The sequence below is a fragment of the Flavobacterium sp. N502540 genome (assembly GCF_025947365.1).
Classification (GTDB): domain Bacteria; phylum Bacteroidota; class Bacteroidia; order Flavobacteriales; family Flavobacteriaceae; genus Flavobacterium.
Genome location: NZ_CP110012.1, coordinates 461,371 through 519,041 on the forward strand (window position 1 = coordinate 461,371; position 57,671 = coordinate 519,041).

General features: G+C 35.4%; 52 protein-coding genes (2 of these 52 only partly in view). 26 read left to right on the top strand and 26 right to left on the bottom strand.

The genetic code is table 11. From position 1 onward, the window contains the following. The 5 genes from OLM58_RS02045 to OLM58_RS02065 form a co-directional block, all read left to right on the top strand. Positions 1-446, top strand: the final stretch of a protein-coding gene (locus tag OLM58_RS02045; protein ID WP_264531010.1) for a hypothetical protein. It extends 586 nt beyond the left edge of the window; 446 of the gene's 1,032 nt are visible here — the last part of the coding sequence; the start codon falls outside the window, past its left edge; its stop codon occupies positions 444-446. Positions 447-490: 44 nt separating this feature from the next. Further along, entirely contained in the window at positions 491-2,080 is a 1,590-nt protein-coding gene (locus OLM58_RS02050) for an OmpP1/FadL family transporter (RefSeq protein WP_264531011.1), read from the top strand. A gap of 207 nt (positions 2,081-2,287) precedes the next feature. Further along, positions 2,288-3,601, top strand: a complete 1,314-nt coding sequence (gene rimO / locus OLM58_RS02055; protein WP_264531012.1) for a 30S ribosomal protein S12 methylthiotransferase RimO — start codon at positions 2,288-2,290, stop codon at positions 3,599-3,601. A gap of 43 nt (positions 3,602-3,644) precedes the next feature. Beyond that, positions 3,645-4,208 carry a hypothetical protein gene (locus OLM58_RS02060; protein ID WP_264531013.1) on the top strand — a complete coding sequence of 188 codons (564 nt, stop codon included), beginning with the start codon at positions 3,645-3,647 and terminating at the stop codon, positions 4,206-4,208. Positions 4,209-4,243: 35 nt separating this feature from the next. Continuing rightward, positions 4,244-5,149: an N-acetylmuramoyl-L-alanine amidase gene (locus tag OLM58_RS02065; protein WP_017495205.1), complete on the top strand. Its 906-nt coding sequence runs from the start codon at positions 4,244-4,246 to the stop codon at positions 5,147-5,149. A gap of 280 nt (positions 5,150-5,429) precedes the next feature. Here OLM58_RS02065 and OLM58_RS02070 read toward each other — a convergent pair whose 3' ends face one another. Both OLM58_RS02070 and OLM58_RS02075 read right to left on the bottom strand, forming a co-directional pair. Then, positions 5,430-6,503, bottom strand: coding sequence for a porin (locus OLM58_RS02070; RefSeq protein ID WP_264531014.1), 1,074 nt, complete (start codon positions 6,501-6,503; stop codon positions 5,430-5,432). Positions 6,504-7,384: 881 nt separating this feature from the next. After that, positions 7,385-8,341 (bottom strand): aldo/keto reductase, encoded by a 957-nt coding sequence (locus OLM58_RS02075; RefSeq protein ID WP_070907447.1) that lies wholly within the window; start codon positions 8,339-8,341, stop codon positions 7,385-7,387. A gap of 163 nt (positions 8,342-8,504) precedes the next feature. Between OLM58_RS02075 and OLM58_RS02080 the strand changes: the two genes are divergently transcribed. Next, entirely contained in the window at positions 8,505-8,672 is a 168-nt protein-coding gene (locus OLM58_RS02080; RefSeq protein ID WP_264531015.1) for a DUF433 domain-containing protein, read from the top strand. A gap of 5 nt (positions 8,673-8,677) precedes the next feature. Here the strand turns inward: OLM58_RS02080 and OLM58_RS02085 are convergent, their stop codons facing one another. Together OLM58_RS02085 and OLM58_RS02090 are read right to left on the bottom strand one after the other, a co-directional pair. Continuing rightward, a complete protein-coding gene (locus OLM58_RS02085) occupies positions 8,678-10,060 on the bottom strand; it encodes a sialate O-acetylesterase (RefSeq protein WP_264531016.1) in 1,383 nt (460 codons plus the stop codon). Between the two features lie 251 nt (positions 10,061-10,311). Next, a complete protein-coding gene (locus OLM58_RS02090) occupies positions 10,312-10,728 on the bottom strand; it encodes a DUF1573 domain-containing protein (RefSeq protein WP_017495198.1) in 417 nt (138 codons plus the stop codon). A gap of 151 nt (positions 10,729-10,879) precedes the next feature. Between OLM58_RS02090 and OLM58_RS02095 the strand changes: the two genes are divergently transcribed. From OLM58_RS02095 to OLM58_RS02105, 3 genes are read left to right on the top strand one after another with little or no spacing between them, the layout of a single operon-like run. Beyond that, on the top strand, positions 10,880-12,142 hold the full coding sequence (locus tag OLM58_RS02095) for a sensor histidine kinase (RefSeq protein WP_264531017.1): 1,263 nt from the start codon (positions 10,880-10,882) through the stop codon (positions 12,140-12,142). Then, the gene (locus tag OLM58_RS02100; protein ID WP_264531018.1) at positions 12,139-12,822 is read left to right on the top strand and encodes a response regulator transcription factor; all 684 of its coding nucleotides are present in this window, start codon (positions 12,139-12,141) and stop codon (positions 12,820-12,822) included. Before OLM58_RS02095 ends, OLM58_RS02100 begins: the two co-directional genes overlap by 4 nt. Positions 12,823-12,876: 54 nt before the next feature. Next, positions 12,877-13,641: an MBL fold metallo-hydrolase gene (locus tag OLM58_RS02105; protein ID WP_264531019.1), complete on the top strand. Its 765-nt coding sequence runs from the start codon at positions 12,877-12,879 to the stop codon at positions 13,639-13,641. Positions 13,642-13,665: 24 nt separating this feature from the next. Here the strand turns inward: OLM58_RS02105 and OLM58_RS02110 are convergent, their stop codons facing one another. Continuing rightward, on the bottom strand, positions 13,666-15,909 hold the full coding sequence (locus tag OLM58_RS02110) for a B12-binding domain-containing radical SAM protein (protein ID WP_264531020.1): 2,244 nt from the start codon (positions 15,907-15,909) through the stop codon (positions 13,666-13,668). Between the two features lie 135 nt (positions 15,910-16,044). On the opposite strand from OLM58_RS02110, the gene OLM58_RS02115 reads away from it, so the two are divergent. Then, on the top strand, positions 16,045-20,106 hold the full coding sequence (locus OLM58_RS02115; RefSeq protein ID WP_264531021.1) for a T9SS type B sorting domain-containing protein: 4,062 nt from the start codon (positions 16,045-16,047) through the stop codon (positions 20,104-20,106). A 79-nt stretch (positions 20,107-20,185) separates the two neighbouring features. On the opposite strand, the gene OLM58_RS02120 is transcribed toward OLM58_RS02115, so the two are convergent. Beyond that, positions 20,186-21,463, bottom strand: coding sequence for an MFS transporter (locus OLM58_RS02120; RefSeq protein ID WP_264531022.1), 1,278 nt, complete (start codon positions 21,461-21,463; stop codon positions 20,186-20,188). A 344-nt stretch (positions 21,464-21,807) separates the two neighbouring features. Here OLM58_RS02120 and bshC point away from each other — a divergent pair, with 344 nt between their 5' ends. The 3 genes from bshC to OLM58_RS02135 all read left to right on the top strand — a co-directional run bounded on the left by bshC (position 21,808) and on the right by OLM58_RS02135 (position 25,406). Further along, on the top strand, positions 21,808-23,397 hold the full coding sequence (gene bshC, locus OLM58_RS02125; RefSeq protein ID WP_264531023.1) for a bacillithiol biosynthesis cysteine-adding enzyme BshC: 1,590 nt from the start codon (positions 21,808-21,810) through the stop codon (positions 23,395-23,397). 105 nt (positions 23,398-23,502) lie between these two features. Then, the gene (locus OLM58_RS02130; RefSeq protein ID WP_264531024.1) at positions 23,503-24,774 is read left to right on the top strand and encodes an acyltransferase family protein; all 1,272 of its coding nucleotides are present in this window, start codon (positions 23,503-23,505) and stop codon (positions 24,772-24,774) included. Between the two features lie 212 nt (positions 24,775-24,986). Beyond that, positions 24,987-25,406, top strand: a complete 420-nt coding sequence (locus OLM58_RS02135; protein ID WP_017495185.1) for a nucleoside-diphosphate kinase — start codon at positions 24,987-24,989, stop codon at positions 25,404-25,406. 170 nt (positions 25,407-25,576) lie between these two features. Here the strand turns inward: OLM58_RS02135 and OLM58_RS02140 are convergent, their stop codons facing one another. Continuing rightward, positions 25,577-25,873, bottom strand: coding sequence for a DUF721 domain-containing protein (locus OLM58_RS02140; RefSeq protein ID WP_017495184.1), 297 nt, complete (start codon positions 25,871-25,873; stop codon positions 25,577-25,579). Further along, positions 25,854-26,294 (bottom strand): hypothetical protein, encoded by a 441-nt coding sequence (locus OLM58_RS02145; RefSeq protein WP_264531025.1) that lies wholly within the window; start codon positions 26,292-26,294, stop codon positions 25,854-25,856. Before OLM58_RS02145 ends, OLM58_RS02140 begins: the two co-directional genes overlap by 20 nt. 263 nt (positions 26,295-26,557) lie before the next feature. Here OLM58_RS02145 and OLM58_RS02150 point away from each other — a divergent pair, with 263 nt between their 5' ends. Next, complete coding sequence (locus OLM58_RS02150) at positions 26,558-27,628, top strand: serine hydrolase domain-containing protein (protein ID WP_264531026.1); 1,071 nt, start codon at positions 26,558-26,560, stop codon at positions 27,626-27,628. Positions 27,629-27,714: 86 nt separating this feature from the next. Here OLM58_RS02150 and OLM58_RS02155 read toward each other — a convergent pair whose 3' ends face one another. The 11 genes from OLM58_RS02155 to OLM58_RS02205 all read right to left on the bottom strand — a co-directional run bounded on the left by OLM58_RS02155 (position 27,715) and on the right by OLM58_RS02205 (position 35,721). Further along, positions 27,715-27,894, bottom strand: coding sequence for a hypothetical protein (locus OLM58_RS02155; protein ID WP_264531027.1), 180 nt, complete (start codon positions 27,892-27,894; stop codon positions 27,715-27,717). 6 nt (positions 27,895-27,900) lie between these two features. After that, positions 27,901-28,854, bottom strand: a complete 954-nt coding sequence (gene ftsY, locus OLM58_RS02160) for a signal recognition particle-docking protein FtsY (protein ID WP_017495180.1) — start codon at positions 28,852-28,854, stop codon at positions 27,901-27,903. 168 nt (positions 28,855-29,022) lie between these two features. Beyond that, positions 29,023-29,175 carry a DUF4295 domain-containing protein gene (locus tag OLM58_RS02165; protein WP_008468081.1) on the bottom strand — a complete coding sequence of 51 codons (153 nt, stop codon included), beginning with the start codon at positions 29,173-29,175 and terminating at the stop codon, positions 29,023-29,025. Positions 29,176-29,225: 50 nt separating this feature from the next. After that, positions 29,226-29,408, bottom strand: a complete 183-nt coding sequence (gene rpmG, locus OLM58_RS02170) for a 50S ribosomal protein L33 (RefSeq protein WP_017495179.1) — start codon at positions 29,406-29,408, stop codon at positions 29,226-29,228. Positions 29,409-29,435: 27 nt separating this feature from the next. Next, positions 29,436-29,672 carry a 50S ribosomal protein L28 gene (gene rpmB, locus OLM58_RS02175; RefSeq protein ID WP_008468080.1) on the bottom strand — a complete coding sequence of 79 codons (237 nt, stop codon included), beginning with the start codon at positions 29,670-29,672 and terminating at the stop codon, positions 29,436-29,438. Positions 29,673-29,743: 71 nt separating this feature from the next. Then, on the bottom strand, positions 29,744-30,997 hold the full coding sequence (locus OLM58_RS02180; protein ID WP_264531028.1) for a CinA family nicotinamide mononucleotide deamidase-related protein: 1,254 nt from the start codon (positions 30,995-30,997) through the stop codon (positions 29,744-29,746). Positions 30,998-31,120: 123 nt separating this feature from the next. Beyond that, positions 31,121-31,465: an Hpt domain-containing protein gene (locus OLM58_RS02185; protein ID WP_140505522.1), complete on the bottom strand. Its 345-nt coding sequence runs from the start codon at positions 31,463-31,465 to the stop codon at positions 31,121-31,123. Continuing rightward, on the bottom strand, positions 31,465-32,076 hold the full coding sequence (locus tag OLM58_RS02190; protein WP_264531029.1) for a fumarylacetoacetate hydrolase family protein: 612 nt from the start codon (positions 32,074-32,076) through the stop codon (positions 31,465-31,467). The genes OLM58_RS02185 and OLM58_RS02190 overlap by 1 nt, the downstream gene beginning before the upstream one ends. Positions 32,077-32,171: 95 nt before the next feature. Beyond that, the gene (locus OLM58_RS02195; protein ID WP_264531030.1) at positions 32,172-32,942 is read right to left on the bottom strand and encodes a 3'-5' exonuclease; all 771 of its coding nucleotides are present in this window, start codon (positions 32,940-32,942) and stop codon (positions 32,172-32,174) included. Between the two features lie 217 nt (positions 32,943-33,159). Continuing rightward, entirely contained in the window at positions 33,160-34,473 is a 1,314-nt protein-coding gene (locus OLM58_RS02200) for a dihydrolipoamide acetyltransferase family protein (RefSeq protein WP_264531031.1), read from the bottom strand. An 84-nt stretch (positions 34,474-34,557) separates the two neighbouring features. Then, positions 34,558-35,721 carry a glycosyltransferase family 2 protein gene (locus OLM58_RS02205; RefSeq protein WP_264531032.1) on the bottom strand — a complete coding sequence of 388 codons (1,164 nt, stop codon included), beginning with the start codon at positions 35,719-35,721 and terminating at the stop codon, positions 34,558-34,560. Positions 35,722-35,939: 218 nt separating this feature from the next. On the opposite strand from OLM58_RS02205, the gene OLM58_RS02210 reads away from it, so the two are divergent. Next, positions 35,940-36,521: a hypothetical protein gene (locus OLM58_RS02210; RefSeq protein ID WP_264531033.1), complete on the top strand. Its 582-nt coding sequence runs from the start codon at positions 35,940-35,942 to the stop codon at positions 36,519-36,521. A 12-nt stretch (positions 36,522-36,533) separates the two neighbouring features. Further along, entirely contained in the window at positions 36,534-36,923 is a 390-nt protein-coding gene (locus OLM58_RS02215) for a hypothetical protein (protein WP_264531034.1), read from the top strand. Positions 36,924-37,044: 121 nt separating this feature from the next. Here OLM58_RS02215 and OLM58_RS02220 read toward each other — a convergent pair whose 3' ends face one another. After that, the gene (locus OLM58_RS02220; protein ID WP_264531035.1) at positions 37,045-38,229 is read right to left on the bottom strand and encodes a DUF5009 domain-containing protein; all 1,185 of its coding nucleotides are present in this window, start codon (positions 38,227-38,229) and stop codon (positions 37,045-37,047) included. Between the two features lie 115 nt (positions 38,230-38,344). Between OLM58_RS02220 and OLM58_RS02225 the strand changes: the two genes are divergently transcribed. Continuing rightward, positions 38,345-39,082: a tyrosine-protein phosphatase gene (locus OLM58_RS02225; RefSeq protein ID WP_264531036.1), complete on the top strand. Its 738-nt coding sequence runs from the start codon at positions 38,345-38,347 to the stop codon at positions 39,080-39,082. Positions 39,083-39,088: 6 nt separating this feature from the next. Here OLM58_RS02225 and OLM58_RS02230 read toward each other — a convergent pair whose 3' ends face one another. Further along, positions 39,089-40,507 (bottom strand): undecaprenyl-phosphate glucose phosphotransferase, encoded by a 1,419-nt coding sequence (locus tag OLM58_RS02230; RefSeq protein ID WP_264531037.1) that lies wholly within the window; start codon positions 40,505-40,507, stop codon positions 39,089-39,091. Positions 40,508-40,666: 159 nt separating this feature from the next. Between OLM58_RS02230 and OLM58_RS02235 the strand changes: the two genes are divergently transcribed. Next, complete coding sequence (locus OLM58_RS02235; protein WP_264531038.1) at positions 40,667-41,632, top strand: T9SS C-terminal target domain-containing protein; 966 nt, start codon at positions 40,667-40,669, stop codon at positions 41,630-41,632. A gap of 62 nt (positions 41,633-41,694) precedes the next feature. Here OLM58_RS02235 and OLM58_RS02240 read toward each other — a convergent pair whose 3' ends face one another. The 4 genes from OLM58_RS02240 to OLM58_RS02265 form a co-directional block, all read right to left on the bottom strand. After that, the gene (locus OLM58_RS02240; protein ID WP_264531039.1) at positions 41,695-42,684 is read right to left on the bottom strand and encodes a PorP/SprF family type IX secretion system membrane protein; all 990 of its coding nucleotides are present in this window, start codon (positions 42,682-42,684) and stop codon (positions 41,695-41,697) included. Between the two features lie 8 nt (positions 42,685-42,692). Then, complete coding sequence (locus OLM58_RS02245; protein WP_319802362.1) at positions 42,693-47,033, bottom strand: PKD domain-containing protein; 4,341 nt, start codon at positions 47,031-47,033, stop codon at positions 42,693-42,695. A gap of 609 nt (positions 47,034-47,642) precedes the next feature. Beyond that, positions 47,643-48,488 carry an alpha/beta fold hydrolase gene (locus OLM58_RS02260; RefSeq protein WP_264531040.1) on the bottom strand — a complete coding sequence of 282 codons (846 nt, stop codon included), beginning with the start codon at positions 48,486-48,488 and terminating at the stop codon, positions 47,643-47,645. A gap of 60 nt (positions 48,489-48,548) precedes the next feature. Next, the gene (locus tag OLM58_RS02265; protein ID WP_264531041.1) at positions 48,549-49,691 is read right to left on the bottom strand and encodes a helix-turn-helix domain-containing protein; all 1,143 of its coding nucleotides are present in this window, start codon (positions 49,689-49,691) and stop codon (positions 48,549-48,551) included. Positions 49,692-49,849: 158 nt separating this feature from the next. On the opposite strand from OLM58_RS02265, the gene OLM58_RS02270 reads away from it, so the two are divergent. The 4 genes from OLM58_RS02270 (at position 49,850) to OLM58_RS02285 (ending at position 54,176) form a co-directional block, all read left to right on the top strand. Continuing rightward, a complete protein-coding gene (locus tag OLM58_RS02270) occupies positions 49,850-51,712 on the top strand; it encodes an ABC-F family ATP-binding cassette domain-containing protein (protein WP_264531042.1) in 1,863 nt (620 codons plus the stop codon). Between the two features lie 158 nt (positions 51,713-51,870). Then, a complete protein-coding gene (locus OLM58_RS02275; protein ID WP_264531043.1) occupies positions 51,871-52,335 on the top strand; it encodes an FKBP-type peptidyl-prolyl cis-trans isomerase in 465 nt (154 codons plus the stop codon). Between the two features lie 148 nt (positions 52,336-52,483). Beyond that, the gene (locus OLM58_RS02280) at positions 52,484-53,275 is read left to right on the top strand and encodes an O-methyltransferase (protein ID WP_264531044.1); all 792 of its coding nucleotides are present in this window, start codon (positions 52,484-52,486) and stop codon (positions 53,273-53,275) included. A gap of 49 nt (positions 53,276-53,324) precedes the next feature. After that, on the top strand, positions 53,325-54,176 hold the full coding sequence (locus tag OLM58_RS02285; protein WP_264531045.1) for an alpha/beta fold hydrolase: 852 nt from the start codon (positions 53,325-53,327) through the stop codon (positions 54,174-54,176). A 76-nt stretch (positions 54,177-54,252) separates the two neighbouring features. Here the strand turns inward: OLM58_RS02285 and OLM58_RS02290 are convergent, their stop codons facing one another. Next, positions 54,253-54,912, bottom strand: a complete 660-nt coding sequence (locus OLM58_RS02290) for a DUF6565 domain-containing protein (RefSeq protein WP_264531046.1) — start codon at positions 54,910-54,912, stop codon at positions 54,253-54,255. 303 nt (positions 54,913-55,215) lie between these two features. On the opposite strand from OLM58_RS02290, the gene OLM58_RS02295 reads away from it, so the two are divergent. From OLM58_RS02295 to secA, 4 genes are all read left to right on the top strand, one after another. Beyond that, the gene (locus OLM58_RS02295) at positions 55,216-55,920 is read left to right on the top strand and encodes an ABC transporter ATP-binding protein (RefSeq protein WP_089076598.1); all 705 of its coding nucleotides are present in this window, start codon (positions 55,216-55,218) and stop codon (positions 55,918-55,920) included. A gap of 136 nt (positions 55,921-56,056) precedes the next feature. Further along, positions 56,057-56,626, top strand: a complete 570-nt coding sequence (locus OLM58_RS02300; RefSeq protein WP_089076597.1) for a cob(I)yrinic acid a,c-diamide adenosyltransferase — start codon at positions 56,057-56,059, stop codon at positions 56,624-56,626. A gap of 214 nt (positions 56,627-56,840) precedes the next feature. Beyond that, positions 56,841-57,062 (top strand): DUF2795 domain-containing protein, encoded by a 222-nt coding sequence (locus OLM58_RS02305; protein WP_007138072.1) that lies wholly within the window; start codon positions 56,841-56,843, stop codon positions 57,060-57,062. Between the two features lie 87 nt (positions 57,063-57,149). Then, positions 57,150-57,671 carry the 5' end (the start) of a preprotein translocase subunit SecA gene (secA, locus tag OLM58_RS02310; RefSeq protein WP_264531047.1) on the top strand. 2,820 nt of this gene lie beyond the right edge of the window, so 522 of the gene's 3,342 nt are visible here — the first part of the coding sequence; it begins with the start codon at positions 57,150-57,152; the stop codon falls past the right edge of the window.

The following is a 57,671-nucleotide window of genomic DNA, read 5'->3' on the forward strand; positions in this document are numbered from 1 at the left end:
ACTATTCTTCCGGAAACTATATCACAAACAGAGGCTACAGCACCAACAGAACTTACAACTCTAACAGAGACTACACCACTACTAACCGCAACTATAACAGTAATAGAACCTATAGCACAAACAGAAGTGATTTCTCTGATTCAAGAAGAAATGCGTCTGCAAACGGAAGAACATACAACAACTCCTCACCAACCTTTACCAACAGAGGAAACACAACTCAATATAACAGCACTGATTACAGCAACAGAAGATCATCAAGCAACTACAACTCTAACAGAAGTTACAACAACTACAATAATAACAATTCTGCACCAACAAGAAGCTACTCTCCTAGCCCATCCCGTTCAATGAATAGCGGCGGTGGCGGCGGAGGAAGATCGTATAGCGGCGGCGGTGGCGGCGGTGGCGGAAGATCATACAGTGGCGGAGGAGGCGGAAGAAGATAATCGCCTCTTTCGTTAATCACAAAATCACACTAAAAACTATCCAAATGAAAAAAATATTATTCCTACTTATTACAGGACTAACTGCCAGCGTCTCACATTCTCAGGAAGTATCAGATGCCGTACGTTATGCGCAAGACAATTTAACCGGAACTGCAAGATTCAGAGCTATGAGTGGTGCTTTTGGAGCCGTTGGAGGAGATTTTTCCGCTATTTCCGTAAACCCTGCAGGATCGGCAATATTCTCTAATAATCAGGTTGGAGTAAGCTTTAGCAATCAAAACATCAAAAACAACTCCAACTATTTTGGAACAGGAATTAGTGAAAGCAAAAATTCTTTTATCCTCAATCAGGCGGGTGCTGTTTTTGTTTTTCACGATCACAACCCAAGCAACAACTGGAAAAAAATTGCGATTGGAGCCACTTACGAAAACACCAATAATTTCGACAACAGAATTGTTTCAGTAGGAACAAACCCAACAAATTCTATTGACGGTTATTTTTTATCTTATGCCAATAACGGAAACGGAGGAGCACCAGTACCGCAAGAATTTGTAAATCTGACAAATAACGAATCAATTAGCGATCTTTATCGCTATTTAGGCTCGAACTTACCAAATGGTCAATACCGCAACCTATCAGGATTCTCAGCTCAACAAGCCATGCTAGGCTACCAGGGATTCGTCATAAACGCTTCTGACCCGAATAACCCGAACAGTACTTACACCACAAATGTGCCTGCAGGAAATACCCCGGGCAAAGGAAATTATTATCAGGAAAATGAAATTTTCACGAGTGGATACAATAGTAAATTGAGTTTCAATATTGCAACTTCCTACAAAGACAGACTTTATTTAGGTGCTAATCTAAATGTGCATATCACGGATTACAGAAGATCCAGCAGTTTTTACGAAGACAATGACAACCCAACGCAATCAACCCCAACAATATCAAGTTTACGCTTCAACAATAACCTTTATACCTACGGAAATGGCTTCTCTTTTCAACTTGGAGCTATCGCCAAAGTCACTAAAGAATTCCGACTTGGACTGGCTTACGAATCCAATACCTGGTACGAACTTTACGATGAACTTTCACAAAGTTTATACACAACCTTACAAGCAACCGGCGGACAACCTATTAATAAATCAGTTAATCCTGATGTAGTCAATATTTACGAACGCTACACCTTACAAACACCGGGAAAAACCACTTTCAGTGCCGCTTATGTATTTGGAAAATCCGGATTAATCAGTATTGACTATGCCATTAAAGACTATAGCAATACCAAATACAAACCTGGCCGTGATTTTACAGGAATCAACAATCAACTAAGCAATCAATTGACCAATGCAGGTGAATTGAGAGTAGGTGCCGAATATAAAATAAAACAATTAAGCCTGCGCGGCGGATATCGTTTTGAAGAGAGTCCATACAAAGACGGAACTACGATTGGAGACTTAAACAGTTACTCAGGTGGTTTAGGTTATAATTTCGGAAGTACTAAAGTCGATTTAGCCTATTCTTATTTAGAAAGAAAATCGAATCAGAGATTTTTTGAAACCGGCTTCACAAACGGAGCAAAAATCAACTCAAAATTAAACAATGTAACACTTACTTTATTATTTGAATTGTAATTAGAAATGAATTAAAATCTCCGTCAGGCTCTTACTTGACGGATTTTTTTTAGCCCTGATGGAAGCGGCATCCTTTTGTGTCCGTCGCGGCGGACACAAAAGATATAGCAAACAGCAGGATAAGCTTCATAAAAATCACCTAAAAGAAAAGGAAACAAGCGGTGTTTGAATAAAAAAGTGTAATTTTGCACTCCAATTTATAAAAGTATGAGAACCAAGTCTTTAAAAAAGAACAAAATTAACGTAATCACTCTTGGGTGTTCGAAAAATGTATATGACAGTGAAGTGCTAATGGGACAACTTCGTGCTAATGGCAAAGAAGTACAACACGAAGCACCTGCTAAAGAAGAAGGAAACATTATTGTGATCAACACTTGCGGTTTTATTGACAATGCAAAAGCCGAGTCGGTAAACATGATTTTGGAATATGCTGATAAAAAAGACAAAGGATTAGTAGATAAAGTTTTCGTTACCGGATGTTTGTCTGAACGTTACAGACCGGATTTAGAAAAAGAAATCCCAAATGTTGATCAATATTTTGGTACAACTGAATTACCTCAGCTGCTTAAAGCTCTTGGCGCTGACTATAAACACGAGCTATTGGGAGAGCGTTTAACTACAACTCCAAAGAATTATGCTTATTTAAAAATTGCAGAAGGCTGCGACAGACCTTGCAGTTTTTGCGCCATTCCGTTAATGAGAGGTTCGCATGTTTCGCAACCTATTGAAAAACTGGTTAAAGAAGCTCAAGGTTTAGCAAAAAATGGCGTAAAAGAATTAATTCTAATTGCTCAGGATTTAACGTATTACGGTCTTGATCTTTATAAAAAACGAAATCTTGCCGAACTTTTGGAAGCATTAGCCAATGTTGAAGGTATCGAATGGATTCGTCTTCATTATGCTTACCCAACAGGTTTCCCAATGGATGTTTTAGAATTAATGAAACGTGAACCAAAAATCTGTAATTACATTGATATTCCACTGCAACATATATCGGATTCTATTTTAAAATCGATGCGTCGTGGTACTACTCAGGCAAAAACGACACAATTATTAAAAGATTTCCGTGCTGCAGTTCCGGGAATGGCGATCAGAACGACTTTAATTGTTGGATATCCGGGTGAAACTCAGGAAGATTTTGAGATTTTGAAAGATTTTGTTCAGGAAATGAAATTTGACAGAATGGGATGTTTTGCCTATTCTCACGAAGAAAACACACATGCTTATTTATTGGAAGATAATGTTCCGGACGATGTAAAACAGGCTCGTGCGAACGAGATCATGGAATTACAGTCGCAAATTTCATGGGACTTAAATCAGGAAAAAGTAGGACAGATTTTCAAATGCATTATTGACCGAAAAGAAGGAGCTCATTTTGTAGGGCGAACTGAATTTGACAGTCCGGATGTTGATAACGAAGTTTTGATTGACGCTTCTAAGCATTATGTAAAAACAGGAGAATTTGTTAATATAAGGATAATAGAAGCGACAGAATTTGATTTATACGGAGAACCTGCTTAAATTTACGCTAAACAAGTATCAATTTTAGATAAAACACACTTTTATGAAACCTATACAATCTTTATTTATTTTGTTTTTCACCTTATTGTGCTTTAACTCTGTTTCAGCCCAATACGGAAATGGATACAATAACGGTTACGGTGGTGGCGGTTATGGTAATGGCTACGGAAGAGGTGGCGGAATGGGAATGGACAGAAGCATGATGGGAGGTCCACAACCCAATACCAGTAAACCAAAAGAGGTACCTGTAGAGGAAACTGTTGGTAAAATTGTAGAACAAATGAAACCCGAAGTAAATCTTGACGAACTCCAAGTTATCGCTATTTCAAATGTTTTAGTAGACAGTATGAGAGAACAAGGGATTTTACTAAAAAATGAAAGCAGCAGCCAGGATCAAAAGATCGAACAAATTAAAGCATTAAGAGAAAGCACCACAAAAAAAATAACCGCTTTCTTAAATCCGGATCAGGTTCCAAAGTACACTGCATTTATGGATAATTTTAAAGAGATCAAAAAGACCTCTAAATCAAAAAAGAAAAAAGACTCAAAAGATAAAGATTCAAAAGAAGTAAAAGAAGACTCTGAAACGATCAAAACTCAGGATTAATTGTTTCGACTTCATCTAAAAAAATGCAACTAACCATGGCAAAAAAACATTTTTGTTACCTGATTTTAGCAATTATTATTACTTCTTGCTCTACAAATCCTTATAAAAATACTGAAAAAGTTTACGATCAGCAGCTAAAAACTTTAGAAGGCCAGATTACCAGTAAAGAAGCTCAGCCAATTCCTGTAGTACCGCGTATCGTTATTGATACGAGTTATGCACAACAGCTTGGCATTATTAAAGACACTTTATCAAAAACCGGTTCTACTTCTTTATTAAACGGTATACAGACAGAATGGATCGGAACAGTGAACTTTAACTTAAGAAAACCAAGTTTTATTATTATTCACCATACGGCTCAGGATTCACTTCAACAAACGATTAATACTTTTACCAAAACAAGAACTCAGGTAAGTGCTCACTATATCATATCTGAAAACGGAAAAGTAGTTCAAATGCTGAACGACTATTTAAGAGCATGGCATGCAGGAGCATCTACCTGGGGGAAAAATACAGATTTAAATTCTTCTTCTATCGGGATAGAGCTTGACAACAACGGATTTAAACCTTTTACCGAGGCTCAGATTAGCAGTTTAGTGGCGCTCTTAACAAAACTAAAGAAAGATTACAATATTCCAACCCAAAACATATTAGGACATTCTGATATTGCTCCGGGAAGGAAACAGGATCCAAGTGCTTTATTCCCATGGAAAACTCTGGCCGAAAAAGGATTTGGAATCTGGTCGGACGAAATTCTCGAGGAAGCTCCTTTTGATTTTAAGATTGAACAGGCGCTAAGGATTATTGGATATAACACTAAAAATCTTTCAGCAGCTATTATGGCTTTCAAATTACATTACATTCAAACTGATGTAACGCCAACTTTGGATCGAAAAACAATAGATACCATTTATTCGATTTACAAAAAACAGCTTCAATAGTTTATACCTGAAAGCTAACCGCAATGAACGCTAAGATTTACGCAAAGTTCGCAAGCTAATTATATAGCTTTGCGAACTTTGCTTTTTTTGTCACGTTCCTTACGTTAAAAAAATTCAAGTTTTTACACTACAAGCTAAATATAGCATAAGCAAACCTCACCCACAAAAAGCCTACCTCATAACTCACATCTCACATTTCACTTAAAGGAAATAAAAAAGCTGCCAAAACATAAGTATGTTTCGACAGCTCCAAAAAAAAAAAAAATATCAATCTTTATCTCTAGAAAGAGTATGTTGTAGCTACCAATCCGTAGAATGATCCTCCGGTTGGAGCGGCATCTTTATCTAAAAAAACATCTTCGGAAGCAGCGTCGTATCTTAACTCGGGAATAATAGTCAATTTCCCCACTTTATAATTCAAAGAAACTGTGTTTGCAAAAACATTTGATCCTGTCAAAGTCCCTAGACTCGCAGCTGCTTTTTTTGCATCGAAATACTCCATTCTATAGGCCAGACTCAAACTTGGCTTGAAAGCATAATTTGCATATCCTACTAAAGCAAACCAATCACCATCGAGCGCACTGTCAATATCATTATTCGTTTTAGCGTACGTAGCATTAAACCCTAAAGAAAAGGCATTCGTTATTGTTTTAGATGCTACAAAATCAATCTGTGTTTTATTTTCATCGGAAACCGGATTAGTACTTCCCGAAGTAAAATTCAAATAGGCACTCCCTGTCTCTCCTATATACCCCACTTGCGCTATGTATGTTTTTTGACTTGAACCCGCATCCATTGCTGATTTAAAGTCGGTCGGATTAGTAACACCAAGCATAGCTGTGAACTTACCTGATGTGTATTGCGCTTTCAGACCTGTATTGAAAAACGGGCCATAAGAAAAAGCATAAGACATGCTATAATTTTTATTCCCGACAGCATCTAATACCTCATAACCTATATGTGTTCCGAAACTACCTGCTACAAACTTAAATTTATCGGTAACCTGGTAGGTAAAAAATAATTGTTTAATCAAAAATTTTGCATTTATGTCTTTATCTGTTGTTTCGTTATAAGAGAACTCTCCTGCTCTTTTTCCAAAGCCCAGATCAACAAAGACGGCCGCTTTTCCAAAGGTATGTCCCGCCTGAACTGAAGCCATTCCTAATTCAAATGAATCCTGAGAATTGGTAAAACTTGTCAATCCGTTCATTTGTTTTGAAAAATCATATTTATAATAAGCATCTGCCGATCCTCCCCACGTGGTCGCCGGTGAAGTCGCAGCTTCCGTTTCATCTTGAGCAAAAGCAAAAGAACTTGTTAACATCACGGCTAAAATGTGCAATACTTTTTTCATGTTTTAATTGGTTTTGGTTATTAATTGATTTTGGTTAGTTAATCTTTTATATAGGCAATTGAATACTATAAGTCACTTTTAAAACCTCTTATTCCCTCTAAAACCTCTTCATTTTCAGTAGCGAATTTATTAACTTTTGTATGAGTAAAAGAATTCAAATCTACTTTTTTGGCGTTTTTAAGCAAGAATTACGGATTACAAAAATTAACCTCTCCATAATCATTATTTGATATTATTAGCTATTCATTTTTAAAAAATACACAACACAAAAAAAGCAATAAACCATATAAACAAATAGACTCACATGAAAAACCAAACAAATAATAATGAAAAAACATCAAAAATTAACCTAATAAAAAATTACACCCCATAAAAAACACCCCATTGATTAAAAACAATAAAAAACATAATATAAATCACCTGCCATTAATAAGGTAAAAAACGCGATATCAAAAAAGAAAAAATTCCTACAATTTTAAATCATAAAAAACAAAAATCAAACGGTTAACGCTCATTGCTAAAAATGAGAAAGCCCATTCTAATTTGAACGGACTTTATTAAAAAAGAAAACCATAAGAACTCCATAAAAAATACGTTTCCGGTCAAATAAAAGTAAATATGAAAATGCTTTTTAGGTAATGAGAGACAACACAAAGTTTAACAAACAAAAAAATCATGCCGTCTTAAACCATTTACGTTTCGCTCCGCTGGAGCTTTTCTAATATCGGAAAATTATATTTGCTACAAACATTTTGCTTTGCCGGAGCAGTTTCGAAAAAAACTGAAATAGTTACTTCCGAAAAAAATCTAATTTATAAAAAAAACAGGGCTGACTCATTTTTGAGACAGCCCTTCCTTTTTAAAGTATATAAAAAATTGATTTATGCTAAAATTTTCTCAATTGCATTTATTTCATCTTCTGCGAAATCAAGATTTTGCAAACATTCGATATTATTATTCAATTGTTTCACAGAGCTTGCTCCGATCAAAACTGAAGTAATTCGTTTGTCCTTTTGGAGCCATGACAAAGCCATTTGAGCCAAAGACTGGTTTCTGTTTCCGGCAATTTCGTTCAACTGAACTAATTTCTGTATGCGTTCTTGTGTAACCTCATCTTCTTTCAAATGTCCGTTTGGATTATGTGCCCTTGAGTTTTCAGGGATTCCGTTTAGATATTTATCCGTCAGAAGTCCTTGTGCCAATGGAGAAAACGCAATACAGCCTACTCCTTTTTCTTCGAGAACATCTAACAAACCATTTTCTACCCAACGCTCCAGCATAGAATACTTTGCCTGATGAATCAAACATGGTGTTCCTAATTGCTTCAAAACATCTACAGCTACTCTGGTTTGTTCCGCCGAATAGTTACTTATTCCCACATACAAAGCTTTTCCGCTTCTCACAGCATAATCTAAAGCCATCATCGTTTCCTCAATTGGAGTTTCAGGATCCGGACGATGCGAATAAAAAATATCCACATAATCTACTTTCATTCTTTTTAAACTCTGATCCAGACTTGACAGCAAATATTTACGAGAGCCCCAATCTCCATAAGGCCCATCCCACATGGTGTAGCCTGCTTTGGTCGAGATAATGATTTCGTCTCTTAAATTTCCCTGAAAGTTATGCCAGAGTATTTTTCCAAAATTAGTTTCTGCAGATCCGGGAACCGGTCCATAATTATTGGCCAGATCATAATGTGTAATTCCTTTATCAAAAGCTTCAACGGCAATACATTCTGCAGTATCAAAATTATCTACCGATCCGAAATTATGCCACAATCCTAAAGAAATCTGAGGCAGTAACAATCCGCTTTTTCCACATCTGTTATATTTCATTGTTGTAATTATAAGTTTTATAGCATTTAAAGGTAGAAACAAACCCCATTATTTTAAAAGCAAATAGTGCTTTATTTTTGTAAATTTGTTTAAACAATAAATTTATGGAAAATAACTGGCAAAACTTAATTTCAATCGATCCGGCATTCGGTTTGGCAAACCTGTGATTGCAGGAAACCGAATTTGCGTCTCAAACATTCTTTCCTGGCTATCTACAGCTATGACTTTCGAAGAAATTATAGCTGATTTTCCCGAACTAAAAAAAGAGCATATTTTAGCGGCTTTAGCCTTTGCTGCAAACAGGGAAAATATTACAAATCAAATTTTATAACTGTTTCATTCAGTACTAAAACAAGAAGCAGGCAAATTCACTTTATTAAACAGATCAGATTGAATTGTATTTCCCCAGGCAAAACGAACCTTAACCGGATTTTTAACTTTTTTACTGCTTACTACGACCTGATCGTTTCTAATTAAGGCTTCGGCTGTATAGAAAATACCATCTGCCCCTGCAACTTCAAACTGGTTGGACACCCCGTTTTTAAAATACAGACCATCAGCACAATCAAAAGAAAGAGTTACCATCTCTTTATCGATTTTAAAACTCTTAAAAAGCGGTCCATTAACCAACCCAATAGTACTTTTATAAGTGTTTGCCAAAGCCAGATTGGCTAAACGGACTCCCACTGTCTTTTTATCTTTGGGATGAATTTCTTTTACATCTGAAATGTCACTGGTTACAATCATTCCGGTATTTGAAACTTCTTTGAGTAATTTTCTCTGTGAATTTCTTATGATGACATTATGAAAATTATTACTTCCTGTTTTAAAAGGGGCAATTTGTACATAATAAAATGGGAAATCATCGTTCCAGACTTTCCGCCATGAGGTAATCAAAGCCGATAATGTTTTGTCATATACTAAAGAACCAACATTCGATTCTCCCTGATACCAAATTGTTCCGGCAATCTTGTATCCAACCAAAGGATAGATCATCGCATTGTACGCACGTCCCGGCTGTCTGGGCCCATACTCCTGCTCATTTAATTTTCTTGCATTTTCCAACAAAACGGGATCATTCTGAACGACTTCTGCGGGTATCCAAACTTCTGCGGGAGTACCTCCCCAGTTGGAAGATATTAACCCAATTGGAACATTCTTTAGTTCTTCTCTTAAGCGTTTGGCAAAAAAATAACCAACAGCACTAAAGTATTTCATGGTTTCGGGAGTCGATTCTGTCCAGTTACCAAGCAGATTGTTCTGTTGCGTTGTAGCCGTTAATTTCGGAACGTTAAAAAATCGAATATTAGGATTTACTGCATTTTTAGTTTCTTCCTCGCCATTGTCAATTCCCCAGCTTGATGACATTTCCATATTCGATTGCCCCGAACAAATCCAAACTTCTCCTATCAAAATGTTTTTAAGAATAATTTCGTTGTACCCTTTGATGGAAATTACATAGGGGCCACCGGCTTCGGGTGTTTTTATTTTCAGCTCCCATTGTGCCAGATTGTTTGCTTTAACTTTATACTCGATATTGCTCCAGTCAACCACTAATCTGATTTCTTCCTGCGGATTGGCCCAACCCCAAATCTTAACTTCAGCATTGCGCTGTAAAACCATATTATCACCAAAAATATTGGGTAGAGAGACATTTGCCATCATAAAACCGGGAATAATCATCAGAAAGAGAACAAACTTAAACATATTATTTTTCATCGTATCGCTTTTTTAAGAGAACCTGCTTAGCTGACTATTGCCAACTTAATTCTTAAGTACCCATTGCATTTTAACAATTTCAACTACTTCCGCCCAGTGATATTATATAGCGAAATTCTTTATGCTTTCCATAAAAACATCATTCTTTAAAGATACTAATTAAAAAAAGGATAGCATAAACATCATAAAAAAACTCCGGATACATTACATACCCGGAGCTTCTCGCTTTATAACTAATATATTTAAAACTCTTAGATCACTGTGCCTTTTAGTGTAAGGACTTTTGGAGTACTTTCGGCACTTGTGGTTACCGTAACTGTTTTTGTAAAGCCACCTTTATTTGCAGCGTTATAAGTTGCGGTTACTTTTGCTGATTTACCAGGCAAAATCGGTTCTTTAGTATAATCTGTTGCTGTACAACCGCAAGACCCTACTACATTTGTAATCACAACAGCAGTTTTTCCGGTATTTTTAAATTCGTAAACAATTGCTTTTGGAGTTCCCTGAGGAATTTCTCCTACATCTATAGTTTCAGCTTTCCATACTACAGTTGAAGCCGCTGCTGCAGCAACTTTTGTTTCAGAATTTAATGACTTTAACGGTGCGATTGCCGAAAAAGACATTAAACCTAGTGCCAAAGCTAACATCGAAATTTTAATCATTTTCATAGCTAAATATTTTATTGGTTAATGATATTTCAAAAGTACTTCTATAGGGATCAAATCGCTGTTAACCGCTTTCAAATCTTTGTTAACGACTTGTTAATTGGTGTTTTTCACTATAAATTTGATTAATATTACACTTTAAAAAACTGTTTTCTTGAAACTCAACAAACTCAATAGCATCATTTTATTAGGCTTAGTGGCTATTATCAGTATACTGGTAACCCAGCTGCTTTGGACCAAAGAAGCTTTTACTATAGAACAAAAAAAACTCAGCCAAAAAGCACATCTCGCTTTGCTTGAAGTCGCTAAAAAACTATACGAAGGAACCAATCATGAACTTCCGGCACAAAATCCTGTTCAAAAGATTGCCAACGATTATTATATTGTAAATATTGACAATGATTTTGAACCTGATATTCTGGAATTTTACCTTAAAAGTGAGTTCAAAAAAATGAATATTACGACTGATTTTGAATATGCGATGTACAATTGTCAGAGTGACGAAATGGTCTATGGGAATTATATTTCTCTATCTGAAAAAAAGACCATCAAGCAACCGGTTTATTTTCCAAAACACAAGAACCTGGTTTATTATTTCGCCATACGTTTTCCAAATGAGACGACCTATTTGTTTAGTTCGATGCGATTCTGGTTTATACTTTCGATTGCTCTGATTCTTATTTTGTTAATTTATGTGTATTCGATTTTTACCCTTTTACAACAAAAAAAATACTCCGAACTGCAGCGTGATTTCATCAATAATATGACGCATGAATTTAAAACACCTTTATCGTCTATTCTGATTGCATCTAAATATCTGATCGAGCAAACACCTATTAAAGAAGACAAAAAACTCTATACGTACACTGACATCATTATCAACCAAAGCAACAAACTGAATGGTCATATTGAAAAGATTTTAAATGTAGCAAAATCTGATTATGCACCACTGGAATTAAAGAAGGAGACGGTTTTAGTTGTTCCGATTATTGAAGAAGTAATCCAAAACATCCTTTTAAAATATCCGGAGGCAAATATCAAAATTGAGACCTTTTCCAAAGAGTACAAAATTGAAACGGACGTTTTTCATTTCTCAAATTTAGTTTACAATTTACTTGATAATGCAGTAAAATATTGTTCCGGAAAATGCCTTATTCTAATTGGAATAACGGCCGAAAATTCGGTTTTAAAATTAGCTTTCAAAGACAACGGAGTTGGAATTTCATCTAAAAACCTTTCCTTTATCTTTGATAAATTCTACCGTGCTCAAAACGAAAAAAGCAATGAGGTAACCGGTTTTGGACTAGGTTTGTATTATGTAAAAGAAATTTGCAACTTGCACAACTGGAAAATAAAAGCGGAGAACAATTCCGAAAAAGGCATCACTATAACTTTATCAATTCCATATAAAAAATGAAACAATTCAAAATACTTTATACTGAAGACGATGAAACCCTGGCATTCCTGACCAAAGACAATCTGGAACAGAACAACTATGAAGTGAATCATTGCCGTGACGGACAAATGGGTCTCGAAAACTTTAAAAAAGAGAATTTTGACATTTGTATTCTTGATATCATGATGCCTAAGATGGATGGCTTTGAACTGGCCGCTCAGATCAGAAAATGCAACAGCGACATTCCGATTATCTTTCTTTCTGCCAAAACATTAAAGGAAGACCGCATTAAAGGATTGCGTTTGGGTGCCGATGATTATCTTGTAAAACCTTTTAGCATTGAAGAATTGCTTTTAAAAATTGAAATTTTTCTGAAGCGTTCACAGAAAAACATTTTAACTGAAAAACCGGTTTATGAGATTGGCAAATATCAATTTGACACGAGTAATTTTGTTCTTTTCAACGAAAGTGAAAAAATCAGCCTTACGCAGCGTGAAGCCGAATTATTGAAATTATTTCTTGACAATAAAAACTCTGTTTTAAAAAGAGAACAAATTCTTACCTCTCTCTGGGGAACCGATGATTATTTTATGGGACGTAGTCTGGACGTTTTTATTTCACGACTTCGTAAGATTCTAAGCAACGAAAAAGGCATTTCTATTGAGAACCTTCACGGAATTGGTTTTCGATTTACCATGTAATTTATAGGCTTAAATTCTTCCATTTTTTGTATTTTAGTACTTATTTTCTCCAATATGAAATTACATCATTTACGCAACGCCACTTTAGTTATTGAAACTGAAACCGATGTTATATTGGTTGATCCGATGTTGGGGAAAAAGAAAACGATTGCACCTTTTACTATTTTCCGTTACAAACCCAAAAGAAACCCGCTTATCGCTTTACCCAAAAACAGCAGAGATATTTTGAGTAAAGTAACCGTCTGCCTTATTACTCACTTACATCCTGACCATATCGATAAAGCGGGCGAGATTTTTTTAAGACGCAAAAGTATTCCGGTCATTTGCAGCAGCAAAGATCAAAGTGCTCTATCGAAAAGAGGCTTAAGCATCGTACAAACCTTAAACTATTGGGAACCTCAGGAATTCCTGGGAGGTAAAATAACAGGGATTCCCGCCGTTCATGGCTATGGGATTGTTGCCAAACTTATGGGAAACGTTATGGGCTTTCATATCGAATTACCCAATCAAAAATCTATTTATATCAGTTCTGATACTATTTTTACGGAACACGTACAAAAAGTCCTGATTGAGTTTAAACCCGACATTTCGGTTGTCGCCTGTGGAACTGCCAGATTAGATTTCGGTCAGCCCTTATTGATGCGAATGAACGATATTCTGAAATTTGCCGCGCTTGCTCCCGGAAGAGTATTCGCTAATCATTTGGAAGCTTTAAATCACTGTCCGACAACAAGAACAGCATTAAAACAAGCACTTCTGGACAATAATCTTTTGGATAAAGTTTCGATTCCAAATGACGGTACCTGTGTAGAATACTAACTCTTCATTTAGTACAAAGAAAAACTACAAAACCAATAATCCGAACTCACGCAAAGTATTAACGGGTTTGGAATACCAGAACAGTTCGAAATCGTCTAAATTAGTTTCAAAATCATTCTTCACTTCCTGAAAAGTGTAGTTTTTAGCATTTGAAATAGCCATTTTACTTAAAATTTGAACCAGCCATTCTCCTTCTTCTTTATTCGTCTGAATGTTGAAACTTTCTTTTTTATCATGGAAAGTAAAACTCATCATTTCCCAGCTTCTCCCTTTTTTAGATTTTGTGAAATGCTCCACAAATGGTTTTCCGCCTAACCAGACTACTTTTGCATTGGGTTTTGTATTGAAATCATTTCCTTCTTCAAGGGCATTGAAAATAAAATCGGGGTCTATTTTGGTCTTCGGGATTTTAAAATCAAACCAATCCTGCAATTCGTAATCAAAACAGATTCCATGCATAAAATTAAAAAGTGATTTCTTCAACCCAAAACTAAATTTATCGTGATTGATTCCTGTAGAATCGGTATAATCAATATCATTATTCGCAAAAGTTCCGATAGCTTCCGTTGCTTTTGTGACACCAAATTTTTCCGGATACAATCCAACCGGACTGTGGGCTGTCATCGCAAACTGGTGCCAAAATCCCGACTGCAGAATCCCCGCCTCAAATAACTGACGCACCATTTCGAGACTATCCACCGTTTCCTGAATGGTCTGAGTTGGATAACCATACATCAAATAAGCATGAACCATGATTCCGGCTTCGGTAAAATTTCGGGTTACTCTTGCAACCTGTTCTACTGTTACCCCTTTGTCAATTAACTTTAATAATCGGTCTGAGGCCACTTCTAAACCACCTGAAACGGCAATACAGCCTGAAGCTTTAAGTAATAAACACAAATCTTTCGAAAAACTTTTTTCAAATCGAATATTGGTCCACCACGTTACTGCTAGTTTCCGACGCAAAATTTCTAAAGCCAAAGCACGCATCAGTGCCGGCGGAGCTGCTTCATCTACAAAATGGAATCCATTCTGCCCTGTTTGCAGCATCATCTCTTCCATACGATCGCACAATAAATTAGCCGCGACCGGCTCGTAAACTTTTATATAATCTAATGAGATGTCACAAAAAGTACATTTTCCCCAATAACAGCCATGTGCCATAGTGAGTTTATTCCAACGTCCATCACTCCACATTCGGTGCATCGGATTCACAATTTCGATTACTGAAATGTATTTATCCAAAGGCAGATCCGAATAATCGGGAGTTCCAACCTGAGACTGTTTATAATCGTGTTTTAAAGAATTGTTTTTGTAGACTACTTCTCCGTTTTCCAGCAGAAAAGTTCTTTTGTATCGCTTCTCGACTTCGCTCGAAGGGACATCATTTGGGATTTCCAGATTAAAAATTAGTTCTTCAATTGGAACTTCTCCGTCATCCAGAGTAATAAAATCAAAAAACTCAAAAACACGTCGATCCGAAAGTGAACGCAATTCGGTATTTGGAAAACCTCCACCCATCGAAATTTTAATTTCCGGATGATATTGTTTTACCCATTGTGCACATCTGAAAGCACTATACAAATTCCCCGGAAAAGGAACGGATATCAGAAAAAAGGTAGGTTGAACCGCTTCAATTTTTTCTTTTAAAATTGAAATTAAAATAGAATCGATATAGGTTAGTTCCTGCTGTAAAGCTTCATATAATTCATCAAACGAATTGGCACTTCTCCCTAAACGTTCGGCATATCGGCTGAAACCAAAATTCTCATCAATACATTCCACAATAAAATCCGAAATATCCTCAAGATATAAGGTCGCAAGATGCTTGGCTTTATCCTGCGTTCCCATGGTTCCGAAAGCCCAGTCCAATTCTTCCAACTGTGCAAAACGGGAGGCCTCGGGCAGAAAATCTTCCTGGCAGATCTGTAAGGCCAAAGTTGGATTTTTCCCTTGCAGAAACTGAATCACTGCATCAATTGTTTTAATGTATTCGTCCTGCAGCGCAAAAATACGCTTAGCATTATCTGAAATGTCTTCCCTCAACTCCGCTCGGGAGGACAAATCTTTAAAAAGATTTTCAGAATAAAGAAACAAATCAATCAATCCTTTCTTCGAAAACAATTCCAAAATCACATCAATACCCAAATCAGCCTGAACCGATTCGATATTTTTAGTATTCAGAAAACCTTTTATATACGCTGTTGCCGGATACGGGGTATTCAGCTGTGTAAAAGGTGGTGTAATTACAAAAAGTTTTGTTTTCAAAAGGACATTATTTTTTTGCAAAAATACGGGATATTTAGAGACTTTTCAGGAAAAGATTTTATTAGTCCGGGTTTTGATTTTTTACTATTGTTTTATCGATATTTAATTACATTTGTCACTATTCAATTTATTCAGATGAAGCAACGTTTACTTTTATTTTTTTTCTTATTTACTTTTCAATTATTCTCACAAAATACAAGTCCGTCAATTGGGTTTAAAGAAAATAAAGGCCAGATTATTGATCAAAAAGGAAAACCAAATACTGCTGTAAAATACTTACTGAACACTAACGGATTAAATGTTCAGCTAAAGAAAAATGGCTTTTCATACGACGTATACGAAGTTAAGAAAACTCCCCGTCGACAAACTCCAAAAACAGCCAAAACACTTCCGCATCTAATTCCCGAAAAGGATAATGAAGAAAATCCGGAGTTTGACTTAGAATACACCTTTCACAGAATTGATATTGACTTTGTAAATTCAAACTCAAAAGTTGAATTGGTTACTGAAAAAAAATCAACCGATTTTGATAATTACTATAATATTCCCAATAAACCGGAAGGAATTACTGGCGTTTATCAATACAAACAAATTACTTATAAAAATATCTATCCAAATATTGATGTTGTTTTTACGATTCCGAATGATCCCAAAAAAGTCGTCGAATACAATTTTGTAATTCATCCAAAAGGTAAAATCTCCGACATTCAGTTAAAATTTAATGGCGCTGAAACTGACTTGATTGATAATAAAATCCAGATGAATGTTCGTTTTGGAAAAATGGAAGAAACGCTTCCTGCTAGTTGGATTGAAGATCGAGGAACTAAAAAAGAAATAACAGTTGGTTATACTAAAATTAAGAAGAATGTTTATGGATTTGATTCAACCGATCCTGTTAATGGAAAAACGATTGTTATTGACCCTGTGCCAACGAGACTTTGGGGGACTTATTATGGCGATATTCATTTTACTGACGAACCAAATTCTATTAATCTTGATCACCTAGGAAATACAATTTTTACAGGAAGCACTGAGAGTACTACTGGAATTGCAACTAGCGGTTCTTTTCAATCAGTTGCAACAACATTTCGACCTGCTTTCATTGTTAAGCTAAATTCAAATGGAGTAAGAATTTGGGGGACTTATTTGGGAGGAGCTGGAGTTCAATGTGCTAAAATTAATTCTCTGAATCAAATTTATATTGCCGGATATGCTTCCACAGGATCACTTTCAACTCCTAATACATATAAAGAAATTGCTGACGATACTGATGGTCTATTGATGAAATTCGATACTGATGGCCAAAGAATTTGGGGCACCTATTTTGGAGGAAAAGGTTTTGAGCGGATAGATGCTATTTCTATAGACAATCGTGAAAATATTATAATCGCGGGAGAAACTCATAGTTTTGAAGGAATTGCGACTCCCGGTGGATATCAAACTACATTAAGTAATTCCTCTGATTATACAGGGTTCTTTGCAAAATTCAACAAAGATGGGAGTAAACTACTTTATGGAAGTTATTTTCCTTTTGTAATAAAATGTAGTACAATAGACCAAAACGACAATGTAATTCTTGCAGGAAATCAATATTTTAGTGATTTTTATACCTATCCAAATATCGCAACGACCGGAGCATTTAAAACAACTCATAATTCTAATGATGGCTTTATAATTAAATTTAATTCCAATTTCACAAAACTTTGGTGCACCTATTATGGTGGAGATAAAACTGTCACAGACCCATCTCCCAATTCAGATATAATAAGCGGAATTGGAAGTGATAATGCAAATAACATATATATTGTTGGATCTACAACTAGTTCAAACAATATGGCCACAATCGGAGCATTTAAAACTTCTCAAAATATAGATGGTAAAGATGCCTTCATTGCAAAATTCAATACAAATGGAGAGAGACAATGGGGAACATATTTTGGCGGTGACTCCACAGCATATACTGATTTTGGCACAAACTGTTTTGTTTCATCAGAGGGGAATATATATTTAATTGGATATACAGATAACCCAACTAATATCTCTACTCCAAATTCTTTTCAAAGTATTATTAAAAGAGGACCTGATGGATATATTGCAAATTTTTCGACAAGCGGTGATTTAAACTGGAGTACTTATTATGGTGGAAAAGGAGGGGATTTTTTAAGAAGTATTGATGTTTTAGATGGAAAAATTGTCGTTTCAGGGAGAACTGTTTATGATGACTCATCAGATTTAAGTACACCAGGAACACATAAAACAAATGGTGGAGGGTTTGTTGATGTTTTTGTCGCAGAGTTCCAAGATTGCCAATTGTATACAACTACCACTAGCAACTCCCCTATTTGTATTAACAAAACCTTAGAATTAAAAGCATCAGGAGGAACCAATTACTTATGGACAGGTCCAAATGGTTTTACTTCAACAGACCAAAATCCAACAATTACAAACGCAACATCAGTAAATAGTGGAGAATATAGCTGCTTGATTACAGGAACTGGAGGCTGCGATGCTACAAAAAAGACAAATGTAGTTATTGGAGATATAGAAAAACCAATTCCTGATATTACAAATCTTCCTGTTATAAGTGGAGATTGCCATACCGTAGTAAACACAATTCCAACAGCTACGGATGTTTGTGCTGGAATTATCAACGGAACCACAACAAATCCACTATCTTATAATTTACCAGGAACTTACACCATTGTATGGAATTATAATGATGGAAGTGGAAATATCGCAACGCAAAACCAAATTGTAAAGATTATTAGTCAACCGCTTCCTGTTACAAACACACCACAAACTTTCTGTATCCAGCAAAATGCAACATTAGCCAGTATTCAAATTACAGGAAACAACATCAAATGGTATGACTCCCAGACAACCGGAGCACTTTTATCGAATACAACTTTACTTCAAAATGGGGTAACCTATTATGCAACTCAAACGATTAACGGTTGTGAAAGCGAAAGAATTCCTGTTACTATTAACATTCAAAATACGGCAGCTCCAACAGGAAATGCAAATCAGCCTTTTTGTACAGGTCAGAATCCAACGATTGCCAATATTCAAACAAATGGAAATGCCGTAAAATGGTACGATTCGCTACATAACGGTTCTCTGTTAGTCGAAACAACAAATTTAACTGACGGAAAAACCTATTATGCTTCTCAGACTATTAACGGCTGCGAAGGCCCGCGATTTGGAGTTACCGTTTCAATCGTAAATACGCCTTCTGCACCAACAGGAAATACCAATCAACAATTTTGCAAAAGCGAGAATGCAACTTTAAGTAATCTTCAAATAACCGGGCAAAATATAAAATGGTACGATACGAGTTTCTCAGCTGCTGTCTTACCAAGTACAACTTTATTGGAAAACAACAGAACCTATTACGCATCACAAACTACCGGTTGTGAAAGCGATAGAACTCCAATTTTAGTTCAGGTGCATGACACCGCTTTACCTATCGGAAATAGTAACCAACAGTTCTGTATCGATGAAAATGCTACCATTGCCAATCTTGCCATTTCTGGTTCAGCTATTAAATGGTATGATGCAGCAACGAATGGAACTATTTTACAGGCAACTTCTTTATTGCAAAACCGCATTTATTATGCTTCACAAACCTTAAATAATTGCGAAAGCGAAAGACTTGCCATCACTGTAAAAATACAGGACACCCAAAAACCAATAGCTGATTCACGACAAACTTTCTGTTTCCAACAGAACGCTTCCATAAAAGATATCAATATCATTGGGCAAAATATAAAATGGTTTGAAAGTAACGCTTCTACTGTAGCGTTATTAGAATCAACCGCACTTAAAAGTGGTATTACCTATTATGCCTCTCAAACCATTGCGAATTGTGAAAGCGACAGAATTTCAGTTGCTATAAATATTCTTGAAGCTACGAATCAAAATTGTATCCACTTCGTTGAAGAACTTCCTTTTCCTAAATTTTTTACTCCAAATAATGATGGCTATAATGATACCTGGACAATCGATTTTGGATATCTGGCACCTAACACCGTGATTCAAATATATGACCGTTACGGAAAATTCATTAAAGAACTAACTAAGGACGCCTATTGGGACGGAACGTACCTGGGTAAAAATGAACCTACTTCAGATTATTGGTTTACAGCTACTCGATCCAACGGTAAGGAATACCGAGGTCATTTTACTTTGAAACGATAAAAAAATACAAAGTCCACAAAGTTTAACGGTAAAACTCTGTGGACTTTGTATAAACTTTTGTGAGTATAACAATTGAATACTAAAACTGGTGCACTTTCTTAGAAATTACCAAAAAGGAAACCAACGAAATTAAAGCGGCACCAGTCAGATAAAAACCTACATAACTTAAACCGTAAGTACTTGCCAGCCAAATAGCGATCATTGGCGCAAATGCCGCACCAAGGATTCCCGCCAAATTAAACGTTAAGGAAGCTCCGGAGTAACGAACATTTGTTGGAAACAATTCCGACAGGAAAGTTCCTAAAGGTCCATAAGTGAATCCCATCAGTGCCATTCCGGTACAGGCAAATGTGGTAATTAGAATGATATTTCCTTTGCTTAAAAAAGAAGAAAACAAAAAACCGAAAAGTGCAATAGCTATGGTGGCAATAATTAGCATTTTACGTCGTCCGATTTTATCGGCAACTACTGCCGAAACCGGAATAAAAAGGGCAAAAAACAAAACAGAGAACAACTGAACCAATAATGCATCTCTTTTGGTAATCCCTAAATCGGAAGTGATCCAGCTTAAAGTAAAAACGGTCATCAGATAAAAAACCAAAAAGGTGGTAACAGCCGCCAATGTTCCAAAAATCAATTGATTTCGATACGATTTAATCAAAGTTAAAAAGGGAACTTTAACTTCTTCCTTTTCTTTTTTAGCATTCTCAAATGAAGGAGTTTCGGTAATTTTTGTTCGGATATAAAATCCCACAACAACCAAAAGCGAGCTTGCTATAAATGGAATTCTCCAGCCATAATCCATAAAGTTTTCATTGGTCATCATGTCTGTCAGAATTAAAAAAGTTCCGCCCGAAAGCAGCAATCCAATAGGAGCGCCCAATTGTGGAAACATTCCGTACCAGGCACGTTTATCCGGAGGTGCATTTTCGATTGCCAATAAAACAGCTCCACCCCATTCGCCTCCTAAACCTACACCTTGTCCAAATCGACACAGCATTAACAATAAAGGAGCGGCAACACCAATACTGGCATAACCGGGCAAAAATCCGATCGTAACCGTCGAAATACCCATCGTTAATAATGCGGCCACCAAAGTAAATTTACGCCCGATTTTATCTCCATAATGTCCAAAAAAAGCGGAACCTAATGGACGTGATAAAAAAGCAATTGAAAAGGTAGCTAAAGATTCCAGAGTTGCCATAGTCGGGTCTGAACCAGGGAAAAATAGTTGCGGAAAAACCAATACGGCAGCATTGGCATAAATATAGAAATCAAAAAATTCTATGGTGGTACCAATCAAGGAACCAAAGAGAACATGTTTTAAGGAGTTCTTCTGTTTCGGGTTATTTTTCATTCGGCTTTACTATCGTTTTTCTTTTAAATATTATTACAAAAAATAAATCAACTTCTTCTGCACAACAAATATTTGTTTGCAAAAATATAGTTTCATTGTTAATAACACACATAATTAAACAATACTTTTAAATTACTCTCAAAATTTTAACAGAAATAACAAATCAATCTTTCTAATCATTCACAAAACATTTCTTACAATAAAAAAAGAGATCACGAAATCAAAACCTTGATTTACAACAACTTAATTCAAAGCATAAAAATCAAATCTTAAGCATTCGTTAAAAAAGGATTTAAGTACATATTTTGATTAAATTTACAGCTATCAAAAATAAACCTAAAACTATGCCTACCGACTGTATCAGCTACCAAAACTCAGGATATTTCTCTAAATTGATACAAGATTATTTAGATCAAAAACCCGAATTACAATCACTGTACAATCACTTTCCTACGCTTGAAAACTTTGAGAAACAAATCCTTGACAAGCAGGCTAATTTTGACCATTCCAACCGTATTCCTCTTGTTGACACGTTAAAAAAGCAATACGAAAACATCCAAATTTCGGATTCGACCAGACAGAATATTGAGCTTCTAGCCCTTCCAAATACTTTTACGATTACAACCGGACACCAGCTGAACCTGTTTAGCGGTCCTTTGTATTTTTTATACAAAATCATTTCGACCATTAATCTCACTACGGAACTGAAATCAAAATATCCTGCTCATAATTTTGTTCCGGTTTATTGGATGGCAACTGAAGATCACGATTTTGAAGAGATTAATTATTTTAATTTTAAAGGAAAAAAGTTCCGTTGGAACAAAGAAAGCACTGGTCCGGTTGGAAGATTGTCGACAGAAGGTTTAGAAGATTTTTTTGAAATCTACTCCAAAGATTTGGGTTCAAGCACAAATGCCAACTTCTTAAAAAAACTCTTTGAAGAGGCCTATCTAAAGCATGAAAATCTTGCCGATGCTACACGTTTTCTGGCAAACAGCCTATTTGCTTCTTACGGTTTAGTGATTTTAGACGCAGATACAGCAGATTTGAAACGCGCTTTCATTCCATATATTAAAGAAGAATTGGAACAGCAAACGGCTTTCAAAGCGGTTCAGGAAACAATCTCAAAATTTAATGATTACACCATTCAGGTAAATCCTCGTGAAATCAATCTGTTTTACATTGAAGACCAACTGCGTGAGCGAATTATACTAGAAAAAGACAGCTACGTTGTCAACCATACTAAAATATCATTTTCGAAAGAAGAAATTTTCAATCTACTCGAAAGCAATCCCGAAAAATTCAGTCCGAATGTAATCATGCGTCCGTTGTATCAGGAAATTATTCTTCCAAATTTATGCTACATTGGTGGCGGAGGAGAAATTGCTTACTGGCTGGAATTAAAATCTTTTTTTGATGCTGTGAACATTACTTTCCCCATGTTACTGGTTCGTAATTCGGTACTTCTAAGCACCGAAAAACAAGCTAAAAAAGCAGATAAACTTGGACTTCACTGGAAAGATTTATTTACTAAACCCGCAGATTTAGTGAATGTCCTTACACATAAATTATCTGATTTTCCGATTGATTTAACGCCACAAAAAGAAACGCTGATCAAACAATTTGAATATCTTTACGAATTAGCACAGCAAACGGATACATCCTTCACGGGAGCTGTAAAAGCGCAGGAAGTAAAACAAAAGAAAGGCTTAGACAATCTCGAGAAAAGATTATTGAAAGCACAAAAACGAAAACTGGATTCGGAAATACAACGCGTTGTTGATTTACAATGTGAATTGTTTCCAAATCAAAGTTTACAGGAGCGTCAAACCAATTTTTCTGAATTTTATCTGGAAAAAGGAGAAGAATTGATTCCTCTTTTAATACAAAATTTAAAACCTTTAGAAACGAATTTTAATATTATCACGATATAAAAAAAAAAGTAATAGTCATCAGAATAAATAACCGCCTCTTCTGAAATTATTGCCTCTCAAACCAAATAGTAACCTTTAAAAAAAATTAACCTATTTACCAAAATTATGACCAGAGAGCGCCTGATATCATTAGATGTCTTTAGAGGATTGACTATTTTATTAATGACTATTGTAAACAACCCGGGAGATTGGGGAAATGTCTACGCCCCCTTACTACACTCCGAGTGGCATGGCTGTACGCCAACCGACTTAGTGTTTCCGTTTTTTATTTTCATCATGGGAGTTGCAGTACCCCTGGCAATGCCAACCAAAACCTGGGACAGCACTACCTTCAACAAAATCCTGGTTCGTTCGCTACGCATGCTCGGTCTTGGGATTTTCTTTAATTATTTTGGAAAAATAGAGCTTTTCGGGCTTGAAGGAATTCCGCTTCTTATCGGTCGATTAATTATCACTGTGGCTGTTGGCTATGCTTTGATGGGCAATTTCAGTTCGAAAATCAAAAACATACTGGCATTTTCAATTTTGTTTATTTATCTGTTTCTGGCTTACAGCGGGGTCGAAGCTTACCACGATGTGCGATTACCGGGTGTTTTACAACGAATTGCGATTGTATATTTTGTTGTTTCTCTATTGTACCTAAAAACAACTCAAAAAACACAAATCATAACCGGCATTACTTTATTACTGGGCTATTGGGCCATAATGACTTTAATCCCCGTTCCCGGAATCGGAGCGCCTAATTTAGACAAAGAAACCAACTTAGCTTCCTGGCTCGACGGTGTTTTACTTGAAGGGCATATGTATCGCGGAACCATAACCTGGGATCCTGAAGGAGTTCTAAGTACCATTCCGTCAATCGTAAACGGAATCATTGGCTTATTGATTGGTCAGATTTTACAGCGTGAAATTACACCAAAACAGAAAGCAGTAAAAATGATAGCTGCAGGTGTTGCCTTAATCATTGGAGGATTAATCTGGAACGCCTTTTTTCCTATCAACAAATCGCTTTGGACCAGCAGTTATGTTTTATACACTACAGGACTGGCAACTGCTTGTTTAGCATTTCTATACTACATCATTGACATTGCAGCATACAAAAAGGGCATAAAATTGTTTTTAATCTGGGGAGTCAATCCGATGATTGTATTTTTCTTCTCTCAGATCATCCCTCAGGCTTTAGTGATGGTTCAGTTTAAGAACCCCCATCATCCGGAAGAACAGATCAATCTTTTAAATTATTTGTACCAATTCGGTATTGCTCCTTTCTTTAGCAATCCAATGACAGCCTCGTTAGCAGGAGCATTAACTTATGTTGGAATCTGGACTTTTATATTATGGATTTTCTACAGAAACAAACTCATTTTTAAAGTTTAAAAATAAGCTATATCCATTTCAATTACAAGAGACGCAAAACGCGTCTCTTTTTTCTTCCTCACTCTCTAAAACAAATTGACATCATCATATAACGCACTATTTTTCATTTTTCTTTACCAAAACATCATTTGTTAGAGTTTTAATTATGAATTTATTAAAATCAATTCATAAAAAAAGTATACTTTTGCACGAAATTAAAAATAAGCAATAAAATGGCAACAAATAGAACTTTTACAATGATTAAGCCGGATGCAGTTCAAAACGGACACATCGGAAATATCTTAGCAATGATTACTAATGGAGGTTTCAAAATCGTTTCATTAAAATTAACTCAACTTACTGTAGCTGATGCTCAAGCATTCTACGCAGTTCACGCAGAAAGACCTTTCTACGGAGAATTAGTTGAATTCATGTCTCGCGGACCAATTGTTGCTGCAATTTTAGAAAAAGACAACGCAGTAGAAGATTTCAGAACTTTAATTGGAGCTACAAATCCAGCTGAAGCTGCTGAAGGAACTATCCGTAAAGCATACGCGACTTCAATCGGAGAAAACGCAGTACATGGTTCTGACAGCGACGAAAATGCAGCTATCGAAGGTGCATTCCACTTCGCAGGAAGAGAGCAATTCTAATAATTTTAGACTTTCTTAGATTTTTAGATGTTAGACTTCTTAGATCTTAGAAAAGGCATAAAAGAAAACCCGTTTCATTTGAAACGGGTTTTCTTTTATAACATACCAGCCAAAATCTAACATTTAAAAATCTAAGCCAGTCTAAGTTAGTCTAAGCCAGTCTAAAAAATCTAACGTAAAACAACTTCTTTCACCACCTCACGACCTAACTCCTCGTTGATCATTTTTACAATCTTGCTTTTACCGTGACTTAATTCTTCACGCAAAACCGCCGATCCCAGTTCGACATACAATGTACTTCCTTTCAGAACAACATTTTTGGTATACGTATTCACACCATTTCCCATCAACTGCCTCCAGGCCTCTTTTACATCAATCTGGTCCATTCCGGCACCTAACTTATTCACTTGAATAATCTGCTGCAAAACAGCTCCAATCGTGCTTTCACTATTTAGTCTTTTTGCCATCGTTTAATAAATTTACAGGTCCGGTTTTTTTATAATGATATTCTTTATTCTGATCGTTCTTTACTACAAAAGTCTCATCCGAAATAGAAATCAGTTCTTCGCTCCACTTTGCATAATCTGTTTTATAATCCAGGAAAACCTGATCTCCTTTAAATCGAATCGACACATCTTCAAAAGTATCTGTTGTCAAAAAAGTTCCATCCAGCTGCGCCATTACCTTAGTTCGTGTTCCTTTAGTTCCTTTGATGTTGAAATAATCGAAATTTTCGTTCATTCCGTAATCTTTGTCCTCTCCTTTATCAAAAACTACTTTCTCAATTTCCCAATAACCATTCAGTTTTGCAATATCTGCAGGTTTAATTTCTTGTTTACAGCTTATCAACAAAAGCGATAAAACCAAAATCATAAAAGTGTTTTTCATACTATAATTTTTAGAATTTTATTCTTCTCTTTTCTCCTTGAAAAATCCCCGTCCAAAAAACAATTAGCAGCCCTGTTCTCTCGTTTTTACAGTAAATATTACCCCAAAAAAACAGTGCTTTCCAGCGGACTGAAATTTCTCTTTTCAAAAGAAACATGAACCTACAAAGTTAAACTTAAAATCTCATAAGAAGCAAAAAATCACAAAACCATTTAAACTATTTTATATCTTTCTGGTCAAACCCCAAACCAAAATAAAAAAACATGACCAAAACTATTTGCACCATACTGATTGCTATCCTCTTGACAGGCTGCAGCAAAGATCCATCTGAATCAGAACCAATTACAGTTCCCACAGAAAACATGTATTTCCCTCCATTAGCCGGAACAAACTGGGAAACAAAGTCAATCGCTGATCTTAAATGGAATCAGGCTGCTGTTCAGCCACTTTTAGATTATCTGGAACTAAAACATTCTAAATCGTTCATTATACTGGTCAACGGACGAATTGTTTTAGAAAACTATTTCAACGGACATTCAGCAACTACCAATTGGTATTGGGCCAGCGCCGGAAAAACATTAACCTCTACGGTTACAGGAATTGCCCAACAAGAAAATTTGCTGAATATCAATAATAAAGTTTCTCAGTATTTGGGAGAAGGATGGACAAGTGAAACTTTACCCAAAGAAAATTTAATTACCTGTAAAAATTTATTGACTATGACCTCCGGACTGGACGACAGCACAGACGATGTGAATCCTGCTAATCTAGTCTATAAAGCCGATGCCGGAGCAAGATGGGCCTATCATAATGTTTATGTAAAACTACAAGATGTTGTTGCAAAAGCAAGCGGACAAAGCTGGGAAAATTATTTCAACACCAAATTAAGAGACAAAATCGGGATGAATGGAAATTGGGTACAAATTGGTGCAAATAGTGTTTATACCAGCACCTCCAGAAGTATGGCGCGTTTTGGACTTTTAATGCTGAACAAAGGAAAATGGGAAAATAACACAATACTCAACGAGGCATATTTTAATGAAGCAACCACAACTTCTCAGAATATCAATTTAGGATACGGTTACTTATGGTGGCTGAACGGAAAAAGTTCTTATCACTTACCACAATCACAACTTACTTTTCAGGGAAGCATAATTCCAAGCGGACCGACTGATATGTTTATGGCATTAGGTAAAAATGACCAAAAAATATATGTTGTTCCCAGTAAAAAGATGGTAGTTATCAGAATGGGAGATGCTGCAGACAGCGTTAATCCGGCTTTATCGGATTTTGACAAAACTTTATGGGAGAAAATTAATTCTTTGTATCAGTAACAAAAAAGCTTTAAATAGAAATGCTTTCGAAAACATTACTATTTAAAGCTTGTTATTTCTTTTTGAAATAATATCGTTTGATACTATTAGCGATTAGTTCGTATTCTTTTAAAAACTCCTAAAAAGAATAAAACTATTCCAATCACCAGCAAAGCATAATAAACGGAAAGATTACTATCTTTCAATACATTTGCTAAAACAAAACATATCACACTGGCAAAATAAAAAGCTATCGCTGATATATTTTTTAAAGATTCGAAACCCATTATAAATTATTTAAAAAAACTATCTACAAATTCATACTTATTAAAGACCTGAAGATCTTCAATTCCTTCTCCAACACCGATGTATTTTACAGGAATCTGAAACTGATCTGAAATACCAATTACCACACCGCCTTTGGCTGTTCCGTCCAGTTTAGTTACAGCAAGAGAAGTAACTTCGGTGGCAGCAGTAAATTGTTTGGCCTGCTCGAAAGCATTTTGCCCTGTAGAACCGTCTAAAACCAAAAGTACATCATGCGGAGCATCTTCTACAACCTTTTGCATGACACGTTTTACTTTTGTAAGTTCATTCATCAAATTGATTTTATTGTGCAAACGTCCGGCTGTATCTATAATCACCACATCGGCATTTTGCGCTACGGCAGATTGCAGCGTGTCGAAAGCGACAGAAGCAGGATCACTCCCCATATTTTGTCTCACAATTGGAACATCTACACGATCTGCCCAAACCTGCAATTGATCGATAGCAGCAGCACGAAAAGTATCGGCAGCTCCTAAAACGACTTTATAACCGGATTTCTTAAACTGATACGCTAATTTACCAATTGTGGTAGTCTTACCTACTCCATTAACTCCTACAACCATTAAAACGTATGGTTTTTTATTTTTTGGAATCTCAAATTCCGTTGCTTCGCCTGTATTGGTCTCAGACAATAAAGCACCTATTTCTTCGCGAAGAATCTGATTCAGTTCGTCTGTTCCTAAATACTTATCTGCGGCAACACGTTTCTCGATTCTGGAAATTACTTTCAGTGTTGTGTTTACTCCAACATCAGAAGCTACTAAAATCTCTTCCAGATCATCCAGAACATCATCGTCGACTTTAGATTTTCCCGCAACAGCTTTGCTTAACTTGGAGAAAAAACTAGTTTTTGATTTTTCAAGACCTTTGTCTAAAGTCTCTTTCTTATCAGTAGAGAATAATTTTTTAAAAAAACTCATTTTTTATAGGTTGTTAGTTTTTTAGATTATGGGATAATAAAACCCAAATAATCTTTAATCTTTAAAGAAACCTAAAATTACTCATGTTTCTTTAAATTTTAGACAAATATAAAAAATAAAAAAGCTACTTCCGAATGAAAGTAGCTTTTCTATATACTGTGATTGTTATTATTTCTTTTTCAAGAACTCATCAACTTCTTCAGGAGCCATAATAGATTCTACGAATGTATATGCACCAGTTTTAGGAGATTTTACCATTTTGATGGCTTTTGATAATCTCTTAGAAGATGTTTGTAACGATGCTACGGTTTTCTTTGCCATGATTCAAATGTTATTTGAAATTTTTAATTTAAATAAAAATCTCTAATTAATTACTTAATTTCTTTATGAACAGTTACACGTTTCAAGATTGGATTAAATTTTTTAATCTCTAATCTGTCCGGAGTATTTTTCTTGTTCTTAGTTGTTATGTATCTTGAAGTACCTGCAACACCAGAAGTCTTGTGTTCAGTACATTCTAAAATCACCTGGATTCTATTACCTTTCTTTGCCATCTTGCTATATATTTATTTAGGAAAAGATTATTTGATAAATCCTTCTGACTGTGCTTTTTTCAAAACAGCAGTGATTCCATTTTTATTAATTGTTTTTATCGTAGATGCTGCTACTCTAAGAGTAATCCATCTATCTTCTTCTGGAAGATAAAAACGCTTTTTAACTAAGTTTACAGAAAACTTTCTCTTAGTTTTGTTCATAGCGTGAGAAACGTTATTTCCTACCATCGCTCTTTTACCTGTAAGGTCACAAACTCTTGACATTATACTTTACTTTTATCGTTATTCAAAATCAGGGTGCAAAGAAAAGAAAAATAAACCATTGTAGCAAAAAATTATTGCACAATTTTTAAAATTTCTTTCTTCAAAATTTCTAAACTCTTATTCACTGCTCTATCTATCACTTTTTCACGGGGTTGACCAAAGTTGAATTCTTCTACGATTATACCCTCCGGAGTGGCTAAAGCGATAAAAACAGCTCCAATTTCAGCTTCAGAGTCTCCTTTTGTCGGTCCGGCGTTCCCGGTTGTCGCAATTGCATAATCTGTATTCAGCATCTTCTTTACATTCAAAGCCATAGCCGACGCAACCTCTGCACTTACCACCGAAAACTGATCAACAAAATCCGGCGAAACCCCAAGAACATTGACCTTCGCCTCTGTTGCATAGGAAACCACACTGCCTTTAAAATAAGCAGAAGCTCCCGGAATTGCCGACAAAATGGAGGCTATTTTTCCCCCGGTAAAACTTTCGGCTGTCGAGATTGTTTTATTTTGTTTGGTTAAAATTTTTCCAATTACCGTTTCAATAGTTTCGTTTTCCTCATAACCCACTATAATATCATGAATTATAGCATCTAAAGATTTTACATTTTCTTCAATTGCAGCCTCAAGCTCTTCTTTATTGGTTCCTCTCGCCGACAAACGCAAACGCACTCGCCCGGGATTGGGCAGATAGGCCAACTTGATAAATTCCGGCAGATTATTCTCCCAGTCTTCGATACGTTCCGCAACTAAACTCTCGCCCTGACCATAAGTCAAGATGGTCTTATGAATGATATACGGACGTTTGTACTCGCGAATTATTTTAGGAATTATTTCTTCTTCAACCAAATATTTCATTTCATACGGGACTCCCGGAAGTGAAACAAAAACAGTATCTTCTTTCTTCATCCACATGCCCGGAGCTGTACCCACTTTGTTGTGCAAAACGGTACATTTGAAAGGAACCAGAGCCTGATCTTTATTCAACTGCGAAATTGGGCGTTTGTAAAAACCTTCAATTAACTCCGTCACGTGAGCCAAAACTTTAGCATCCACCACCAGCTCATCTTCAAAATACTCGCAAAATGTTTTTCTTGTAACGTCGTCTTTTGTGGGCCCTAAACCACCGGTTACAATAACCAGATCAACTTTGTTCTGCAGTTGGGCAAATGTGTCTAAAATATGTTTTTTATCGTCACTTATCGAAATCATTTCATGCACTTCGACACCAATGCGATCCAGTGATTTTGCAATAAAACCCGAGTTAGTATCTACAATCTGACCTATTAAAATTTCATCTCCAATAGTAACAATGCTTGCTTTCATAGCTGTGAATTATTTTTACTTATCGTAAGTCCAATTATTATAATAAAGAATTGTTGTCGCAGTGATTTTATACGAATGCCAGACATGGCTTGCTTTTGCAAAAAAAAGAATCACATCAAAGTCTTACAAATCAAAGTCTTTTTTAATCTCTTTGATTGCTTCTTTTACCTGTAACTTAATACTCTTAAAAGTTTCGATAATTTCTTTTTTCTTGCCTTCGGCTTTGGTCCAGGCTTCTACCTGAAGGATTTCCTCAAAAGCAACATTCAACCCCATTAAGTCCAATGTAGGTTTTATTTTATGTGCATAAGAATAGGCATACTTATGGTCCTTCTTTTTAATCCCTTCTTTGATTTGTTTTAAATCTTCAGGAACTTCAGTAACAAACAATTTAAGAATTTCATTTACAAATTCCGGATCATTGTCTGAAAGTGCATATACTTTCGAAAGGTTGTATTTTAAAGCCATTACTTTACTTGTATTCTGAATAATTTTTTATCTTCTAAAAAGCCTTCTAAAACGTCATTCGGCTTAACCACAGCAACACCTTCCGGTGTTCCTGTAAAAATAATATCTCCAATTTTTAATGTAAAAAACTGAGACACATACGAAACAAGCTCATCAATTTTCCAAAGCATGAAACTTGTATTTCCTTTTTGAACGGTTTCAGAATTTTTCGTCAGCTCAAATGTAAGATTTTCCATCGAAACAAAATCACTCTTTGGCAAAAACTCTCCAATTACTGCAGAACCATCAAAAGCTTTTGCTTTTTCCCATGGCAATCCTTTTGCTTTTAATTTTTCCTGTAAATCTCTGGCCGTAAAGTCAATCCCAACACTAATTTCGTCATAGTATTTGTGCGCAAATTTAGGTTCGATGTATTTTCCAACCTTGCTAATTTTAACAATTACTTCTAATTCGTGATGAATTTCTTCAGAAAATTCGGGAATTACGAACGGATGCTGTTTCAATAAAACTGCCGAATCCGGTTTCATAAAGACCACCGGTTCTGTGGGACGCTCGTTTTTTAGCTCTTCAATGTGATTGGTATAATTTCTACCGATACAGATGATTTTCATTATATTTAGTTTTCAGTCGCAGTTTTCAGTCACAGTCTTTACCAAATACAAAATCAGTTCAGCACAAACTGAATACTGAGACTGCGACTAATAAATTACTTCGTATTTAACTTTCTTAATTTAATAGCCGTAAGCACTTTTTTGGTATACAAAGGAAAATCGGCATTTTGAATCCAGCTGAAATAGCCTGGCTCACTTTCTAAGACTTTATCAACTTTAGCACCTTTGTGTTTTCCGAAGGTGAAAATTTCTTCGTTGTCTTTATCAAAAGCAATCATTCCGGCAAAATCAGCAATTTTTTTACGGGTTGTAAATTCAGACAACGATTTCATATCGTTTTCCAATTCCGGATAACGGTCTAATTGCGCTTTTAGAATTTCGTAGGTAGCCATTGTATCGGCTTCTGCAGAATGCGCATTCTCTAAACTTTTACCACAATAGAATTTCAATGCAGCACTTAAAGTGCGCTCTTCCATTTTATGAAAAATCGTTTGTACATCTACCGAAACTTTGTTTTTCATATCAAAATCAACTCCGGCACGCAGCAATTCTTCTGCTAATAACGGAATATCAAACCGATCTGAATTAAAACCACCCAAATCACTGTCTTTAATCATATTGTAAACCTGTGGTGCCAATTCTGCAAAAGTAGGTTCGTTTGCTACTTTTTCATCCGTGATACCATGAACAGCAGTTGTTTGCGGCGGAATTGGAATCGTAGGATTCACTAACCAGGTTTTACTTTCTTTATTTCCGTTTGGAAAAACTTTGAATATCGAAATTTCTACAATTCGATCTTTACCGATATCAATTCCGGTTGTTTCAAGATCAAAAAAGCAAATTGGTTTGTTGAGTTTGAGTTCCATTTTTTATTTTTATAAGATTACAAATGTAATTTTTAAAGCCGAAATTCCTCTTCTATTCCCGACTTTTTTAAACAAAAAGGGCAGTAATTCCGTGATTTTAACTTTTAAATGAATTCTAAAAGCCGGCTTCTGTTTGTTTTCTTAACCTTTTCTTACAAAACAAAAAACCCGGGAATTTTTCCAAATTCCCGGGTTCAAATTATTTTTAAAACAGAATTTAAAAATCTCTGTTCACATCAAAAGCTTCTAAATATTCAGCTACTCTTTTCACAAAACTTCCTCCCAGAGCACCATCTACTACTCTATGATCGTAAGAATGTGATAAGAACATTTTTTGACGGATTCCGATAAAATCTCCTTCCGGAGTTTCGATAACCGCAGGCACTTTACGAATAGCACCCAAAGCCAGGATTCCAACTTGTGGCTGATTGATAATTGGAGTTCCGAAAACACTTCCGAAAGTTCCAACATTAGTCACGGTGTAAGTTCCGCCTTGCGTATCGTCCGGTTTTAGTTTTCCGGCTTTTGCACGGTTTCCTAAATCGTTCACCGCTTTGGCCATTCCAACCAAATTCAGCTGATCTGCATTTTTAATTACCGGAACAATTAAGTTTCCGTTTGGTAAAGCTGCCGCCATACCTAAATTTATATTTTTCTTTTTGATGATGTACTCGCCATCAACAGAAATATTCATACCTGGGAAATCTTTTAAAGCTTTAGCAACCGCTTCCATCATAATTGGAGTAAACGTAAGCTTCTCGCCTTCTCTTTTCTCGAAAGCACTTTTTACTTTATCTCTCCATTTTACAATGTTAGTCACATCAACTTCAATAAACGATTGTACGTGTGCCGAAGTTTGTACTGAAGCTACCATGTAACCTGAAATCAGCTTACGCATTCTGTCCATTTCAACGATTTCATCGCCTCCGTTTACAGATACCGGAACAGCTTGCTGGCTTTTTTGAACCGGAGCTGCAGGCTGAACTGCCTTTGGAGCTTCTACAACCGCTTTCGGAGCCTGAACACCTGATTTACGGGTTTCAATATATTTTAGAATATCTTCTTTTGTTACGCGGCCGTCTTTTCCTGAACCGGCAATACTTTCTAATTCAGCAACAGAAATACCTTCTTCTTTAGCAATATTTTTTACTAATGGAGAAAAGAATTTATCCGATCCTGAAAAATCCTGCGGTGCAGCTACAGCATCTTTCGCAACTTCGATTGTTTTTTCGATTTCAGTAACTTCTGCCGGAGCAGCAGTCTCTACTGCCTTAACAGCCGGTGCATCACCTTCTGTTTCAATAATTGCAATAGTTTGCCCTACCTGAACCAAATCGTCTTTACCGAACAATTGCTCAATCAAAACTCCTGATACCTCGCTTGGTACTTCACTATCAACCTTATCGGTTGCGATTTCCAGTACTGCTTCATCAGCTTCAATTTTGTCTCCAACTTCTTTCAACCAGTTTGTAATAGTTGCTTCAGCGACACTTTCTCCCATTTTAGGAAGTTTCAATTCAAATCTTGCCATATTGTTAATCTAAAAGGTGATTTTGATTTTCAGATTGCGAAATTACTGAATATTTTGAATATAAATTACACTTAATATAATTTTTTACTCGATTTTTACGATTTGCCCCCTGTCATTCCGTGAATTACTCCCAATAATAAAATTTGCATTTTTGGGGAAAATCTTAAAAGTAATGTTCTTATCTTTAAGAGTTTCTATGATTTTGATACATTTTTTGAATGAAACATACTGATTATCCAAAATAATCTCAACTCTTTTACCCTCAAAAAGCTGCCACGAATTTACCATTTTTTCTTTTTTGAAATCTAAAAAGCTGACTTTATTTTTTAAAATTTCAGGTAATTTTTCAGACAAAATTCGATTTGAAGAATAAAAAATGACTCTTTCAGGTAAGGGTTTTGATTTTGTTTTTCCCTGAAACATTTTTACAAACGAAAAGAACCAAATGCCAATTTGAATGAAAAATTCAAAAAACCATGATTTTCTGAAATGCTTCTGATAGAAAAAATTCATCGCCTCCTGGAAACGTTTCATGTATCTTTCGTCTTTTACCGTACTTTCTCCTTTGTAATGCAAAACGGTCGTTTCGTGAAAATAATAATTCGATTTCTTTTTTTGCAGTGCCCGATACGATAAATCAATATCATCGGCATACATGAAACATTTTTCGTCAAAACCTTCTAATTCAACGTACAAATCACGAGTCATCAACATGAAGGCTCCCACTAAAATATCAACTTTTCCGCTTTCATTTGTTCCTAAATGCTGGGCGTAATACTGATTACACAATTTCCAATTTGGAAAGATTTTATACAATCCAAAAATTTTAGTAAAAGCTACCCAGGGAGTTGGAATTCCTCGTTTGCTTTCGGGTAAAAAAGCTCCGGTACCATCGATTAGTTTACAACCCACAATTCCCAAATTGACTTGTCTTTCGGCGAAATTCAGGATTTTCTTAAATGTATTTTCAGCAACAACAGTATCTGGATTCAGAATACAAACGTACTTTCCGCGAGCCTCCGCTACTCCAATATTATTCCCTTTTGGGAAACCATAGTTGGTATCATTCTGAATCAATTTTACCGTTGGGAACTTACTTTTCATCATCAAACAACTCTCGTCTGATGAATTATTATCAACCACAATGATTTCAGCATCAAGTGACGAAATAGCTTCCTGAACACTTAAAACGCATTGCTCCAGAAAGTAACGTACATTATAATTGAGAATAATAATCGATAATTGCATGAAAAATAATGAAATAGATTTTTTGGAAAGTTAGAAATTTTCGACCAATCCTGATGATAATGATCCGTCGTTTTTACGAACATCAAAATAGGGTGTCAGGTTTCTAACTCAAAAAACTAAAAACAGAGCGAAAAGTAACCTGAAACATTCTGACTGAATCCCAAAGAAAAACAGCAACGCAATTCAAAAAAGTATATTTTTGATTAAAAAACTTCTGTATGGAAATCAAAACTCCAATTAAAGTTCCTTCTTTACTCGTGCTAACAAGTATAGTTTTTCTATTATCTGCCTTTACCCTTTTTAAAAGTCCGAAAATAAATTTAGTTCAAACCTCTACTTGGTATATTGCCGGCCCCGCTGTTGAGAGTCAGAAAACAATAAACCAGGTTCGGCAAGAAAAAGGGATTGTAAAAGTCACAGCAAAAGACAATCCATCAGGTGAAATTGAACTGAATGTTCTGATTACACCTTCTGATTCTAATGACGGTGCTCCGACAAATTTATCAGATGCTTCTAAATTTGTGAGCATTACATATAAATCTTCTCACCTCATCAAACTTCAGGCGCGCGAAGGAAACGAGGAAGGAACCGGTTGTATACATGGCGGTTCTCACCCAAGAGCTGATTTACCTGCTTCTCCTTATCAGTTTAAAACGATCAAAATTCCGTGGACGGATTTCAGACAGGACGGTCTTCCAAACGGAAAACTTCTGAACATTCATAATTTATGCAAATTCAACTTTGTGAATTATCATCCGGTTTCTGGAGCCTATTTAGAAATAAAATCAGTTACTCTTTAATTAAAAAAAAATATGAAAACAAAGCTTTGTCTTTTACTTTTTACTGTTCTATTCTTTTCAAATAACGGCTATAGCCAATCAAAAAAAATCGATATTAACGGCGTTTGGGAAGACATTAATCCGGGCGTACAAAATGCTGTCGCAATTGTATCGGAACAAAACGGGAAAGTTATTTTCTCTCACTACCTGGAATGGAAAGGGCAAAAATTTGTGGAAAGCGGCATTGGAAAAAGAACCGGAAACACAATTGTTTATACCGTAGAGGTCACCTTACCTATTGAGGGCTGGGCAACTCAGGGCATACATACTCTGATCCTGTCTGAAGATGGAAATACACTGGAAGGCACTTTTATCGACAACAAAAAGAGAACGGGACCGATTTCGTTTAAAAGGGTACGCTGAGCGTCTGTTCTTGTTGAAAGGTTTCAGGTTTCAAGTTTTTGGGTGCAGTAGGAACCTGAAACTTGAAACCTGAAACCTGAAACTTGAAACCTGAAACCTGAAACTTGCAAATCCCTTCCCTCTACAAATGCAGCTGAATTTTGTACTTGTTACAGATTTTCATTACAAACAGCATAATGGTCGAAAAAACTAAAGACCAGATAATCCCCGGAACTCCTTCGCGAAAATAACCCGGAATAATATGAATATTCATAGCTTTGCAGAAATAATAAATAGCACCCGGTAAAATGTAAATCAATAGTGGATTTGCAGCAGCGGGCATAAAAAAATTACTCCATTGGCTTTGTTTTTTAACTTCCATCAGCCAAAACAGAAAATAGAACAAAACCGTACAAATTCCGGCTGACAGCAATGTCCAGGCAGGAGTACCCTGTATTTTTGAAATTCCATAATATTGACGCAGAAAAAATCCGAATGAGAAAAATAATGCTATGAACCCAATTACAGGCCAGTTGATTTTCTTTTCGATTTTTCGATCAAAAAACAATAATGAGATTATTATTCCTGCCGTTACCAAGGTGGCGTGTGTTAAATGTCCGGCGATAAAACGCAGTCCTTCCGGTAAATGTAAACTTTGGGTCAAATTAGCGGAGTTTAGAAAAACACATAGTATCAGAAAAACAATCATTGCCCACAATTTGCCTGAAACCAGCCAATAATAAATTACTGAAATAAGATACGCCCATCCAATTAGCCCCAGAATCCCCCACCATTGAGGCGTCATCCCAATAGTACCATCAGTCTGAACATATAAAAAGTAAAGCGTTATCAGCACTGCTATTCCTCCGTATTGAAGTGTGTTTTTTAACCAAACAGGAAAGTTTTTGGCATACTTATTCCAAATTGGAATTGGCATTGCATAGGCCAGAAATCCCCAAAATGCAGGTGAAATTATCATTTTCGCAGCATCGTAACCTTCAGCTGCATTGACCATAAAGACTCCCATAATAATGAGAGCCAAAGCTCTTTTTAAGGTATGTGTCCAAATCGTTCTTACGCTATCTCCTTTAATCAATCGGGCATTAAATGCAAACGGAACTGACATTCCAACAATAAACAAGAAAGCCGGAAAAACCAAATCTACAAAAGTCATTCCATCAGCATCTGCCGGCATGTGTTTCATCCATTGAGGGACATTTACAACGCTGGCCAATTCATTTACAAAAATCATAACAAAAATTGTGATTCCGCGTAAAGCGTCTATCGAAATGATCCTTTGATTGTATAAATTTTCTTTTACTTTCATAAATGGTTAGATTTTTAAGAATCTCAAATATAATATATTTATGAAATGACCAATTGTAATAGTTGCATTAAAATTAATCCGTCACAAATTCTTCTTATTTGCATACTTTTGCAACATGTTATCCTTTTTTAAATCAAAACCTCTTTTAAAAGATCTGCTGTCTGATCCTTACGTTGATATTCACTCACATGTATTACCCGGAATTGACGATGGAGCAAAAACCATAACCGATACTATAAAGCTTGTCCGTGCGTTTCAGGAAATGGGAGTTTCGCAATTTATCACCACTCCGCATATCAATCATTATGTCTGGAATAATTCGGCTCAGATTATTACCGCAAAACAGGAAGAAACTAAACTTTTATTGGAGGAAAACCACATTCAAATTCCTTTTCAGGCTGCTGCAGAATATTTTATCGATGATTGGTTTGAAAATCATTTTAAAAATGAAAAGCTTCTCACCTTAAAAGATAATTATGTACTGGTAGAGATCTCCTATCAAAACGCTCCTATTCACTTGTATAAAACTCTTTTTGAACTACAGGTAGCAGGATATATTCCGGTTCTGGCACATCCGGAACGTTATTTATACTATCGAAAAGATTTTAATGAATATCAGAAACTAAAAAAAGCGGGCTGTTTGTTTCAATTAAATTTGTTGGCTGTAGTGGGTTATTATGGAGAATATATTTGTAAAACCGCTGAAGAACTTCTTAAAAAGGGAATGTATGATTTTACCGCAACCGATGTGCACCACATGAATCACATCAGAGCTTTTGATCAGAAAATAAAAATTGACAGTATTGCCAACTTAAAAGAAGTCATTGCTAACAATCAGTTTTTTAAATTCTAGAGCGTACTAATAGGCGTTTTCTTCTCCCTTTACGATGTTGATGATCGTTTTTATAATGATTTTAATATCCAACATCAGGCTCCAGTTCTCGATATACCAAATGTCATATTCAACTCTGTTTTCCATATCGATTAACTCTTTGGTTTCACCACGATAACCATTGACCTGTGCCCAGCCGGTAATTCCGGGTTTGGCATACTGACGCACTAAATAATTATTAATCAAATCGCTGTATTCTTTAGCGAGATTCACCATATGAGGTCTCGGCCCTACAACCGACATATCACCTAAGAAAACATTGAAAAACTGCGGCAATTCATCAATACTTGTTTTACGAATAAACGAGCCAAATTTCGTGACACGGCTATCTCCTCTTTCGGCTTGTTTTTTATGAGCCAGACGATTAACACGCATACTCCTGAATTTATAACACATAAACGACCGGTTATCGCGCCCCGATCTTTCCTGCTTGAAAAATACAGGTCCCGGCGATTCAATTTTAATGATCAGCATAATAATTGGAAACAGCCACGGAAACACCAATAAGATTACAGAAAGCGAAAAAACAACATCAAATACTTTTTTGATCAGTCGGTTCACGGCAAACTCCAAGGGCTCCGTTCGGAACATCAAAACCGGTGTATTTTCATAAAACGTTACTTCTACCTTACTGGACTTCGTATACTGCTGAAAATCGGGAATAAACTTAATACGCACCATGTTTTGCTCACAAATCTGTGTAAGTTTATTAATAACCTCAATTTGATCAATATGCAGTGCCACATACATTTCGTCGACCTTTCTTTCGACTACAAATTTATGAATAGCATTAAAATTACCTAACACTGAAGTAGAATCAATAATTGAGTGACTGCTGCTCTCATCAAAAAAGCCTAAAAATTTATAACCATAAGTCAGATCTTTTGCGAGTATCTTACGCATTCTTTCTCCCGACTCGTTTGCTCCTACAATGACAAATGTTTTAAAATTATACCCACGACTTCTGATGTACTTTAAAAGTTTCATGGACAAATAGCGCGAGATCATTAGTAATCCGAAAAAAATCAGATAAAAAGAAAGCAGTCTGAGCCTTGAAATATCGTTGTATTTGAGATACAGCACAAAAATAGAAATCAAAGCAGCGTGAATCACTAACTTCTTAACAGTTCTGACCAATATTGATTCGATAGGTTCTACTCTTACGCTTCGATTGGAATCATTTTGAAACAATAAGGCTACCCAAATTAAAATTGCCAATAATGAAACAGTACGCTCTTCTTTTAATAAAAGCTTATCTAAACTGCCAAACCTTGTCAGTGCAGAAAGTACTGTTGCCAGATTTAGCAATACAACATCAACGCAAACAAATAAAAGCTTGAAATAGCGCGAAAAACGATAATGCGACAGTTTCTGTAAAATTTCCATACTTTGGACTTATCCTTACTTTAAGCGAAATAAAACCTGATTAAAAATCAGTTAAAAATTGATAGTGCAAAATAGTCTTTTAATTATATTTTTCAGCATTATTTAAACTCTATCTTTAAAAGTTTACTTTTATACTATGCAAATTCAATATTGCAGGCCATGATCAAGATAATTTTATTTTTTTTCCTCACTCTACCCTTTGCCCATGCGCAGGTTTCAGGCTGTACAGATCCTCTTTCTAAAAATTACAACCCCAGTGCAACAATTAACGACGGAAGCTGCAGTTATAAGAATATCTATTTAAAGCCTCAATATTCTAAACTTCTCAGTGATTCTGTCAAAGAAACCTCAGGGTTAATTGCTTTCAACAAGTTGCTTTGGACGCACAACGATGATCGCGACACCACAATTTACGGATTGGATTCAGTGGGAAAAATTCAAAAAAAAATTATTCTGAAACAAGTCGTCAATCACGACTGGGAAGAGATTTCACAAGACAGCTCTTTTATATACCTTGGTGATTTTGGAAATAACTACTCCGGTAACAGAACCGATCTAAACATCTTAAAAATAGAGAAAAAATCGTTCTTGGAAGAAAATCCGGCAATTGAAAAAATTTCCTTTCACTACGCCGACCAAACTGATTTTTCTGCAAAAAAACCAAACACTGCTAATTTTGACTGCGAGGCATTCATCGTGTCCAAAGACAGTATTTATTTGTTTACCAAACAGTGGAAAACCTCTAAAACCAATATTTACGTTTTGCCAAACCATTCGGGTACTCACGTTGCACGACTAAAACACACCTTAAACACAAAAGGTCTCGTAACCGGAGCGACTTATATAGCGTCTAAAAAAACAATTGTTCTTTGTGGGTACTCTAAACTTGGCAAACCCTTTTTGTATCTTTTATACGATTTCAAAAACACTGATTTTCTGTCGGGAAACAAACGAAGGATTAAGTTAAAACTACCCTTTCATCAAATAGAAGGAATTGCAACTCATGACGGTTTGTATTACTATTTAACCAATGAATCCCTTGTTCGAAAACCAATTCTTTATGTACCCCAGCAGCTTCATTATTTTGATTTGAGTTCTGTACTAAGTTTCTATCTTCATCAATAATTCACAAGTAATATCTCTTTCGGTTTTACAATCAATGAAAATTGAAACGATTCCTTCTTTGTTTAATGGGGGCAGCCGAAACATTTTGTATAGGAATCAAATTGATAAGTTAATAAAACCTCATAAACACCACCTGTTCTTCCAATTTTGGAGGTATTCATATCATAAGAAACACCTAATTTCAGTTTTTCGTACTGTAGTCCTGTCAAGAAATTTATTGAAGTCAGTAATTGATTCCCGATACCGTTTTTTGAAGGGTTAGTAGCTGCTGTTACTCCAAAATATATTTTTTCAAATAAGATGGATGTCCCTATATCAAATCGATTATAACGCCCTTGCTGCATATAATTTGATGTAATAAGCATTTTGGTTTCATACGGCAGAAATACTGCATCTATATAATCAGCCAATAGAAATTCGTAACCTGAACTTAACGAAAAGAAAGAGTCTAAACGCGCGTTTCCGTTTGTTGTAAAAGATATATCTGGTCTGTTAAGATGTTTCATAGCTAAACTAATCCATAGACTTTCGGTATTGAAAACCATTCCTGCCGATACATCAAAAAAATTGATTTTATCATTTTTTAGTATTGGATCAATTGAAGTTGGGCTAATTACACCTGTTTTTATGTTTATCTGATCTTCAAGCAATAGATTTTGAAAACCGAATGATTTTAACCCAAAACCTACTTCAATTGCCGGTCGAAAAGTCCAGGTGTCATTAAGCTCTACTTTATAAGCATAATTCCCATTAATTTGTGTATAATTATATTGGTTTAAATTTTGTCTTTGATTTAAAACACTCAATCCATAACCGCTGTTCATATTTTCATTCCAAGTATTAATGAAGGCGTAATCGGTATCGATTTTCAGGTCTAAATCCGGCCATTGTTCCCTATGAATAATACCGGCATAAGTAGTTTCCCTAAACCCGCTGAAACCGGGATTAAGTGTCTCCGGAATTAAGAAATACTGTGTAAAAATGGGATCCTGCGCTCTTGTTTCTGAAAAAAAGCAACATGCAAGGATTATGATAAAAAGATTTAGTTTCATACAGTACTCTATTTAATTAATGTAAATGCTCCTTTTTCGGTTACTGTGTGATTGTAAAAAGTTTTTGCGGTGAGTTTAAAATAATAATTCCCATTCTGGGCATCCACATCTTTTATCTTCCCGTTCCATCCACTAATATTTTTTCCTGTTTCGGTATATATAACACCTCCCCAGTTATCAAAAATGGTAATCGTAATATCCTCTAAGCCAGAAAATACAGGTGCGAATGTATCATTATAACCATCATTGTTTGGAGTAAAGGAGTTCGGCATGATTAGGCTATATCCTTTTTTGATGATCAATGTTAACGTAAATTTATACTGGCATCCAAAAGGGTAGTCAACAGTCTGTATAATACTATAAGTCCCTTCTCTTGTATAGATGTGTTTTGGATTCTGTTCATTAGAAAAATTACCATCCCCAAAATCCCAAGAGGTATTTATAAAATCTCCTGTAGCCAAATTTGTGAACAAAATAGGGTCATAAACAGAATATATATCATAAACATCTTTACCGTATGAACCCGTAGTATAATTGGCTATACCCAAAACCGTTTTTTTGACATTGTAAGAGACAGCAGCAGTACAGCCAAAACTGTCTGTTACACTAAATATAACTAATCCGTCTTTAGTTGTATTCATTATTTCATTATTATCCCCTGTGACAACCCCATCAGACCAGCTTAATTTATAGGGTGGAACTCCTCCTTTTACATGTCCTATAAATGTTTGATTTACATACCTGGTTTCACAATTAAAATCTGTTTTAACTTCGATCGCAGGTGTTAGTTGTTCAAATCGGGTAATTTTCCACTCGCCGGATTTTTTACAGCCATTAACATCTGTAACGGTGACCTGATAAGTTCCAGGCGGAAGTTTATTTAAATCTTCACTTTTGGCACCATTGGACCATGCGTATGTAAACGGAGCTTTCCCTCCCGTTACAATTAAATTAATAATTCCTGTATTGGCATCTGCACAATCTAATGGGTTAGAAACATCAGCATTGAGCTCCAATAATGAAGGTTCTGAAATGATAAAACTTTCTTTTATTACACATCCTTTAGAATCCGTAATTGTAACATTATATTTTCCCGGTCCTATATTATTGCGTTCTATTCCGGCTGATGAATTATCATCCCAAACTAAAGTCAGCGGCGCCTTACCCCCTAAAAGGTTTAAATGAATATAACCATCCTTTGCGCCAAAACAGGAAACGTCTTTAATATCCGGTTTTATACTAAAAACAGGGGCATTTTCTATGATTAATGTCGATTCTTTTGAACAGCCTAATGAATCTGTAATTGTAATGATATAAGATCCTGCTGATAAATTATTTTGTGTAAGTCCGGTACCCAAATTACTCCATTTTATATTATAGGGATCTCCCGTAGTAAAAGGAACTCCTCCTTTTATATTGTCAATACTAATAGAAGCATTTGCAGAATTAAAACACGATATTTCGGATTTAGTGTAACTAAAAACGATTTCTGCATTTTGGGTTACTACGACTTGCAAATGATCTGTACAACCTGATTTATCTGTAACAATCAGATTATAAGTCCCTGCAGCTAAATCTTTCAAATTTTGAAGGTTACTTGTAAAGCCATTTGGACCTGTCCAATTATATTTGTAATCAAACACTCCTGAAGAAGTTTCAATAAGTCTTCCACCGGTTGTATTTATTTCGATTTCACCTGTAAAAGATCCATAACATAAAATATTCATTTGTTTGATCAGATTTACTTTTAATACGGAAGGCTCTTCGATTGTATAACTTCCTTTAAGTATGTTACAGTTGTTTTCTTCTGTAATTACCACCTCATAAGTTCCTGGTTTTAGATTATTGATATACGCAGCAGTTTCTGGATAAGGATTTCCGTTTTTTGTCCACACATAGGTGTAAGGTTGCATCCCTCCTTTAACCGATAGTCTGATATTTCCATCATTTAAACCAAAACAGCTTATATCATTTTTAACTGCCGAAAATTGAAATAATTCCGGCTCAGTAACTTTGTAAGTCTTTGTGAAGGGGCAATTACCATTATCCGTTACGTTTAAAATATAGTCACCGGGTTTTAAGCCCGAAATATCTTCATTAGTACTTGTATAACCATTAGGGCCTGTCCATAGGAATGTATACGGATTTACGTTTACAAAAGGAACACCTCCTTCTACACTCAGATCAATAGAACCGTTATTTGCCCCAAAACAGGTACTGTTTTTTACAGTTTCGATTACTTCTATTAATGGATCGACCGTAACTGTTATTGTAAAATTTGCTCCGGTACAAGCCTTTGACATAGGTGTTACTGTATAAGTTACTGTCGCCGGAGTGTCGGTATTATTTACTAAAGTCTGACTAATATTGTCTTTTGGCGAGGATTGTGCATTTGCACCACTTACAGATCCGGCAGGAGAAATTACAGGTTCAGACCATACATAGGTAGTCCCTATTGGTACATTTTCTGTTGTGTTGGTGACGGGTGTAACCTGAAAGGTGTTTTTGCTGCATACCTTTACTGTCTTTGAACTTATAATAGGCTTAAGGGTTAAAGCTACTGAAAAAGGAGTTGTTTTTGTAGTAGTCCCGCAACTGTTAGTTACACTGAATGTAATGGTATAATTACCGCTGTTGGCATAATTTATTGCCCCGGGATTAAGTGATGCAGATGAAGAAGGTGTAGCTCCGGGAAAACTCCAGAGATAGCTGATTTCTGAATCCGGAGAACATTTTTGATCTACAGTAGCAACGGGATTAATAGTTATAGAATTACAATAATCAGGAACAGGATTCAGCGTAACTACAGGAGGTTTTTTTACTTGTATCATTTCTGTTACAGACTGGGAAATTCCACATGCGTTCTTAGTAGTTAGCTGTACAGCGTATGTTCCCGGATTTGCAAAATTAAAAACCGGATTCTTAGACGAAGCATTGGTTCCGTTTACAAAATTCCATGCTGCTGAATTCCCGCAAAATCCTTCACTATATCTTAGAACTTCCCAATTATAACTTTCAATACCACATCCCTGACTTGCATCTGTATTATTTGTAATAATAACATCTTTCGAAGCACATGCATTACTATAGGTAAATTGAGGTTGCAATAGAGGCTCAACACAAACTGTTTTTGTGACTTCATTACTTGCGCCACAAGGTGTTCTTGCTGTTAATTTAATGGTATAGCTACCCGGTGTTGTATATATGTGTACCGGATTAACTTCATTTGAAATAATTCCGTCTCCAAAATCCCAGGTGTAAATACCTGCAGTACTGCAATTATTACCGTATCCTGCACTAGATTCATTGGTAAATATTATAGATCTATTAGAGCATAAGATAGCATTAATGGCAAAATCTACTTTAGGAATGTCTAATATAATAATAGGACCTACTGTAAGAGTACTGCGTCCGCATCCTGTCGTTATATCTAAGCTGACCGTATTTCCTAATGGGCAGCTTGACTTTGTGAATTTATGTAATACAGGAAAATTTAGAGAAGCCGGAGGGTTCGCAGAATTATATTGCATGGAACTTTCTAAATCTTTTTGACTATACTTCTCAGTGGTACCGTCTCCAAAATTAATTTCATATTTTGTATCTGATGGATTAGAACCCCACGAAGCTATTGCGAATTCCATTGTATCAACCGGAAGACATAAATTAGTAGTATTACCCGGAGTTATAAGAGCTCCCTTTGGACTCGTCGAATTATTGACTATATAGATTGCAGAATTATTACAGCCATTAACTCCCATTCCGGTAATCACCATCTTATAAGATCCTAATTTTAAGTAGTCGTGCTTTTTAGGAAAAGTAATATTGGTTTCTAAACTTCCGTCTCCCCAATCCACATTATAGGATGAAATACATGATACTGAATTAGATATATTGCCAACATTAATCGTGTATTTAGGATTCAGGTTATCTCCACATTTTTCAAAAGATGCTCCTGAGTTATCTAAGTTTACAAATCTTAAATTTGGCTTCTGTTTTACTAAAATAGTTTTTGAGACGACACTTACTTCACCATTGACATCTGTAACGGTCATTTTTATGATAAAACTTTGTATTCCACAACCTAACGCTTCAAAAGTATGGGTGGGATTAATACTGGTTGAAGTTTTTCCGTCTCCAAAATCCCAAGAATATTGAAAAGGGCCATTACCACTTACAGCCGAAGTAAATGCAATAAGGGTACCTGAACAAGAGTTGTCATTGGTGAAGCTAAAATCGACACCAGGAGCTACTGAAAGAGGGGCACTTAAGGCAATGTTACTATTAAAACCATATCCAAAAGAAGTAATAGCTAATGAAAAACAGAGTATAAAAAAATAAAGTTTCTTCATGAAAATTTTCACATTAGTTATATATTGCTTTGAGGGTTCTAAATAATAATACTTAGAATATCCTTAAATACACCTCCAAAAAAGAGCGAATTTAACTACAGAGAAACTTGATTCTTATTTAAATGTATTACTTGGTCTTTTAATGTAATAATTGGTATCTTTTAACACATAACTATGATGAGGCAGAATATTTATAAAACCTGTAGGGTATGCTATCAAAAAAAAAAAAATGAATTGACATATAGATCGGTTTTGCTTAATGTTTCACCATTTTATGGAGTGCTCAGATGGTTCTACTAGTGAAGATATCTGCATCCATAATTATAAATTTTAATAAAGTCTCATTAATGTAAATATCCGTTAGCCCTACGGCGCAGGACTAACGGATATTGGCTATAAAATGATTAGTTTTTTTATCTAATTCCAATATTTACATCTGAAAAACTAGTCCATTTTTTCTCGATTTTTTTTCGGCTCAAGACATTGTATTCTTTCGCATTACTATCAAGGACTGCCGATTTTAACCCTAACTTTGAGACCAATAAAACCTTTGCGAGATTTGGTTTATACACTGCAATTGTATTAAAAAAAAATCCCGCAAAAGGTTTTCTATTTGATTTTGGACAGAAGCAAATTAAAATTATCAATTACCAAATTTGGCTCATCGATCATAATGTAATGTCCGGATTTTGTAGTCGAGACGTGAGTAAAATCAGTAACTCCGGATTTTAATAATTCATGCGCTTTAAACCAATCTTCCCTGTCTGATGCCGAATGAGATTCATCTACTTTTAAAGATGAAATTACAATTACAGGAATATTTGGCAAATGAGAAAGTGTTGCCATATACTGAGAATCCTCGATCAATTCTCTCGCTTCAAGTGCTCCACCGGAATTTACCCCGTAATTGGCTTTAAAAACATTATAAATCATATCCTCTTCCTCTTGCGAAAGCTGATTGTAATATTCATGTGATGGATCTATAAATAATAATCCCGCCACTTTATCGGGATTTTTAACCGCATAATCTCTAATAATCATTCCACCAAGCGAATGTCCGACAAGAATAACTTTTCTACCATTCGAAAAATTATTAATTACAGTTTCGAGTTCACTTCTTAATTGATTTATATTTCTTGGTTTTGAATCTTTATCAGATTTCCCATAACCAGCTCTGTCATAACTTACAATATCTAATTTGGCGTTTAATTGTGCCGGTATTTTTTTTTCGTCCCAAACCGAATGTCCGTCTCCAAGTCCGGATTCAAAAACAATCAAATATTTTGTGTTACGAATAATCGAATAAGCGACTACTTTATGAGTTCCTAAATCGACTTTTGTTTCTTTTAATGTTTCATTGTCATTCTTTACAGGGTCACTATCTTTGTCGCATGAAGTAAATACAAAGAATAAACTTAGACCCATTTTTACAATACTTTTTTTTGCTGATTTCATTTCTTTAAGATTAAAATTTTCAGCAAAAATCTCGTAAAAACAAAGGCCGGTCGTTCGGGTTTATAAAGCAGAACCTATTTGTTTCTTATATTCTGAAGGGGTTTGTCCGGTCAGTTTTTTAAATGTGGTATTAAAAACAGTTTTTGAATTAAAACCTACAGAAAATCCAATCCCAAGTAAACTTAAACGATCCATTTCAGAATCTTCCATAAGTTTTTTTGCTTCTTCAATTCTATATCTGTTTACAAATTGATAGAAATTTTCATTGAATCCATTATTGATTACATAGGAAAGAACATGTGTCGATACATTCATAGAAGCGGCCAATTTTACCAAACTCAAATCAAAGTCTAGAAAAAGCTTTTCGGTATTCATTAATTGTAATAACCTGCTTTTTTGTTCTTCCAATTCTTCAGGAGTCAGTAATTGTTTTCTTTTGCTTTCCGGCAGAGTAGTTTCCACAATAATAATTTCTATTTCTTCTTTTTCTTTTAATGAATAAGGGAAAATTTCTTTTTGCTTCTGCCAGTAATACGTGATGTAAAGAATACTTAAAAAGTAGATCAAACTTGTTACAATATCAAAAGTTTTATTTCCCTCCGAAATTTGAAACACAATATCCAGAATCCAAAAAATCGTGATAAAAATAACGCCGACAATAATATTTTTCAGCCATTTTAAATCCAGATTCTCAGAAGTAGAATTTAAAAGCCGGATCGTTTTTTCATGTTTTATAATTTTTCTGTGAGCCAAAAAACAATATCCCAAAACATATAAACTGAAAATAAAATTAAATACCGCTTCAATATTCTGTACAGCTTCCGGGCTAACATCGGCAGGCTCGGTTTCATTATCAATAAAACAGGAAATAACAAGAAGGGGAACTATTAGAAAAGCAAAACAAAAATGAAACCAATCCATTGCTTTCCATTTTCTAACGGGCTCGATATAATAGCTCACACTTAGATAAAATACCGGAGCAACAACAAAACTGGAGATGTTTATTAATTGATTCAGAATATCATCTTCTCTGAGTATTTTGCCGTCTACAATAACATTTTCAAGTAAGATTAAAAAAATACAGCCGATAAAAGATCCAAACCAGCGATTGGCTTTTATATTGATCTTATTTTGATTTACAAAAATTATAAATGTCAGTAAAAATGCTGCACCGCAAATTATTGCATTGAATATCGAGTACATAAAACAATTTTGATCACAAATCTAAGTAATTAAGTTTGTCTTAGTCAACTTAAATAAGATTAACAATTCGCAAATCGTAAGATAAAAGTTTACTTTTGCAAAAAGTTATGTTTTCTAAAATACTCATAACTCATAATTTATAACTTACAATATACAAAGTGAATTACCTATCTGTAGAAAACATATCCAAATCATTTGGCGAAAAAACCTTATTCGAAAACATCTCTTTTGGAATCAATAAAGATCAAAAAATTGCCTTCATCGCAAAAAATGGTTCCGGAAAAACGACCATTATGAGCATTATCAATGGTTTGGATGAACCCGATACAGGACAGGTAGTTCTAAGAAAAGGCATCCGAATGGCTTTTCTTTCTCAGGACAATAATCTACAAGATGAGTTAACTATCGAAGAAAGCATTTTTGCTTCCGATAATGAGACGCTTAAGATCATTGAGGCTTATGAAAAAGCATTAGAGAACCCAAATGACGAAGAAGCTTACCAAAAAGCTTTTGACGGAATGGATCAGCACAATGCGTGGGATTTTGAAACACAATACAAACAGATTTTATTCAAACTAAAACTGGAGGATTTTAAACTAAAAGTAAAAAATCTTTCGGGTGGACAAAAAAAACGTCTTTCTTTGGCGATCATCTTAATCAATCGTCCTGATTTATTGATTCTGGATGAGCCAACCAACCACTTAGATCTGGAAATGATCGAATGGCTGGAAAGTTATTTTGCCAAAGAAAACATTACGCTTTTTATGGTAACGCACGACCGTTTCTTTTTAGAGCGTGTTTGTAACGAAATCATCGAGTTAGACAACGGAAAATTATACCAATACAAAGGAAATTACTCCTACTATTTAGAGAAAAAAGAAGAACGAATTACTTCTGAAAATGCCAGTGTTGACAAAGCCAAAAACTTATTCGTTAAAGAATTGGAATGGATGCGCCGTCAGCCTAAGGCAAGAACTACAAAGTCAAAATCTCGTCAGGATGACTTTTACGTGATCAAAGAAAAGGCACAAAGCCGTCGTAAAGAAAATAAAGTAGAACTTGAAATTAATATGGAACGTATGGGAAGCAAAATTATTGAGCTTCACAAACTTTCTAAAAAATTCAAAGACAAAATTATACTCGATCATTTTAGTTTTGATTTTCAGCGTGGTGAAAGAATTGGAATTATTGGTAAAAACGGAACCGGAAAATCTACTTTTCTAAATCTTCTTACGGGAACAATTCCACCGGACAGTGGCCGCGTTGTAAAAGGCGATACCATCAAAATTGGTTATTATACGCAAAGCGGAATCAATCCGAAACCGGGACAAAGAGTTATCGATATTATTAAAGAATACGGAGAGTATATTCCGTTAGCCAAAGGCAAAATTATATCGGCTTCACAATTATTGGAGCGTTTTCTTTTTGACGCCAAAAAACAATATGATTACGTTGACAAATTAAGTGGTGGAGAGTTAAAACGTTTGTATTTGTGTACGGTTCTGATTCAGAATCCTAACTTTTTAATTTTAGATGAGCCTACAAACGATTTAGATATTGTGACGCTAAACGTCTTAGAAAGCTTTCTTTTGGATTATCCGGGATGTTTACTGGTAGTTTCGCACGACCGTTATTTCATGGATAAAATTGTCGATCATTTATTTGTTTTCAGAGGACAGGGTGAAATCGAAAATTTCCCCGGAAACTACTCTGATTTCAGAGCTTACGAAGACAGTGCCGATGTGGCGCAAAAAGAAGAAAACAAGGCCGAAAAGAAAGACTGGAAGCAAAACAATCCAACCGGAAATCTAAGTTTCAACGAGCAGAAAGAATATCAGAAACTGGAAAGGGAAATCAAAGATTTAGAAATCGAAAAGACTAAAATCGAACAATTATTCTCTGACGGAAAAGTTGCAGATGCTGATATCGAGAAAAAGGCAAACGAATTACAAAATATCATCAACAAAATAGATCAAAAAGAAGAACGCTGGTTTGAGCTTTCGGCCAAGATTGAAGGATAGTTATTCCGCAAAGATTCACAAAGAAGAAACACAGAGCTACACCGAGCTTTATTTTTTTTGTGAATCTTTGTTTTTCTTTGTGAATCTCTGTGTAACAAAAAAAACATAGTGTTTTTTATATTAGCGACTTTATTAACCCCATATTACATTATTATTCTATGAAATACCTTTTAACTTCACTACTTGCATTGACATTATTCATCTCTTGCAATAGTGATAAAGAAAATAAAAAAACAGACTATACTGTTGAAAATGAAAAAGAGATTACGGACTATATTGCCAAAAACAAATTAAATGCTACAAAAAGCACTACAGGTTTATACTATATTATCAACGAGCCCGGAACAGGAGCCCAACCTACTGCTTCCTCTAATGTAACTGTAGCTTATACAGGATATTTTACCAATGGTAAAGTATTTGATAAAAGTAAAACCGAAGGAATTTCTTTTCCGCTGGACAGAGTAATTAAAGGCTGGACAGAAGGTATTCCTTACTTCAAAGAAGGTGGAATCGGGTCTTTATTAATTCCGTCTCATTTAGGTTACGGAAGTGGCGGAACTGATGGAATCCCAGGAGGCGCTGTTCTTATTTTTGATATTAAACTACTAAAAGTAAACAAGTAAATACCAATTGACAAAATGATCCTTCAAAGCTCTGACAAAGATCAACTAAGGGCTTTAATTTAGAATCAAATACTCATACAATTACACAGAGATTCGCGAAAAAAGCGAGCTGCAGAAAGTTTTTTGCGAATCTCTGCAAAACAAAAAAATGCTACATACAATAAAATCATATCTCAAATTTCTTTGGAATTCTAAAAACGAGCATGCTGTTCATTCTCCGTTTGTATTCCATCTATTGACGAAATGTTTTTACGACAGGAAACCAAAACCGGAATATTTAATTCTAAAAAAATATCGAAAATCACTTTTAGAAAATAAAAACTTCATTGAAGTAACGGATTTTGGAGCGGGTTCGAAAGTTTTTAAATCCAACAGCAGGCAAATCTCAAAAATTGCTTCCACAGCAGGAATCTCTCCAAAACGGGCTGAATTGTTATTTCGTGTAACCAATTATTTTCAGCCTAAAAATGTTTTAGAAATTGGAACATCATTAGGTTTGGCAACTGCTGCTCTGGCTTTAGGGAATCCAAAAGCAAAAGTTATTACATTAGAAGGTTGTCCAAATACAGCAAATGTTGCTCAAAATCAGTTTACGGAGTTTGATTGTTCTAATGTAAATTCAATTGTAACAGAATTTGAAAACTATCTTCGGGATATTCAATTGAGACTCAAAACGGAGACTGAAAACTTCGATTTAATCTATTTCGACGGTAATCATTCTAAAAAAGCAACTCTGGAATATTTTGAGCTTTTATTACCAACAATCAATAATGATTCGGTTTGGATCTTTGACGACATTCATTGGTCAGAAGAAATGGAAGAAGCCTGGGGAATCATCCAAAATCATCCAAAAGTAAAAGTTACCATAGATACTTTTCAATGGGGATTTGTATTTTTTAGATACGAACAGGAAAAAGAACATTTTGTGATTCGCGTTTGACAAATGACTTTAAAATGATACTTTTATTACATTCTATAATTATACATTTATGAATGCAATAAAAATCGACACCCCTTTACAATACCCTATAGCTGTAACAGAATTTAAGTCCACAACTCCGAGCGACAATTGTGTGATTATAGCTTCGGCAACCGGTGTTAAACAAAATTATTATTACAATTTCGCAACGTATCTTTCCGAAAATCATTATTCTGTTTTTACTTTTGATTATGGCGGAATTGGCGACTCAAAGTCCACACCGCTTTCTAAATTTAAAACAACCGCTTCCGATTGGGCCAAAAATGATTTCGAAACGGTAGTCCAATATGTCAAAGAGAAAAATCCTGACAATAAGTTATTTGTGATCACACATAGTATTGGCGGTCAGCTAATAGGTTTAGTTCCTTCCAATAATTTATTTGATGGTATTGTAATGGTGGCATCACAATCCGGAAGCTGGATACACTGGAAAGGATTTGACCGATTAAAAATGCAGTTTTTATGGTATGCAATTATACCGTCTTTTACTAAAATCTTCAATTATCTCCCTTCCAGTCACTTCACCCGAATGGAAGATTTACCGAAAGGAATGGCGATTGAATGGGCCAAATGGTGCAAGAAACCCAACTATCATTTTGACTGCATCGAAAATGCAATAGAACATTACGATAAAATAAACTGTAGCATTAAATCTTATAGTATCGACAACGATTTTTATGCCACTGTATCGGCAATTGATTGGATTGCTTCCAAATTTAAAAAATCTGAAGTAAGCAGAATTCATTTAAAAGCAGAAGAATTTGGCGTAAAAGACATAGGTCATTTTGGCTTTTTCAGAAGTCAGTTTAAAGATACTATCTGGCCCATTTTTTTAGAAGATTTAAAAAGATTTCAATCTTAATAATTTACAAAATAGTAGATAAAAAAATGGCAACCAATTCCGGCTGCCATTTTTTACTCATTCAAAATTTTAAAACTTACTTCTTAGCGGCTGCATTTTCCTTAGACTTCGCTCCCATTCTGTTTAAAGTATACATTGGAGCAAATTTTAATTTCAGACCCGCAATTTTACGATTGTCTTCTCCGGTCAGACCTTCTTTTTCAACCGTATTTTTTCTACTGTCAAGCGCTTCATACATCAACTTAACTTCATCCCAGTCTTCTCTGGAATATTTGTCTTTATTGTCTTCAACAGTATGAACAAATTGTTGGTAAACACTATGAATATTTTTAGCATTCACCCAGTCAAAATTCATATCATCACCAATTTTACCTTCACCAAATAAAGCATTACGCAATTGCTGTTTTGGACTTGGGGACGGAGGAGCAAGAATAGTCACCATATTATTTCTAAATTCTTCGTATTTGATCTTGCTCGTATTTATTTTCTCTGTTGCGGCATTGTTTTCTTTAATATCAGCAAGTGCCAGTTGAGCGTTCGCTGCTCTTTTTTCATACTCGGCTTCAACCGCCTTCCAATCAGCCTTTAAATCATCAGCCTTAACATTTTTAACAGAGTCGACATAGGCAACATAAGAATCGATTGTTTTTTCGGCCTGTTCTTGTTTTTCATCTTTACACGATACAAAACCAAATGCGATTACCGCAATTCCGGATAATAATGATATATTTTTCATAATCTTAGTTGTTTTAGTTACTATCTTAACAAATCTACCCAAAACCTGCTATGAAAAATTACACAATTATCATCTTTTAAACATTAAAAACATATTAAAACTATAAAACACAAGATTTGATGTTAATTATGCAAAATTTATCAAAAATAGCATAACGCTCTTCTGCCGAAAAAAGATATGTTTTTTGATTATTTTCAGATGAACAAAAAACAAAAGACAATTTGTAACAAAAACCAAATCTCGACTACTCATACTTTTATTGAAAAGTCTTTTGTACATTTAAATCCAAAATTGTAAATCGAAATGGCAAATCCATTAATTAAAATAACCAACATCAAACGAGATTTCGTTCTGGGTAATGAAATTGTTTATGTTTTAAAGGGAATCGACCTGCAAATCAACAAAGGGGAATATGTGGCTTTAATGGGCCCATCCGGATCCGGAAAATCAACTTTGATGAATTTACTGGGTTGTTTGGATACGCCAACTTCCGGACAATACGTACTGAACGGAAAAGATGTCAGTCAGATGCGTGATGATGAGCTGGCCGAAATTCGAAACAAAGAAATTGGTTTTGTATTTCAGACCTTCAATCTGCTACCGAGAACTACAGCCTTAGACAATGTTGCATTGCCTATGATTTATGCCGGTTACTCAAAAACGGAACGTGTTAAAAGAGCCGAAGAAGTTTTAAAGCAGGTAAATCTTGCCGACCGAATGGACCATCAGCCCAATCAGCTATCAGGAGGACAGCGTCAGCGTGTTGCCATTGCACGAGCTTTGGTCAATAAACCCTCTATTATTCTTGCCGATGAGCCAACCGGAAACTTAGATAGTAAAACTTCTGTGGAGATTATGAAACTCTTTGGCGACATTCACGCTCAGGGAAACACTGTAATTCTGGTGACACACGAGGAAGATATTGCTGCCTATGCACATCGTGTAATACGCTTAAGAGACGGATTAATTGAAAGTGACACCCAAAAAGAAGTTAAATCGTTTAGTTGATTAATTGTTTAATCGGAAAAGAAACTTAGTAGCCACTTAGTATCTTAAAATCTTAAAAAAAATCTGATTGTAAATTGGTTCAAACGGAAAAACCTTAGAATCTTAGCACCTCAGAACCTTAGCATCTTAAAAAAAAATGAAAGTATATACAAAAACAGGAGACAAAGGAACTACTGCTCTGTTTGGCGGTGACCGTGTTCCCAAAGACCATATCCGAATTGACAGTTACGGTACTGTAGACGAACTAAACTCTTATATAGGGCTTATTCGTGATCAGGAAATGGATGCGCATTATAAGACTATTTTAATTGAAATTCAGGATCGTCTGTTTACCGTTGGTGCCATTTTGGCTACTCCGGCAGAAAAAGAGGTTCTTAAAAATGGAGAACTTCGTCTAAAAAACCTTGGAATTATCGATACAGATATCGAATTATTAGAGAATGAAATTGATCAAATGGAAGAAAGTCTTCCACAAATGACTCATTTTGTTTTACCTGGAGGACATCCCACTGTGTCACATTGTCATATAGCACGTTGTATTTGTCGTCGCGCCGAGCGTTTGGCAGTACATTTAAGCCATAATGAAGCTGTTCCTGAAATCGCAATTCGATACTTAAACCGACTTTCTGACTACCTTTTTGTCTTGGCACGGAAGTTGTCTTCAGATTTAAACGCGGAGGAAGTAAAATGGATTCCCAGAAAGTAAACAGTTTACAGTCGCAGTCACAGTATTCCATTGAAAAGCGAATTACTAAAAAAAGTAATTCAATCACAGTTTTCAACTCTCAGTACTCACTGTCAACTGTGACCGGAAACTGATAACTAACAAAGACGTTCTTAAATTTTATTAAAATAAATTAAATTTTACTTGTCTTTTTCAGTAAAAAATTTATTTTTGCACAAAACTAAACAGATAACAGATGTATTGGACATTAGAATTAGCATCTTATTTAAGTGATGCGCCATGGCCTGCTAACAAAGATGAACTTATTGACTACGCTATTAGAGCTGGTGCTCCATTAGAAGTAGTAGAAAACCTTCAGTCGATTGAAGACGAAGGCGAGATATATGAATCAATGGAAGAAATTTGGCCTGATTATCCAACAGACGAAGATTATCTTTGGAATGAGGATGAATATTAAAAAATAAACCAAAGGAAAAAGTCTCATCACCGAGGCTTTTTTTTTGGTTCAAATACACATTTACATAAAATAGAAATACAATAAATCATGAGTTTCATAAACAGTATTATTAAAGTCTTTGTAGGTGATAAATCACAGAAAGATGTCAAAGCTTTACAGCCTTACTTAAACAAAATTAAAACATTCGAAACCAGCTTAATGAGTTTGTCTCACGACGAATTAAGGGCCAGAACTGTATTTTTTAAGGAAAGAATAAAAGAAGCCAGAGCTGATAAAGATGCTAAAATTGCTTCGCTTAAAGCAGAAGTAGAAAACATCGAAGACATCGACAAAAGAGAAGATCTTTATGATGCGATTGATACTCTTGAAAAAGAAGCTTACGAAATCTCAGAAAAAACTTTATTGGAAATCCTTCCTGAAGCTTTCTCTGTAGTAAAAGAAACGGCAAGACGTTTCAAAGAAAACTCTCATATTGAAGTTACCGCAACTGCAAAAGACCGTGAATTTTCAGCAACAAAACCATACATTGTTATAGAGGGTGAAAAATCTGTCTGGGCTAACAAATGGAATGCTGCCGGAAAAGACATCACCTGGGACATGATTCACTAT

Coding starts and splice junctions, on each gene's coding strand:
- OLM58_RS02140 (WP_017495184.1), bottom strand. CDS start 25,873: ATGGCAAAAAGACTAAATAGTGAAAGCACGATTGGAGCTGTTTTGCAG.
- rpmB (WP_008468080.1), bottom strand. CDS start 29,672: ATGTCAAGAGTTTGTGACCTTACAGGTAAAAGAGCGATGGTAGGAAAT.
- OLM58_RS02225 (WP_264531036.1), top strand. CDS start 38,345: ATGTTATCCTTTTTTAAATCAAAACCTCTTTTAAAAGATCTGCTGTCT.
- OLM58_RS02240 (WP_264531039.1), bottom strand. CDS start 42,684: ATGAAACTAAATCTTTTTATCATAATCCTTGCATGTTGCTTTTTTTCA.
- OLM58_RS02150 (WP_264531026.1), top strand. CDS start 26,558: ATGACCAAAACTATTTGCACCATACTGATTGCTATCCTCTTGACAGGC.
- OLM58_RS02265 (WP_264531041.1), bottom strand. CDS start 49,691: ATGTACTCGATATTCAATGCAATAATTTGCGGTGCAGCATTTTTACTG.
- OLM58_RS02235 (WP_264531038.1), top strand. CDS start 40,667: ATGATCAAGATAATTTTATTTTTTTTCCTCACTCTACCCTTTGCCCAT.
- OLM58_RS02060 (WP_264531013.1), top strand. CDS start 3,645: ATGAAACCTATACAATCTTTATTTATTTTGTTTTTCACCTTATTGTGC.
- ftsY (WP_017495180.1), bottom strand. CDS start 28,854: ATGAGTTTTTTTAAAAAATTATTCTCTACTGATAAGAAAGAGACTTTA.
- OLM58_RS02115 (WP_264531021.1), top strand. CDS start 16,045: ATGAAGCAACGTTTACTTTTATTTTTTTTCTTATTTACTTTTCAATTA.
- OLM58_RS02185 (WP_140505522.1), bottom strand. CDS start 31,465: ATGGCTTTAAAATACAACCTTTCGAAAGTATATGCACTTTCAGACAAT.
- OLM58_RS02290 (WP_264531046.1), bottom strand. CDS start 54,912: ATGAAAAATATATCATTATTATCCGGAATTGCGGTAATCGCATTTGGT.
- rpmG (WP_017495179.1), bottom strand. CDS start 29,408: ATGGCAAAGAAAGGTAATAGAATCCAGGTGATTTTAGAATGTACTGAA.
- rimO (WP_264531012.1), top strand. CDS start 2,288: ATGAGAACCAAGTCTTTAAAAAAGAACAAAATTAACGTAATCACTCTT.
- OLM58_RS02145 (WP_264531025.1), bottom strand. CDS start 26,294: ATGAAAAACACTTTTATGATTTTGGTTTTATCGCTTTTGTTGATAAGC.
- OLM58_RS02275 (WP_264531043.1), top strand. CDS start 51,871: ATGAAATACCTTTTAACTTCACTACTTGCATTGACATTATTCATCTCT.
- OLM58_RS02105 (WP_264531019.1), top strand. CDS start 12,877: ATGAAATTACATCATTTACGCAACGCCACTTTAGTTATTGAAACTGAA.
- OLM58_RS02085 (WP_264531016.1), bottom strand. CDS start 10,060: ATGAAAAATAATATGTTTAAGTTTGTTCTCTTTCTGATGATTATTCCC.
- OLM58_RS02245 (WP_319802362.1), bottom strand. CDS start 47,033: ATGAAGAAACTTTATTTTTTTATACTCTGTTTTTCATTAGCTATTACT.
- OLM58_RS02155 (WP_264531027.1), bottom strand. CDS start 27,894: ATGGGTTTCGAATCTTTAAAAAATATATCAGCGATAGCTTTTTATTTT.
- OLM58_RS02120 (WP_264531022.1), bottom strand. CDS start 21,463: ATGAAAAATAACCCGAAACAGAAGAACTCCTTAAAACATGTTCTCTTT.
- OLM58_RS02210 (WP_264531033.1), top strand. CDS start 35,940: ATGGAAATCAAAACTCCAATTAAAGTTCCTTCTTTACTCGTGCTAACA.
- OLM58_RS02195 (WP_264531030.1), bottom strand. CDS start 32,942: ATGGAACTCAAACTCAACAAACCAATTTGCTTTTTTGATCTTGAAACA.
- OLM58_RS02260 (WP_264531040.1), bottom strand. CDS start 48,488: ATGAAATCAGCAAAAAAAAGTATTGTAAAAATGGGTCTAAGTTTATTC.
- OLM58_RS02295 (WP_089076598.1), top strand. CDS start 55,216: ATGGCAAATCCATTAATTAAAATAACCAACATCAAACGAGATTTCGTT.
- OLM58_RS02230 (WP_264531037.1), bottom strand. CDS start 40,507: ATGGAAATTTTACAGAAACTGTCGCATTATCGTTTTTCGCGCTATTTC.
- bshC (WP_264531023.1), top strand. CDS start 21,808: ATGCCTACCGACTGTATCAGCTACCAAAACTCAGGATATTTCTCTAAA.
- OLM58_RS02300 (WP_089076597.1), top strand. CDS start 56,057: ATGAAAGTATATACAAAAACAGGAGACAAAGGAACTACTGCTCTGTTT.
- OLM58_RS02305 (WP_007138072.1), top strand. CDS start 56,841: ATGTATTGGACATTAGAATTAGCATCTTATTTAAGTGATGCGCCATGG.
- OLM58_RS02190 (WP_264531029.1), bottom strand. CDS start 32,076: ATGAAAATCATCTGTATCGGTAGAAATTATACCAATCACATTGAAGAG.
- OLM58_RS02135 (WP_017495185.1), top strand. CDS start 24,987: ATGGCAACAAATAGAACTTTTACAATGATTAAGCCGGATGCAGTTCAA.
- OLM58_RS02100 (WP_264531018.1), top strand. CDS start 12,139: ATGAAACAATTCAAAATACTTTATACTGAAGACGATGAAACCCTGGCA.
- OLM58_RS02200 (WP_264531031.1), bottom strand. CDS start 34,473: ATGGCAAGATTTGAATTGAAACTTCCTAAAATGGGAGAAAGTGTCGCT.
- OLM58_RS02220 (WP_264531035.1), bottom strand. CDS start 38,229: ATGAAAGTAAAAGAAAATTTATACAATCAAAGGATCATTTCGATAGAC.
- OLM58_RS02090 (WP_017495198.1), bottom strand. CDS start 10,728: ATGAAAATGATTAAAATTTCGATGTTAGCTTTGGCACTAGGTTTAATG.
- OLM58_RS02180 (WP_264531028.1), bottom strand. CDS start 30,997: ATGAAAGCAAGCATTGTTACTATTGGAGATGAAATTTTAATAGGTCAG.
- OLM58_RS02070 (WP_264531014.1), bottom strand. CDS start 6,503: ATGAAAAAAGTATTGCACATTTTAGCCGTGATGTTAACAAGTTCTTTT.
- OLM58_RS02280 (WP_264531044.1), top strand. CDS start 52,484: ATGCTACATACAATAAAATCATATCTCAAATTTCTTTGGAATTCTAAA.
- OLM58_RS02065 (WP_017495205.1), top strand. CDS start 4,244: ATGGCAAAAAAACATTTTTGTTACCTGATTTTAGCAATTATTATTACT.
- OLM58_RS02205 (WP_264531032.1), bottom strand. CDS start 35,721: ATGCAATTATCGATTATTATTCTCAATTATAATGTACGTTACTTTCTG.
- OLM58_RS02130 (WP_264531024.1), top strand. CDS start 23,503: ATGACCAGAGAGCGCCTGATATCATTAGATGTCTTTAGAGGATTGACT.
- OLM58_RS02050 (WP_264531011.1), top strand. CDS start 491: ATGAAAAAAATATTATTCCTACTTATTACAGGACTAACTGCCAGCGTC.
- OLM58_RS02285 (WP_264531045.1), top strand. CDS start 53,325: ATGAATGCAATAAAAATCGACACCCCTTTACAATACCCTATAGCTGTA.
- OLM58_RS02165 (WP_008468081.1), bottom strand. CDS start 29,175: ATGGCAAAGAAAACCGTAGCATCGTTACAAACATCTTCTAAGAGATTA.
- OLM58_RS02075 (WP_070907447.1), bottom strand. CDS start 8,341: ATGAAATATAACAGATGTGGAAAAAGCGGATTGTTACTGCCTCAGATT.
- OLM58_RS02215 (WP_264531034.1), top strand. CDS start 36,534: ATGAAAACAAAGCTTTGTCTTTTACTTTTTACTGTTCTATTCTTTTCA.